Source organism: Paenibacillus radicis (ex Xue et al. 2023) (assembly GCF_024722015.1).
Lineage (GTDB): Bacteria > Bacillota > Bacilli > Paenibacillales > NBRC-103111 > Paenibacillus_S.
Genome location: NZ_JANQBD010000008.1, coordinates 230,687 through 288,357, shown reverse-complemented (window position 1 = coordinate 288,357; position 57,671 = coordinate 230,687). Strand labels below are relative to the sequence as shown.

Here is a 57,671-nt window from a genome sequence, read left to right as displayed (position 1 = left end):
CCATACTTCGAGGGCATATAAAATTTTGTCTTCCGTTGTTTTATGGGACAACAACCCTTTCTTAATCTCCTCTATGAGGATGTTGCCGTGGTGAACAATAGCGGCGTTAAAAATTTCCTCCTTACTCTTAAAGTATAAATAGAGACCTGCGCGCGAAATGCCCGCGGCCTCTGCAATTTCGTTCATTGATACCCGCTTGTAACCGTACTTGAAGAATACCTCTAGCGCTGTCGCAACAATATCCAGTTTCTTTTTATTGTCCATATCTCCATTTTATACACTTTACAAACTTTGTCCACTCGTATAGTATGGACACATAGACAATTTGTGTTATATGTCTAATTTTATTAAGGAGCAAACAGCATATGACCAAACAAAAACCGTTACAGACGGGATTCGGACCCGAAACGACGGCACAAGAGGTGCTGGCTGGACAAGACCTCAGTGGAAAGGTGGCAATCGTCACCGGCGGACATGGAGGGATCGGGCTGGAAACAACGCGCGCACTTGCCGGAGCCGGCGCAACCGTCATTGTCGGTGCCCGTGATGTTAATAAAGCACAAGAAGTACTCGCATCACTGAAAAATGTCGAGGTGATCCGGCTCGATCTTGCGGACCTCTCCTCGATCGATGAGTTTGCCGCCATCTATCGAAGTTCCAATCGTGCGCTCGACCTTTTGATTTTGAACGCCGGCGTCTGCTTCCCTCCGACGATTAAGGACGAGCGGGGATTCGATACCCATTTCGAGACGAATTACCTAGGGCATTTTCAACTGACGGTAGGTTTATGGGAAGCCCTGAAGCGATCTGAGGATGCTCGGGTTGTCTCTCTCTCGTCGATCGGTCATATGACTGGACCGATTGATTTTGACGATCTGCATTTCACGCAGAGGCCTTACGACAAGGTTGTCTCCTACGGCGAGTCGAAGACCGCGTGCTCGTTGTTTGCCATCGAGCTCGATAAACGAGGACGAGAGCACGGAGTGCGCGCTTTTGCAGTTCATCCCGGCGCCATCATGTCGGGCTTGGCTCGACACTTGAGTGATGAGGATTTAGCTGGTTGGGGTGTAAAACGGAACGAAGACGGAACCTATGTGACTTCTGAAGGCTTCAGAACCGCCGAACAAGGCGCCGCTACATCCGTATGGTGCGCAGTCAGTCCGATGCTGAACGGCATGGGAGGCGTGTATTGCGAAGACGGCGATATCAAGGAGGTCGTATCGGCAGACAGCCAGTTGCACCGTGGAGTCCGTTCGTGGGCGATTGATTCGGTGTCGGCCGAAAAGCTTTGGACGATTAGTGAGGATCTTTTGCACATTCCTCATGGAACTATTCCTCGGAGTCAGGATTGACTTTTGTGGGAATAGAATAAAATAACGATTATCTTGGTGAGATGGAGGGAGAATAGAAATGAAAAAAGTCGAATTGGGAACACAGGGTTTAAAAGTGAGTGTAGAAGGTTTGGGCTGCATGGGAATGAGTACGACTTATGGCCCAAGTAATGACGAGGAGAGTTTGGCTACTCTTCGTCGTGCAATCGAACTCGGTATCACGTTTTTCGACACAGCTGAGATTTATGGGCCTTTACACAACGAGGAACTGCTTGGACTCGCCTTCGCAAGCATTCGTGACCGTGTAGTCATCGCGACAAAGGTCGGAATTGGTTTCACTGATGACGGCAAGCCCAAAGTCGTCGACGGCACCACTGTCGTGGATGGTAGACCAGAGAACATCATCAGGGCAATCGAAGGGTCACTACGGCGGTTGAAGACGGATTACATCGATCTCGTATATCTTCACCGCATCGATCCAAAGGTACCGATTGAGATAACAATCACAGCAATGAGCAAACTGGTCACTGACGGTAAGATTGGCCACATCGGTCTGTCCGAGGCATCAGCCAGCACAATCCGCCGTGCTCACGCTGTTCACCCTATCACTGCCGTCCAGACCGAGTATTCTCTGTTCGAGCGCGGTGTGGAGTCTAACGGCGTGTTTGAGACGGTGCGCGAATTGGGCATTGGCTTTGTTCCTTACTCACCTCTAGGACGCGGGTTCCTAACCGGTCAGCTTAAGGTCGATCAGCTCGACCCTACCGACTTCCGTAACTATGACCCTCGGCTAAGCGGAAAGAACTTAGAGACCAACATGCGTATCGTCGAGGCGATCAGCCTCATCGCTAAAGAGAAGGGTGTTAAGCCCTCCCAATTGGCATTAGCTTGGACCATCGCACAAGGTGGTGTCCCGATCCCCGGTACCCGACGGATTTCGTATTTGGAGGAAAATGTCGCTGCGGCGGATATCGTACTATCGAAGGAAGAGTTGGCCATGCTTGACGAAGTCGCCCCCGTCGGGGTCGCATCGGGTGACCGCTATTCTGAAGGCCTTATGTCACAACTCAACCATTGATCTGATCGATTTGACAGTCTCTGGCTTCAATACTAGACAGGAGTACGAGGGGATCGCACTTCGCTACACGAATGAATCAATACGCTGGATAAGCGTGAGCCCAGATGTTGCTATAGTTTCCTTTATATTTCTGCTTTATTCGTAAATCCAAACGACCCGCACACCAAAACTTCGATAGTTCGTCTATGGTATAGTGTTCCCTGAATTTATGAGAGAGGAATGTTTTTGAATGTCAGATCAAAAAGTATGGTTTATTACTGGAGCTTCACGAGGCTTGGGCTTCGAGATTGCCAAAGCGGTTTTGGCGTCTGGAAACAAGGTGGTGGCTACTTCAAGAAATATACAAGAACTGTCTGCTATCGGAAATCTAGGAGACGCTAATGATATACTGTTGACTCGTTTGGATGTAACAAATGAGCGGGAGGCCAAGGATGCAGCCCGTTTAGCCATTGAAACCTTCGGCCGTATTGATGTATTAGTCAATAATGCCGGTTATGGCTTGCTTAGCGCCATTGAAGAGGCATCCGATATAGAAATCAGGCAGTTATATGAGGTCAACGTATTCGGCCTGCTGCATGTGACGCGCGCCATCCTCCCTTACTTGAGAAAACAACGTTCGGGGCATGTGATCAATATGTCTTCCGGGGGTGGTTTAAGCGGTACGGTAGGTTGGGGACTTTACGGTTCTACGAAATTTGCAGTAGAAGGAATTACGGAAACCTTAGCCCTTGAGCTTGCACCGCTTGGTATTCATGCAACTGCGATCGAACCGGGTTTCTTCCGTACGAATTTCCTGGATGGCACATCTCTGGCACAATCGAAAACGGAGATTGAGGACTATGCGGAAACCGTAGGAAAGATGAGAACCTTAGCAACACAATTTAACAAGCTTCAGCCAGGGGATCCAGCCAAGCTTGCCCAAGCTATTCTTAGTGTTGCCAATGTAGAATATCCCCCTGTACATTTGCCATTAGGGAATGATACGCTGGCAGCATACCGGGCAAAAACCGACGCTTTTCAAAAAGAAATTCAGGGTTGGCTGGACGTGATCACGAATACCGACTACGATGAAATCATCAGTTGAAGGAGAATGGCGGAAGTTTGCAAGACCGATCACCATTTTTGGGTCGAAATGACGTAGACCGACACATGGCCAACTCACATGGGAGTGGCGCTCCTGTCGAATACGCGATGGTTGACTAGGCAGTGACGGTTGACTGTCGAGTCAGCTTGCTAGGAGTTAACGAAGAAAAGCCGAAATACCATAACGCGCACAGGAAAAAGGCTTTTCTTACAAGAAGGGAGAGCTGAATAAATGAAGGTCATTATAGTAGGGGCAACTGGTATGGTTGGTCAAAGTGCATTGAGGGAATGTATATTGGATGAAAAAGTTCAGGAAATTCTTACGATTGGTCGGAATCGTACAGGTCAGCAACATAAAAAACTAAATGAGATTGTGCTTAATAATTTAACTGATTTATCTTCAATAGAAAATAAAATAACTGGATTTGATGCTTGCTTTTTCTGCCTTGGAGTATCTTCTATGGGTAAGAAGGAGGAGGAATATACAAGAATAACGTATGATATCACGATTTCAGTTGCCAAAACTTTAGCAAGATTGAATCCTCAAATCACGTTTATTTATGTTTCAGGAAGTGGGACAGACAGTACCGAAGAAGGGCGCTCTATGTGGGCAAGAGTAAAGGGAAAAACCGAGAATGCTTTATTGCATCTTCCATTTAAGGCGGCCTATATGTTTCGTCCAGGTGTCATCATTCCATTGTATGGTGTGAAATCAAAAACAAAATTATACCAATTTTTTTATGATATTATGAAGCCTTTGAATTCATCACTATTGAAATTGAATAGTGTCATTACATCTGAACAATTGGGAAAAGCCATGATTGAGGTAGCAAGAAACGGTTATTCTAATCCTATTATTGAAAGCAACCAGCTTAAAAATATAAGTATGCGGAATTAGTAAGTGAATTTATTGTATGACATACGTCTGAGAAGCGAAAAAGGCGAAATATTCCTTCGAAACGGGGAGACTCAGCTTTGAATCAGGAATTCCTTAGGCTGCATAAGGCCGCTAGGGAACTATGCAGTGACGGTGTTCGGCTCGATCCATGGTTTTTGATGTGGACTAATGATAGTGGGAAATCAAAAAAGAACCTGGGTAGTTTTATCAGGTTCTTTTATATTGCATATAAACAGACACGATGATATAATCGGATTACGATTTTCGAAAATATAATTGGACATAATTATTACATCCTACAATTTTATTGTAGCATGTCGGTGAAACTCTTGTCAAATGTTTTTTCTAAATTTAAGGGTTAGGAGAGATTTTGAATGAGTTCTTTGGTTATCGGTTTTCAGGAAATGGAAAAAACGCAGCTTTTGCTCGTTGGCGGAAAAGGGTTAAATTTAGGGGAATTATCAAAAATTGATGGAATACAAGTACCAGAGGGATTTTGTGTTACAACAGTGGGATATCAAAAAGCCATCGAACAAAACGAAACGTATCAAGTTTTGTTGGATCGACTAACAATGCTAAAAGTAGATGATCGAGATCAAATTGGTGAAATCAGCAGTATGATTCGCCAAATCATTATGGAAGTAGAAATTCCTTCTGATGTTGTGAAAGCAGTTACCCACTATCTTTCCCAGTTTGGCGATGAACATGCATATGCAGTGCGTTCTAGTGCGACTGCTGAAGATTTGCCGCATGCCTCATTTGCCGGTCAACAAGACACCTATTTAAATATCATTGGCAAAGATGCCATCTTGCAGCATATCAGCAAATGTTGGGCTTCCCTGTTTACGGATCGCGCGGTAATCTACCGTATGCAAAATGGATTTGATCACAGTCAGGTTTATTTGTCCGTTATCGTTCAAAGGATGGTTTTCCCACAGGCTTCGGGGATTTTATTTACCGCTGATCCGATTACTTCCAACCGAAAGCTGCTATCAATCGATGCCAGTTTTGGACTTGGAGAAGCGCTGGTCTCTGGCTTGGTATCTGCCGATTGTTATAGAGTACAGGATGGGGAAATTGTCGATAAGAGCATAGCAACCAAAAAAATAGCTATCTACGGACGAAAAGAAGGCGGAACAGAAACAAAGCAGATTGATCCTGATCAGCAAAAGACTCAAACACTTACTGAACAACAAATTTTGCAACTGGCACGCATCGGAAGACAGATCGAAGCTTATTTCGGTTGCCCACAAGATATCGAATGGTGTTTGGTTGATGATACATTTTATATTGTCCAGAGTCGGCCAATCACGACTTTATACCCGATCCCTGAAGCGAATGATCAAGAAAATCACGTCTATCTATCTGTTGGTCATCAGCAAATGATGACAGATCCCATAAAACCATTGGGATTGTCTTTTTATCTGTTAATTACTCCTGCGCCTATGCGTAAAGCCGGTGGGAGGCTGTTTGTTGATGTTGCACCTAGGCTGGCTACACCTGTCGGCCGGGAAACTTTATTAAATACCCTGGAATCCGATCCGCTCATAAAAGGCGCACTCATGACCCTAATAGAGCGAGATTTTATAAAATCGTTACCAGATGATAGAAAAGAACTGAGTCCCGTTAATAGCAGTAAAGGTAGGTCGTCTGCAGGTTTTCAAGCACAAATCGAAGACGATCCGGCAATCGTTTCTCATTTGATTAAGAACAGTCAAACATCGATAGAAGAATTAAAACAAAACATCCAAACGAAATCAGGAGCAGATTTATTTGATTTTATTCTGGAGGATCTCAAGGAATTAAAGAAGATTTTATTTGACCCACAAAGTACAAAGGTTTTTATGACGGCTATGAATGCTTCGTCATGGATCAATGAAAAAATGTACGAGTGGTTAGGCGAAAAAAACGCAGCAGATATGCTTTCTCAATCTGTACCAAACAACATTACTTCGGAAATGGGTCTGGCGCTATTGGATGTCGCAGATGTAATCCGTCCTTATCCGGAAGTAATTGAATATTTACAACATGTAAAAGATGATAATTTTTTGGATGAACTGGTTAAGTTTGATGGTGGACAGGAAACCCAAGGCGCTATCTATGCTTATCTCAACAAATACGGAATGCGATGTGCCGGTGAAATCGATATTTCCAGAACTCGTTGGAGTGAAAAACCAATTACACTTGTCCCCATGATTCTCAGTAATATCAAAAACTGTGAGCCTAATGCTGGCAATCGGAAATTCGAGCAAGGGCGTCAGGAAGCTTTAGAAAAAGAACAAGAGTTATTAGATCGATTGAAGCAATTACCGGATGGTGAACAAAAAGCTGAAGAGACAAAACGAGTGATCAGCTTAATCCGGAATTTCATCGGTTATCGTGAATATCCAAAATACGGCATGATTAATCGCTACTTCGTTTATAAGCAGGTTTTACTGAAAGAAGCCGAACAACTCGTACAAGCTAGCGTTATTCATGAAAAAGAAGATATATACTATCTCACTTTTGAAGAACTTCACGAAGTCGTACGCACAAATAAACTGGATTATCAGATCATCAGTAAACGAAAAGACGATTACAAATTATTTGAAAAACTAACTCCCCCACGTGTAATCACGTCTGATGGTGAAATCATTGCGGGTGAGTACAAACGAGAAAATCTCCCAGCCGAAGCCATTGTAGGTCTGCCTGTTTCTTCCGGAGTTATAGAGGGACGAGCGCGTGTCATCTTAAACATGGAAGATGCTGATCTAGAAGATGGAGATATATTAGTCACCGCCTTTACTGACCCTGGCTGGACATCATTGTTTGTATCCATTAAAGGCATGGTCACTGAAGTTGGTGGACTGATGACCCATGGAGCCGTTATCGCTCGTGAATATGGCTTGCCAGCAGTTGTCGGAGTGGAAAATGCTACCAAGCTGATAAAAGATGGGCAACGAATTCGCGTTCATGGAACAGAAGGGTATATCGAAATATTGTAATGGTACCGTCGGTGAAGCTTGAGGTCGCGGTGAAGGTGAATCAGTGCTTGAAAAGCGAAATGGTAAACAAAGAAGTCGTCTCCGTCATGGGGGCGGCTTCTTTGTTTCAGTTGATTGAACAGGATTGAACAGAACTTTACTTTAAGTAACAAATTTCAATAATCGCGATATTGTTCGTGATATTATGTTCCGTTATAATAAACGTAATTTGACCAAAGGAGCGTTTGCCGAATTAGGAAAAGAACATTTATCGTTATCCGTAATTGAGATTAATTTATAAATTAAGTGTAAGCAAATCACGGCTACTGGAATAACGATGGATCTTTTGGTTCGTTAGGGGGATAGCTTCGATGAGCAGCTATTTGGATCGCTGTTCTTCTCGATATAACATCCAACCTACAACAAGTCCATATACCGCAGTAACAATATGAATCCAAGAAGGTGTTTTATCTACTGCATTCGTTAATACCAATATTGCATCTACTATAGGCATTAAAATAGAAGTTAACATAATAACAAGTAATGCTTTTTTCATACGAAGTACCATCAAGACTAGTAGGCAGATACCAATAAACAGATCACGATCTGCTTTTATATTAACAAGATATCTATCAGCTGTGTCATGCAGCGGTATACCAAAATCTCGAATCGCAGCTTCTGGCTGAATAAAACCTCTTACTCCTAAATACAACATCAACAACGTAACAACACCCACTAACCAATATGTTACTGACTTTGGTCCCCAATAATATTTACTCATTGGTCTGTCTCCTTTTTCTGTTCTATGTGATTGACTTTATTGTATATCGATTGTAAAATTCTGTTAATAACGCACTTTAAAGTAATGCACTTACTTAAAAGTAAGGGGATGATTAATCTATGATTCATCAGCGCGAATGTCCAATCGAGACAGTTATTCATGTTTTAGGTGGCAAATGGAAGCCGGTTATTTTATGGCATTTGATGGAATCAACCAAGCGATTCAACGAGCTGGAAAAGCTCATACCTGATGTTTCCCAAAAGATGCTTACGCAACATCTTCGAGACTTGGAACAAGAAGGCGTGATTGAAAGAACGGTATACCCAACAGTCCCTCCAAAAGTAGAATATTCTCTTAGTGAATATGGCAAAACATTGATCCCTGTAGCAGAAGTAATGTGTGCTTGGGGAGAAAGTCATAATGAGCGGAAACGTGAAGAACCAGCGTCTTAAAGCTGTTTTTTTCTGCCTTTCCTTCTAGAGTTTGTTATCAATAAAAATGAAACTAACGGAGTACGATAGTGAAGGGGTCTGCCTCGCGGCAGCTCCTCTTTTTGTTCATTGAAAGGGGCTGCATCATTTGATAAATTTATTTCTATATAACTGGATGGTCAGAGATGAATGGTTTGAATTGTGTAAGCAAATTCCAAATGATGAATTGACGTGCAATCGAAGTGGTGGAGTAGGTGGTATTCAAAAAACACTATTCCACATTGTAGATGTTGAAAATAGCTGGATTCGTGGAATTCAGGGAAAACCTGATATTCAAGTGCAATATGATAAATATAAGTCCATTCGGCAAGTAAAAGATCTTTCAGATTCTTGGAGAACCGAAATACGGTTATTCTTTGAAACATGGAATAACGAATTTGAACATGAAGTTGTGACAGTATCATGGACGAACGGAAGTTACACCAAAGGTGAAATTTTGCGTCATGTAATTGCTCATGAAATCCATCATATGGGTCAGTTGTCCGTCTGGGTAAGAGACATTGGATTTCAACCAGTATCCGCCAACGTTATTGGAAGAGGGCCGAGGAATTTTTTTCCTTCGATTTCTCCGAGAGGAGGTCTTCATTTGTGAAAATAGACTATAAACATAGTCCTATAATTGGTACAGCGATTCAAGGAAATATCCCTAGCTCTAAATGTGCAGGGCTTCCAAATCAGAGTCGCTTGGAACACACCAGATGGAGACCCTGCTAGCCTCTGCCCCAGACGAAGAGCATGAATAGGTGTTTCCAATGAAGTTTAGCCGGTTCCACGGTATAGCGTTACTAAACTTAGTCAAATGTTAATAGATACTGCTTTGATTGGTTTTTTTTATCCAATATTTTTCTTCTCCCCCGAACGGGGGATTTTTTTTTTACCAATATAGTCTTATAGTAGGTCAGAGTGTCAAAAATCGACAAGTAGGGATGGGAATTTCAGCAATTATAGAAAATTTTAATCGAAATTCCTGCCTTCATCTATTGACAAAGAAGAGGAGTGAAAACAGAACTATGCTTGCAACAAACAGTAAGAAGGTTTTCAACAAAGCGGTTAGGGGCTACATCCTATCTGGCTTTACAAAGGTGCTGCTAAAGAGGGGCCTCATATTATTATTATTGGCATTGATGGTGTTGTCTTCATTTTCATTTACTTCAGAGGCATCAGCCGCTTCAATAAATACCAACAATATGATAAAGTGTGCCAGTGAGAATGAGAGTTGCAATTTTCCGGGTACGCAGGTAGTTTATTATGGTGCGATTGGATACTATACTTCCGGTACTTTTACCCAAAGTGTGGGTTGTAATAACAATACGTTCGGCGACCCCATCGGTGGTGTAGGTAAAGCGTGTTATGTGGCCAAAGGGGACGTGACGTATAACAGCAATGGCGCTACATCCGGAAGCGCGTCGACCGACAGTAATACATATGAAGTGGGAGCTGCTGTTTCTGTTTTGGGCAATTTAGGGAATCTGGTGAAAACGGGTTTTACCTTTGCTGGCTGGAACACGAAAGAGGATGGAACCGGAACTCCTTATGCTGCAGGCGCTACATTCAATATGGGAACGGCAAACGTAACGTTGTATGCGGAGTGGACGGTGTTCCCAGCAGAATCCGTTTATAGCGGAACGGGTACAGCAAGCGATCCTTATCAGATTGCAACACCCGCTCAATTAGATCTGGTCAGGAACTATTTGGATTCGGGCCTTTATTTCAAGCTGACGGCGGATATTGATTTGAGCGGTTATCAGTCTGGAGAAGGCTGGGTGCCGATTGGGGATGGAAGTAGACCATTTCAGGGGAATATGGAAGGTAACGGACACAAGATTACAAACCTCGCGATTAATAGGCCTAATAATCATTATATGGGGTTATTTGGTTATATAAGCAATAATGCCAGTGTTAGTGATATGAAACTGGAAAATGTAGATGTTAAGGGCTACGCCTATGTTGGCGGCTTGGTCGGGTACAATAACGGGACGATCAGTAACGGCAGCACTGCAGGATATATTATAGGAAATGGTTACATAGTAGGCGGCCTAGCAGGCGAGAATGCTGGAACGATTGGCAACAGTTACGCTTCGGTAAGTGTGAGCGGAACAAGCGGCACATGGGATGTAGGCGGCTTGGTTGGTGTTAATTATGAAACGATTAGTAACAGCTACGCCACGGGAAATGTAACGGGAGCCGGTGAACTAGGCGGTATGATCGGTTACAATGCTGGAACGATTAATATCGGCTACGCCACGGGAAGTGTAACAGGAAGTGACGGAAATGTGGGTGGCTTGGTCGGTTATAATGAGGGTACGATCAGCAACACCTACGCCACGGGAAGTGTAACGGGAGCCGGTGAAGTGGGCGGACTGGTCGGTGTTAATGATGGATCGATCAGCAACAGCTATGCCACGGGTAGAGTAACAGGAAGTGCCGCCAATGTAGGTGGATTGGTCGGTTACAGTGGAAATAGAACGATCAGCAACAGCTTCTATGACTCAGATACAACAAAGCAATCGGATACAGACAAAGGCGATGGCAAATCGAATACAGATATGAAAAAGCAAAGCACCTATCCGGATTCAAGCTGGGATTTTGCAAGCACCTGGGGAATAGGCTCATCGCGCAATAACGGATATCCCTATTTGCAGGCGATACAAAAGTTTGTGACTTATGACGGGAACGGCAGCATCGGAGGGATCGCACCGACTGACAGTAACTCTTACTCGCAAGGAAAAACAGTCAATATTTATAATAATACAGTAACTTTAGTCAAGACGGGCTACACGTTCGCGGGCTGGAACACGGAAGCGGATGGAACCGGAACGAATTATTCCGCCGGCGCTACGTTCACTATGGGAACGACGGATGTGACGCTTTATGCGAAGTGGACGATGAACTCAACGTACACCTTGAGGTATAATAGCAACGGGGCTACCTCTGGAAGCGTGCCTACCGATAGCGGCTCGTATGAGCAGGGCGTAGCGGTGTCGGTTTACGGCAACACGGGTAACCTGGTGAAGGCAGGCTATACGTTCGCGGGCTGGAACACGCAAGCGGATGGAAATGGAACGAATTATGCCGCCGGCGCTACGATTACTATGGGAACAACGGATGTGACACTGTATGCGAAGTGGATATCAGCGAATACATTGTTGTCCAGCTTGTCCACGGATCAAGGAACATTAACACCGGCGTTTACGACATCGAATTCGAATTATACATTGAACGTGTCTAATGCGGTTTCAAGTCTCAACATTACTTTGACAAAAGCGGACCCGAATGAAACTCTATCGGTTACGGGTGCAACATACATCACGGTAACGGGTAATGTATATATTTACAACGCTTCGAACCTGATTGTCGGGCCAAACCTTATTAAAATACAGGTAACTGCACAGAATCAGACATCAAATACGTATAATCTAACAGTGAACCGTTTAAGCAACAACGCTGAGTTGAGCGGACTGACACTATCCGGCATCACGCTAACCCCGGCATTCACTTCTGGGACAACTTCGTACAGTGCTAGTGTGGGTAATAATATATCCAGCACGACCGTAACGGCAAGCGTATATGACAGTAACGCGACGATGACCTTGAACGGAGCAGCAATTGCAATCGGCCAAGCAAGCGGCGCTATTACTTTGAACACTGGCACTAACGTGATTACCATCATCGCGACATCGCAGGATGGCACTCCGAAAACCTATACGGTTACGGTGACGCGTGCATATCCATCATCCAGTAGAAGCAGCAGTAGCGGAGCGACGACTTTCAGCGATAAAGTTACCTCTTCGGACGGTACACTGACGCTTCCCGTTGGTAAGTCGGGTGAGGTTAGCTTGGACGATAGGGTCAAGATTGTTATTCCTGCCGATGCTTCCAGCAAAGAGCTGAAATTAACGATTGAAAAAGTGGTGGACGCGCAAAAGCTGCTCACAAGCAAAGATGTTCTGGCCACCCCGGTATACGAAATTCTGAAAAACTTCACGGAAAATTTCGATAAGGAAATCACTCTTATCTTTACCTTCGATCCGAAAAGCTTAAAGGGAAATCAAACACCTTCTGTATTCTTCTATGACGAAACTAAGAAGACATGGGTAAAAGTTGGAGGCGAGGTAAATGGTAATACCATTACCGTAAAGGTGAACCACTTTACAAAATATGCGGTCTTCGGCGTAGACCAAGGGGCAGACGCAACGGAAAACACTACGCAGACGATCAACTTCAGCGATATCTCCGGACACTGGGCGGAGACGAATATCAAGCAAGCGGCAAGCACTGGCATCGTCAGTGGCTATCCGAATGGTTCGTTCAAGCCGAATAGTAGCGTAACGCGTGCGGAATTTGCGTTCATGCTGATAAATGCGTTGAAACCTCAACGAGATGGAGCAGCACTTGCATTCACCGATAAGGAGAAGATCGGCGCTTGGGCTCAGAAAGCAGTAGCGCAAGCAGTGCAAGCAGGCATTATTAATGGATATGAAGACGGCTCCTTCCGTCCGGATACAGAAATTACACGCTCCGAGATGGCGGCTATGATCGCGAACGCGCTAGGACAGTCCATTCAAGCGACTGTTACAACCAGCTTCGTGGATGATAAGGATATTCCGGCTTGGGCCAAAGGCTCGGTTGCTGCCATGAACAAGCAGGGCATTATTGAAGGCAAAGGTTCGAACCAATTTGCTCCAGTCGATAAAACAACAAGAGCAGAGGCGGTAACGGTACTGCTGAAAATGCTGGCGCAAAAGAGCAAGTAAAAGACACATAGACAAGGCTGCTTTGAATCAAGCTCGAAGCAGCCTTGTTGTTAACTTGCGATGATCCTTATTTCCTTGCTGCCGGAATCAAACTATTAAATTCAGAGGACAAGAACATAAATGTTTTAGAAGCCGCATAACTGCGGCTTTTTTCATTTTAACGGATATATGCTCTTGTCAAAAGTCAGTGACAAGAACATATATCGTTTCCCACAATTGAGGAATCTTCTCAAATGATCAGCTATTGATTGAGGGACAGGGCAGGATAATTCAATTGAATTGTTGAAACTTATGGTAAAGTTGATTAAGGAGATTGCGATGAATAATTTCGTAAATTGCAAAATTTCAGGTATTCCATCACTTATTATAAATCCGCCTGAAATACCAAGAGCCGCAGTGCTTTTGTATCACGGTTGGGCATCCAAAATCGAGAACTATTTGTTCTTTGCATCCCTAATTTCCAGCTGGGGATATAAGGTTATTGTACCTGAATTGCCGAATCATGGGGTGCGTGGAAAACTGAATTATTTCGAGACCCAAGTATTACAAGAATATTTTTGGAATACGGTCCTTCAAGGTGTTAAGGAAGTAGAGGAAATAGTGTCAGCATTGTCCGAATTCGATGATATCAGTATCATTGGACATTCGAGTGGTGGATTTATAGCAGCAGGCGCTTTTTCGAAAATTTCTGGTCTGCACTCTGCAATAGCTATTAATGGTTCATGTGCATGGGTAAAGTTTGAGGAACTGTATCGTGAAAAAGATGGACGACCTCCATTAACAGACATTGAAAGAAAATTATTAAAAGAACACGACCCTTTGAGCAACGTGAACTTCGGGGGTAATAAGAGACTTTTATTACTTCATGGTAAGGAAGATAGTACAATTCCCATCGAAAGCCAAAAATACTTTATGAATGAAATGGCAAATGTCTCATCGGAGTATCTACAATTAGTCGAATACCCCGGTGTCAATCATCAGATAACGATTGGAATGCTTGAGAAGTCAAATGAATGGCTGGATAACATCTTGCTTAGCCACCATGAAAGAACGGATTAACTTTCATGCTTTGTGGTGCAATTCAGAAGAATGAATGGATGGCTAGCGGGGCAGGTTAGTGTGAGAAAATGATGATATCTTTTTTCTGAGGCGGTTGAACAGTGGATGATTGTGCTTATTGGGGTATTGCTATAGCGTCCTATATGTAATAATTTGTAATCATACAGTTCTAAAGCGAATTCAACCTCTAAACGGTTCGGTACTTGTCAAAATTTCGACGATCGATTCCTATGATGACTGACTGATCCTACAAAGGGAAGTTTCTTTCATAGTTCTTTCATTGCGTTCTGTTACACTTCATAGCAGAAGAATTTATTTTTATTGTGAAGCGTTAACTTTACGAAATCATGGAGGATCTGAACGATGAAAAAAAGCATACTGCTCACTCTAGTCACCTTGTTAATGGCAGGATCATGGTTAGGCGTGTGGCCGAACCCCGTTAAAGCGGCCCCTTATGTATTTACAGGAGGAGGTAATGGAACGGCGCTTGACCCCTATATCGTGCTGACTGCAGAAGATATGAATCATGTTCGGGACGGGCTTGGGGGGCATTACCGGCAAGGTGCTGATATCGATTTATCCGATTATGCAGCCGGGACAGGCTGGGAGCCTATCGGGACGGACTTAACGCCATTTACAGGAAGTTTTGACGGGAACCACTATACGCTTACTGGAATGGTCACCCGTTCATCGGCGCGTTATGTCGGTTTATTCGGGTATACACAAGGAGCAGCCCTTAAAAACATGAACTTGGATCATGTCAATGTCACAGGAGAAGGAGCTTACGATACCGGCAGTCTCGCAGGCTTCGCTTTGTCTACAGCAATTACTGGTATCTACGTATCGGGTACAGTTGCAGGAAATAATAATCCAGTTACCAGCCGCTCTACCGGGGGGTTAGTCGGTGTGCTCGGATTATCACCGTCTCAAATTCGTAACAGCTATTCAACTGTTAATGTATCGGGATATACCTCTGTCGGCGGCTTGGTAGGAACCATCGATCTTGGAACCAATGGGATCGAGAGCAGCTATGCGTCAGGCAATGTACATGGCGAAACTAATATAGGCGGTTTAGCAGGACTCAGCTATGGACCTATTCGCGACAGTTACATGTTAGGAAATATACAAGTCAACAGTGTCGTCAGCAGCGGCGGAGGCGGCTTGACAGCCATGCTGCAAAATTCGCTCCAAAGAAGCTTTGCAGCGGGTACGATTAGCGGACCGAAAGTAGGTGCCTTGCTGAGTGAACACAGACCTGCTCATGGAGCCATTACAAACGCTGTTTGGAACACTACGGCTAATCCGACCTCGCCTGGTGTGCATACGGGGGGAATCGGGGGCAGTGTAGGATTAACAGAAGCTCAAATGAAAACGTCCGCTGCGTATACAGGCTTCGATTTTTCTACGATATGGGGGATCAATGAAGGCAATTCATATCCGTATCTGCGCGTGTTCACTCCCGTTGTTCGGATAGATGCATGGATGCAAACCAAATACCGCCATAATAGCGTATTACTTGTGAATGGTACGATGAGAGACGGCAGTGTGGGAGAGGCCGTATATGTGGATTATAAAATTGTGAACAGGTCTAGTCAGGTTGTAGCCAGCGGATCCCAAAACTTCTCTGCCGCTACCGGAAGCAACCAAAACTACAGCTTTCCTGTAACCCTGGATAGTACACGTTTTCCCGAGGGTACCTATACCGTTAACGTGATGGCAGGGGATGCTTGGGGCAATCAGGCGGTGGTTAGATCGGTAACCTTCATGGTCGACTCTACTCCGCCAGCGATTACCTTGAATGGAACCAACACTTTGCAGCTTGGGGTTGGAAGCATCTTTACCGACCCCGGGGCCACAGCGCTGGATGCGGTGGATGGCGACCTGACCTCGCAGGTCACGGTTAACGGCACGGTAAATACGAATCAAGTCGGCACCTATGCACTGACGTATCAAGTAACGGATGCAGCGGGGAATACCGCAACGAAAACCCGAACTGTTAACGTAGTGGATGGGGTCGCACCGATAATTACGCTTATCGGCTCCAATCCGATGCAGGTAGAGGCCGGAAGCATCTTTACCGATCCCGGGGCTACCGCTTGGGATGCGGTAGATGGCGACCTGACCTCGCAAGTCACAGTTAGTGGCACGGTAAACACGAATCAAGTCGGCACCTATACGCTGACGTATCAGGTGAGTGATGCAGCAGGAAATCCGGCGAGCCTCACTCGTGTAGTAAACGTAGCAGACAACGGAGCGCCCGTCATTACGCTCATGGGTCCGAACCCGATACAGGTAGAGGCCGGAAACACCTTTACCGATCCGGGAGCGATCGCGATGGATGCAGTAGATGGCGACTTAACCGACCGGATTACGGTTAGCGGCACGATAAACACGAATCAAGTCGGCACCTATACACTCAGCTATAACGTTACGGACCGCGGGGGGAACCATGCACCTGATGCTGTGCGCTCCGTTCAGGTTAAGGATACTGTGCCACCTGTGATTACCTTATTGGGTGATGCCTCGCTGACTCTTAGGCAGGGTACTGCATTCCTCGACCCCGGGGCTACGGCCACGGACAGCTTTGATGGAGATCTGACGGGTCAAATTACGGTCACAGGCTCGGTATACAGCGAGATCGCAGGTGCCTATTCGCTGGTGTACAAGGTGCAGGATAGCTCGGGCAATGCAGCGGCAGAACTGGTGCGGACAGTGAATGTGTTGCGTTCCCAGAGTTCCTCCAGCAGCGGCGGATCATCCAGCGCGACCTCGTCAAGCCTTGCAGATCTGGCGAGATTAAACGTGTACATATCCGGCAAGGAGATCGGATTATCTCCTGCTTTCACGCCCGGGACAACGGAGTATACTGCAGAGACGGACGCCGGGCAGGTAGAGCTGCAATTGGGCCCTGCTAACTTCAATGCGATTATGAAGCTGGCTGGCGAACCCTTAGGTGAGTCGAAAACCATTCCTTTGGCGATAGGAACCAATGTACTGGCTATATCGGTTCAAGCCGAGGACGGAACTCTCAAAACGTATACGGTAACAATCCATCGTATTGCCGGTAGTGAACAGCCATCTGCTTCTGCTCCTGTATGTGCCTTTACGGATATCCGGAATCATTGGGCAAAAACAGATATTTGCGAAGCGGCGGGGCTGGGTATAGTTGAGGGAGTGGATGCCCAAACCTTTATGCCGGATAAGTACGTAACACGGACGGAGTTTGCCGTCATGCTGCTGCGGACGCTCCAAGTCGATATTCGCAATGAATCGGGAGCGATGACATTCAGCGACAAAGACAGCATCCCTGAGTGGGCGAGATGGGCGATTCAAACAGCAGTAGTTGAAGGAGTTCTCAATGGATACTCCGACGGCACGTTAAAGCCAATGCAAACGTTAAACCGTACAGAAATGGCTGCGATGGTCGCCAAGGCCATGAAATGGGAGGCTGTCCCTAAGGAAAGTCCCTTCTTCTCTGATGATGTGAGCATTCCAGCCTGGGCCAAGGGTTATGTTGAAGCAACCCGTAAGCAAGGGCTTCTGGAAGGACGGCAAGACAATCAATTTGTACCGGATGGACGGACAACAAGAGCCGAAGCCGCCGTCGTCTTTTTGCGGCTATATAAAACTCTTCATTAGATAGGAACAGGATTCAGACCGGCAGCCAGTGAGTGGAGAAGGAAGGGAGAATACGCTCACAGAAATTGTGAATAGCCTCAGAAGCAGGAGTATAAGTGAGCAAAAGAGGATATTAAATGTTATCGATGCTATACTGGACGAGCCTTCGAATTGAGAGCGAAATGGACATACATGGAAAGAAAGTCCGCAAGGAACCATATCCGTAGTGGCCTCAGGGCAAGCCTGGCTTGTATTGATAGGAATTCATTTAGTTTGAAGCATCGAAAAAATTTTGCATTGATTTTTAATGGAGCAGCCACGGCATGCTCCTTTTGCATTTTTCGCCGATAGTCCCGTTAAGCTGAGCTCTACCATAAATGATGCGAAATTTTTGGTAAGGAGAGGGCAGCTATCGGTGGGTAGTAGAATTGATCAGATTAGGCGGTTATCGACGGCTTGAAAAGTTATTCTCCCTTTGTTCAAGCATTGCACTCTATGTTTTCGTATACTATTATATTAAAATAAAGGAAAATATAGCAAAATTATTTTACGTCAAACAAAAAGGATCTACCTCATGAATCCCACAGTAGAGCTTGTCTTTATGATTGCTTCAGTGATCATGACGGGCATCATTTTCTTCTTTGCATACAGGATTAGAAGAGCGCGCGGAGTAAGTTATTTTATCGGCGTGATCGTGTGCAGGTTTATTTACTCAAGTGGCGTCATTCTGGAGAAAAGCAGCTATTTATTAATGGAGAAGCTGGTTTTTCGCAATGTTCAGTATACGGCGCTTAACTTTATAGTACCTTTCATGATTTTGTTCGTACATGAATTGATCGGTCATGAAAAAATATTAAGGGCACGATGGAAGATCATGCTGTTCGTTGGGTTCGCGCTCTGGTCGCTCCTTATGTGGTTCAACCCTGTACTTCAAGTGACATATCGCACGGTCCAACTCTATGACGGCCATTTAGTCACGACAAGAACTGCCTATTCAATCGCGTTCATTATTATTTGTTATAGTATTCTGGCTATATGTATCTATCTTCTGTTTCAGTATATACGGAATATTCGCAACGATTTTCGTAAGCCGGGAATGTGGGTTTTGTTTCTGTCCTCTTTGCCGCTTCTTCTTGAGATTGTGAAATCTGTTAATCCCGAATGGTCGTCCTGGCTGCTTCCGTTGTCGGTTTACTGTGGATTTACAGGTATGTTAATGCTGGTAATTACACTGAGACTTAAGTTTTTCTCTGCCGTTCCGATTGCCAGGAATATTGTGCTCGATACACTTCAGGAAAGTATTGTGATTGCGAATGCTTCAGGAAAGATTATCGACAGTAATAAACAGGCCTCCCAATGGTTTTCAGAGATGGGATATGCTACTATTTATGGCCGGAATATGACAGAAATATTGGGGTCTTGGCCGGAATGGCATAAGTTGTGCATGTCAACGGAACAGGGCCGTGTCGAGATTGACACTTGGCGGAATGGAGAAAGAAAAATCTACAATGTGAACGTATATCCTTTATCTATACTAGGTAAGCAAGGACAGGGCAGTATTTCTCTTATCTTTGATATTACTGAGAAGCAACAGCATCTGGAACAAATTGCACAGCTCAACCATCTGAAGGATCAACTGTTTACGATCGTGTCACACGATATTCGTAGTCCGCTCGCGCTGCAATTTCAGCTAGTTGAATTGCTGGAAGAAGATAGAGACAGCTTCAGTACGGATCATCGGGAAATCATTGAGAAGCTGGGTGATCAGACTCGTAATACACTCGGAATGACAAATAACTTGTTAGAGTGGTTCCGCAGCCAGAGGGAAGACATGGCTCTTCGTCCACAGTTTCTGGAGTTGGCTGAGGTTGTGGAGGAATGTTGTCATGTGCTGCATATTAAAAGCGAGGCTAAACAGATCAGGGTAATTAATAGCATTGCCTTAGGCGTTCGTGTTTACGCTGACCGGGAAGCGCTTGGATTAATAATTCGAAATTTGTTATCGAACGCGATCAAATTTACCGGATTGGGGGGTTCAGTCGATGTGTATGCCCAGTTATCGGGGGACATGGTGATCATTTCCGTACGCGATAATGGGGTTGGTATGGAAGAGGAGCAGGTTCGTCAGTTATTTGACGAGATGATGCAGCTCAATTCATTGCCAGGTACTATGGGAGAAAAGGGCGCGGGGCTTGGACTTCTCGTAAGCCGACAGTTTGTACAACGAAGCGGCGGGAGTATATGGGCGGAAAGCGAAGTAGGGCAAGGAAGCGTATTTCACTTCACCATGAGAGGGGAGCAACATGATGAAAGTTCTCATCGTTGACGATGAGCCTGCAATGCTATTCGCTATGAGGCGGATGCTATCGACTATGGAAGGCGTGGAGCTTGTTGGAAGCTTTTGCAATGCGGCAGAGGTGCTGGATTTCGTGCGGAACGGGGACGTGGATCTCGCATTTCTGGACATCATGATTGCTGGGGATGACGGATTAGAGCTGGCCCGCTGCCTACGCTCGCTTCGTGCGGAACTTCACATCGTGTTTACGACCTCGCATTCAGAATTTTCACTTGACGCTTACGATGTATATCCATTGGACTACATGGTTAAGCCGATTTCCAGGAAGCGACTCGCACAGACGATTACTCAATCATTTCACAGACGTGGCGCTTCTTCTGATGAAGCTCGCGATCTCATGCTTAATCGGCTGACGGTTCGGGGGCTGGGTTGCTTCGAGGTCAGCAGTAAGCAAGCGGGTGCTGTGAAATGGATTTCTAAAAAAAGTATGGAGCTATTTGCTTATTTGCTCGTTAACCAGGGTCGAAGCGTAACCAAAACCCGAATTTTGGAGGATATTTTTCCAGAGAGGCCTCTTAAGAATGCCGAAATGTACCTCAATACAGCGGTTTATCAGCTTAGGAAAGCATTGTCGCCGCACGGATTCAAGGAGATGATCATTTCAGCGCAAGAACAGTATCGTGTAGACTTGGAACAAGCCGATGTCGATTTTATTCAATTTGAGCTGGACGTGGAGGAATTATCCGATATCAAAGAAGCGAATGTAGCGGTGGCAATTGATCTGGAGAAACAGTTTGCAGGTGATCTGTTCGAGGATTATTCGTTTGAGTGGGTAACTGTGAAACGTGAGCGGTTAGCGGCTAAGTACGATTCCTTTGCCGAGCGTCTTGCCATCTGGCTGCTGGCTCGAAAGCAATTTAGAGAAGCAGCGCAAATTGCGAGAAGAATTGTATACCGTAATGAATTTCAAGAAGAGTCAAGTCTTCTCCTGCTGAATATATACGGGGCTATGGGAGATCGACAGTCGCTACATAACTATTATGAGCACTATACGCAATTGCTGCTTCAAGAGCTTGGTCTGCATCCTTCGTCGATTATTCAACAGCTATATGAACAATATCAGTGATCAGCACTGTCGTAACTATAAATGCACCCATTTGGGTGCATTTTGATTTCGCTTATAACATAAGTGACGGCAAGTTTTTTCGGCGCGTCGAGGGCATAAAACCCTATTATCAGGAAAGTCTTCACTCCAAGTTTGCTCCTCTGAACGGTGAGACTGGTATAGTACTCCATTTAGGAGACGAACCGTTACCGCTATATTTTTACAATTCCGAAACGAAAAGCTCGCCCGAATCTATGGGTGCCGCTGTTTTTTATAGTCGGGGCAAACAAAAATTTACTAAAAAGAGTAATTGACATACCCTACAAGGGTATGGTAATTTAAATACATTATTTTACTACGATGGTTGCAGATGAAAGTCAACATCACAATGGCGAAGTTAGATGACAGATGTTGAAATCACCGCTGCGGTATCAAAGCGAGAAAAAAATAAAGGTTAGAGGAGAATCAAGTATGAAGTTATTATTACGCGTCGTTGTCTATGTAATGACGTTCGTTATCCTTTTCGGTGGGGTCGGTGCGTTTGGGTATATCCGCTCAAATCATGCATATTGGATTCCCACTCGGCAATCACCGATGCCTGCCTTACAAGACGTGAGTATCCCTGAACATAATCCGAAAAAACCAACAGTAGCTGTTCTTTTATCCAATCCGACGACAGAAGTGTTCGATTTTATGGTTCCGTATGAAATGTTCGCCATGACTGAGTCTTATAACGTATACGCAGTTGCCCCGGACAAAAACATGAAAACACTCTCTGGTGGTTTGGATCTGATGCCACACTATTCTTTTGATGAACTGGATCGATTTTTAGGAAAAAGTCCCGACCTTATTGTGATCCCGGCAATGCCTATGGTTGATGAAGCAAAGTATAAACCTGTCCGGGAATGGATACAAAAACATTCGGATACGAAGTTGTTAAGCATTTGCGCTGGAGGGTTGAATCTGGCCGATACAGGTTTATTAAAAGGGAAAGAAGCAATTACCGACTGGAAAAGTTTTGATTATCATGAAATCGATAAATATCCTGAAACAAAATGGAGAAGGGATGTGCGTTATGTCGCAGACGGGAACACAGTCGCTTCAGCAGCTCTCACTTCAGGAATCGATGCCGTCCTCTATGTGATCTCACAGCAATTAGGCGAACCTATGGCGGAGAAAATAGCGAAAGAGATGAAGTACCCTTCCTATCATTTTGTAAAGAATCCGAAGGTAGACCCTTATTATGTGGATCGAACCGAATTGATATTTACGTTTAATCAAGCATTCCAATGGAACAAAAAAAGCGCAGGGGTATTGTTGTATAACGGGATGGATGACGGAGCACTTACAACGATTTTTGATACCTATGCGGCTTCCGGAACAACAAAGGTATACACCATCTCAGACGCTAAGCAACCTATCGTTACGAAGAATCACCTTAACCTTGTCACCCGATATCAAATGTCGAATGCGCCGAAGCTGGATCGTATGTTCGTTCCAGGTGTGGAAGCGGAGTCTTTAACTGCGGAAGATGTCAAACAGTGGAACAAAAAGGGAAATAACGTGGTGCCTGAGTTCATTCACAGCGGCTCTGCTCACAGATTTATCTTTGATGCTCCACTTGAAGATTTAGCCAAGCAAGAGGACGTCCTAACCGCAAAATATGGTGCCAAGCGATTGGAGTACCGTGCGACCAATCTAAACTTCGAAGGCAAACCGTTTTCCTATGAAGCTTTTGGTATTCCGATTTTGCTTAGTTTAGCTGCATTGTTGACTACTTTCTTTCTTGATAAACGATTCATTCGAAAAGGGAGGAGAGGTCCGATGTCCAATGATACAAATGTGCCTAAGTAACATATAGAAAAGCTTTAGGAAATGCAGCATAAGGCCAGTTCGCTGCATTCTTTATTTGAGCTCTGCCATCATTGAAGGTGGATTCGAAACTGGATTCATTTTTCTTATTTCAACCGTATTCACTCTCCATCATTCAATTGTTTAATTGCTTTCATTTAAAATCTATTAACGGATCTGTCCCTCACTATCCCCGGATCACAAGCTCCTTCGCGGCGGCCAGCCCGATGCCGCTGGTAACTCCTGTAATGATGATGCATTTTCCTTTTACTGTCCATCTGGTATTCATTTGCTCCATATTCTCACTCCCTTCAACAAATGAATGATTCATTCATTTGTTGATTGTCAGTGTAATGAATTTTAAGGACGACTATTACTTCCGGTTTCCAATATCCGAGGGGGAAGAACTCGAAAAGGGAGTCAGTGACTGGAAACTTCTCCTACAAATTGATTCTGAAGAGGAAATAGGTATGATGTGGGGAGATGCAGGGCGAATCTATTTTTGGATACGAGAAATTACTTGGAGCTCAAGAAGTGATACTTGTATGGATTAACTATCTTGGCACAGATTCTGCTAAAGTGTCGTTTATGCCGCTCAGGACTTACCTCAGCGGCTCAGGAGTTGGAGAGTGAAGTGCTACCCCGTACATTTTTCCGATACTCCGTCGGTGGAAACCCTGTTTCTTTGCGAAAGCTTTTTGTAAAATGATTCGTATTTTCAAAACCGGTCTGCTCAGCAACTTCTTTCATGCTCAGCGACGTTGTTGTGAGCAGAAATTTAGCTTTATCCATCCGTTTGCGCTGCATATATTTAGCGGGTGGCATGCCGAAGTGCTTTTTGAAATATTTGATCAAGTAATTGGGGTGGAAGTGGACGGATTTTGCGATTTGTTCCACAGTAATGCTTTTATGAAGATTGTGTTCGATGAATGTCTGCAGTTGGTCTAGTCTATCCATTTCTTCGGTGCGCTGCTGCAGCATATGGATGGGGACAGATTCTAAATAGCAGGATATAATTTGCAGCAGGATCGCCTTTTCGCGAAGCCGAGATGTTAACGCAGAATCGTGGAATAGCGCAACAAGCTCTTTAAACCATGTTGTCATCTGCTCAGCATTGCTGACCTTCATATAGAGAGGTTTGTCCAGCCATTGGAATAGATCAAACGAACCGATATGTGCTGTGAAATGGCACCAATATTTATAATAAGGAAGATTGCTGGTAACGGAATAAGACTGCTGCGAATGAGCGGGCAGCAAGCAAAGTTGCCCTGGACGAGGGTGCAGCTCTTGATCGCCTATTTTGATCCAGCCTTCTCCGTTCAGAATCCAATATAGTTTATTGTACGCCGGTGTAAAATTATGCAGTCTCCACGATTCGGTACATTGAGTAAGATGAGCTTCCGTAACATGTATCTGAAGATTTTGAAGAAGATCCGCCAAGAAAGCAGATTGTTGTGCATTCATCATATGTTCACCTGTATAAGTTAATAATGGACGGGTAAAGATTAGTTTCGTACATGTCTATGATACCATAGCCTTGATATACTTAAGTAGTGAACATTCCAATTAAGTATTTTTAAAACAAGGGGGAGCATGAATGTGTGAAGATTTTGAAAAACTCTCAATTGCCAACTTAAAGCTCTTACAGTATTACTTGGCAGATGCTATAGCTCCAAAACTACACATGAATCAGGATTTTATAATTAACATACTAACTACTATAGATAGCTACGCGATTCAAGCAGAGATAGAAGAAATATCTAACATTTTACAGTCTTATTCTTTTATTCTGCGTTACATTTTTTATGTCGACCGTAAATTCGTGACAATCAACGAGGAAATTACTTATATTGAAAAATATTGGCAATTAATGAGCTATCGTGATCAAAATATTAATTTAATTTTGAAAATACCAAAAGAACTGAAAGATATCCAAATCCTAAGGTTAAGCCTTTTTCCGCTAGTTGAAAATTGCATATATCATGGTTTCAAAAATGGAATGGATGAGAATTGCTGCATAGAAATTAAAGCATGCATCCAGCAATCGAATCTAATCATTGAAATTAAAGATAACGGTTTTGGAATACCTGCAGAAATTTTAAATAATATATTCACTCAAATGAAAGAAAGCATTATCAACTCTACATTAAGAAATAAAAAGTCAGGCAATGGAATTATGAATGTACATAACAGGATCCGATTAGCATACGGCAAAAATTATGGTTTAAAAATTAAAACTAAAGAAAAACTTGGGACCAGTATTGCTATGAAATTACCTTCCTGCTGAACCTCCAGGGCCTTATGGCCGTAAACCGTACTCTTGCTAATAACTCTTTTGGATATATTGCCTTGCCAAGATGAGCAATGACCTGTAAATTTTATTTTAGATGATAGTAGTGATCTAAAGAATTGAGGCGTTTAAATATGAAAGAAAACAAGGTTAGGGAAATTCGAGAAACTGATTATCATGCTATTTATTTGCTAAATCAAGCCTTTAACCCGAATCTACATGTATTTTCCGAAGAGAGAGTAAGAGAGAAGATTGAAATCATTACAAAGAAAACTAAAGATATCATCTTTGTTTACGAACAAGACACCGAGGTAATAGGATATATTCATGGAAGCCCGTATGAATTACTTTTTTCCGACTCTTTAGTAAACGTTCTGGGATTTGTTGTTAAAGAAAGCTATAGGAATCAGGGTATAGGCGGTATGTTGATTGATCGCCTTGAACAGTGGGGAAAGGACAATGGATATTCTGGAATAAAATTGTTGTCCCACCCAAGTCGAATACATGCTCACAGGTTCTATGAGAGACGAAGCTATATGTTTACAAAGGATCAAAAGAATTATATAAAAAAATTCGAAGGCTAAACTAACGGATAACGATAATAGAGGGGCCGCTTTGAGCAATTTTCAGAAATTGACGAGCCAAGTAAGAACATGAAAAATAAACCTCCAGTAAAATTTATAATTGTAAAATGTAAGAAAGAACTATAAATACACAATTAGAGTATCAACATTTTCAGTTATGAAGGTTGATGGTTACACTGGGATTGGTATTATCCCCTCATGGTTGACAACGAAAAAATGTCATCTGTTAAGATGGACTTACGTTGTTGACCGGAGGGGATTTTTTGTTATTATGTTGTAAATGCAACAAAAATATTATAATATTTATTAAAGTACTGGAGAGTAAAAAAAGATGGAGTTGCATGTATGAAAGAAATCCTACGTGAAATTGGAATGATTGCCAGGGCATTGGATTCTATAAGCAATATTGAATTTAAAGAATATGACCTTACAAAAGGTCAGTATTTGTACCTTGTCCGAATTTGTGAAAACCCAGGAATAATTCAAGAAAAATTAGCAGAAATGATTAAAGTAGACCGAACAACCGCAGCTCGTGCAATAAAAAACCTTGAAATCAATGGCTTTATTGAAAAGAAAGATGATGAACATAACAAAAAGATAAAAAAACTCTTTCCAACAGAAAAAGGGGAACGTGTATTTTCTTTTATAAAAAGAGAAAATGATTATTCCAATAGTGTCGCATTAGCGGGATTTTCCGAAAGAGAAGCAGAATCTATTTTTCATCTTCTTCAAAGAGTTAGAAAAAATATAGAAATTGACTGGGAATTTGTAAAAAAAGGAAACAAGAGAGATTATTGATTTTATATAAAGGAGCTATAGTTTAAGATGACTGTAAAAGTAAAGAAGTGCAGCCGTGAAGATTTACAAAAACTCCAAGAAATAAGTATTGAAACATTCAACGATACATTTAAAGATCAGAATTCACTTGAAAATATGAAAGCCTACCTGGAAAGATCATTTAACTCTAAACAGTTGGAAAAGGAATTGTCTAATACCTCTTCGGAATTCTTTTTCATCTATTTTAATGAAGAACTTGCTGGATATTTAAAGGTAAATTTTAATGATGCCCAGTCTGAAGAAATGGGTGATGTGTCACTCGAAATTGAGAGGATTTATATTAAATACAACTTTCAAAGAAAAGGGCTTGGAAAATATCTACTAAACAAAGCGATGGAAAAAGCCATAAGACAAAACAAAAAGATTGTCTGGCTAGGTGTTTGGGAAAAGAATGAGAAGGCAATTGACTTTTATAAAAAAAAGGGGTTTGTTCAAACGGGAACGCACGCTTTTTATATGGGTGATGAAAAACAAATTGATTTTATAATGACCAAAACACTGATATAACGACAGATTGATACATTGGTATAGTAAAAATTATTAAAATAGGCCCTTAAACTAGTCCACTCTTTAGCCTATTATTGGTTTATGAATAAAACACTTATAAATTTTAATGGATGAGAGGAGAATACCTTATGTATATACCTTCGCATTTTGAAATTACGGATATATCAATTGCCTATAAGATTATTAGAGAACATAGTTTTGCTACATTGTTTTCTCAACATGATGGGACGCCATATGCTACGCATTTGCCATTAATACTAGATAAAAATCATATGTATCTATACGGTCATTTTGCTCGTCCAAACCCTCAATACAGAGACATAAGGAATCAAATTGTGTTAGCAGTATTTCATGGTCCTCATTGTTATATCTCCCCTTCTTGGTATGAGACAAATAAGGCAGTTCCAACGTGGAACTATGTGACCGTTCATGTATACGGAGAAGTCGAACTTATAGATGACGAAAACGAGTTAATGGTTTCCTTAAATGATATGGTATTGAAATACGAAACCCCTGATAGTTCCTACAGGTTGCAAGATATAGACCCCGACTTTCTAAGTGGTTTGAATAAAGGAGTTCAAGGCTTTAAAATGAAAATTAACAGAATAGAAGGCAAAGTAAAGTTAAGCCAAAATCATTCCATACAACGACAGGAATTGGTTATTCAACAGTTAGAAAAGATCAAAAATACAGACGAGCAACAAATCTCCTCTCTCATGAAACAAAATATTAGGTCATTAAGCTAACAGAAAACGTATAACTCCAAAATAGTTCCCCTGGCCCGAGACAGTAGCATAGCTTAAAACTTTCTTCATATTGCTGTATCTCACTAAAGACGATAAATTTGTTATGTTAAAGTAGGTGAGGTTATGTCGGGCATTCCCGATTATAAAAGTTTCTTACTACCGTTTTTGCACATACTGAGTGATGGACAACCGCATACGCTTGATTCGCTAAATGAAAGCTTGGCTATTGCATTTAACCTCTCTCAAAAAGAAAAGGATGAACTTGTAAAATGCGGGAGGCAGTACAGATATAAAAATCGGATCATTACTGCAAGAACGTTTTAAAAAAGTCAGGATATATCGAATTAGTAACTGATAACAATATTGTTATTACTGAAAGTGGAAAAGAATTTCTTGGTAATTTATTCACCTTTAAATAAGTTTAATGCATATAGATCAGCTACAACTAATAAACAATTCGGCATAAATGCCAAATAATATGAATTACAATTGAACATTCTGACCATATTAACTCTGCTGTAAAACATTAAGGAGGGATATTCAATGACTGACCAACAATCGAACCAACAAGAACAAAGTAAAAGAACGCAAGCTCAAAATTCTCTGAATCATGCACTGCACACGCTGAATGAAGCAACACATAGTAATGTCAATCGAGAGCAAGACGTTCAGGAAGCAAAAGAAGAGCTTTACAAAGCCCAACAAGATCATTTGGAGGCAAAAGTTTCAGATAGTAAAGACACGATTTCCTAAGCACTATAAGCACCTCCAAGAGAGAGTGCAGCAAAAGTCCACCAAAAAAGTATCTGAAGCTCGAAGTGAAACTTCCACGGTAAGAACAAATAAACCACAATTCGGCTAATCGTCGTTTTGTGGTTTTCTTTTGACGCTGCTTGTACCGGGCAACCGGTACAAGCAGTTTACGAATCACTGAGAATGGCGTGATATTTCACGAATCAGGTACCTTGCAACGTTTATTTTTTCGGGGAAAACCGTGTCTTTTCGCACCCCACGCTATAATCAACGCAATAAGAAGCAGAATTACCAGCACGCCCGGGAATGACTGAACTCCAACAAACTCCAGTAAGGTACCGTCTATAATACCTCCTCCGCGATAACCTTTAATTCCATTTAAGCTTTTCCACAATCACAACTTAAACGGAGGCACGCTTTCTCTCAAATTTCTGAATAAAACGAAGAGTAGCACATCATAATGAATAGAGTGTATAGAAAGAAAGCGAGGAAGTTAAAAACCATGAGTGAGCAAAAAAACAGAAGCCGACATTTGATTGATCCAGAAATTATCAGTGCTGTAGATTTATTTCCAACAACTGATCTTTCTGAATCATTGTTAATGGAGTCACGTCAAAACCAATCGAAAATGTTGCCGAAAATAGATGTTACGCAGTTGTTCCCAGTTACTTTTGAAGAGAATATAGTACCAAGTTATTTTGGAGGTCCAGATATACGTATAGAGATTATTTAACCAATCCAGCCAAAGTACAAGAAGATGCCTTTATTTTATTCTATTCACGGCGGCGGAATGGTTATGGGAAGTCCAGTTGGTGATCGTACAGCTAACGCGTCACTTGCTTCCCAGCACGGTTTCTGCTGTGTATCTGTCTATTATCGATTGGCCCCAGAGCATGCTCAGCCAAGTCAGTTACAGGATTGTTATTCCGGCCTAAAATGGTGTATTGAACATGCCGAGGAATTAGCGATAGATACTCAGAAAGTGGCCATAGCTGGCAGCAGCGCTGGTGCAGGATTAGCAGCAGGTTTAGCCCTATACATTCGTGATCAGCAGGAATTTGATATCCATCATCTAAGGCTACGTAATCCAATGCTTGATGACCGTACAAGTATTGTGCCAGAACATCCATATGCTGGTGAGTTTGTTTGGACAAAACGAAGTAATTATTTTGGTTGGAAATCTGTTTTAGGACATGAACCCGGTCATGAAGAGGTTAGTGAGTATTACGTACCTGCGCGTACAAAATCACTGGCCGGTTTACCACCCACTTATATAAGTATAGGTAGCATTGATTTATTCATCGATGAAGTCTTATTATTTACAAAACAACTAGTTTTTGATGGTGTCTTAGTGGAATTACATGTATATCCTGGGTACCATCATTTGTCTCCGATGTTTCCTGATGCCCATTTTTCAATAGAAGGCAACAAATCGAGTGAATGGGCTTTGCTGAAGGCGCTGAATTTACTTTAAAGAGGAATAAATAAAAAAGGATAATATTGTAATTGTACTTATAGCTTGCAAAGAGAGGAGAGAAGCTCTCTTAATAAATTCATGTTTTAGAAGCCGCATAACTGCGGCTATTTTCATTATAACAATATTAGTACTTGTTAAAGTCATGTGGCAAGAGCTTATATCTTTTGCCCATAGGGGGATCACTATGACAACAGCAGAAGTAGTGCGAAATTTTTTTGAGAAGGTTCGTTCCGGCAAAGAGCCCGAAGCTGCACACAGTTTGATGGCGGAGCGCGTACTTGCACACCAGATAACTGCGGAAAATGAGGTGACCGTAGAGCGGTCTCCCGCCAACTATGCGGATCATGTCCGTGAAATGATTGAAGCCTACGGCACTTTTAGTCTAAATATTGAAGAGTTTCTAATTCAAGATGATAGAGTCTATGTACGTTGGAAACAAATTGGAGTCCATGTCGGAGAGGTTGATGGTTTCTCACCAACCGGTAAACCGATTGTAGAGATCGCGAGCGCCGTCTACCGAGTTGAAAATGGCAAAATCGCAGAGTATTGGATTCAGATAGACCGCGAAGGAATCCGTGTTCAATTGGAACGTAATGCAGAGGACTTTTTATCTCCTTGAAAGGGAAACTTTCCTAACAGTTGTTACGTCATATTAATGAACTTATTATTGCCAAAAGGAGGCTTCTCCGCATGAAAATCGGTTACCGAAGCTTGTACGTGACCGCTGGAGTTTTTGTCTGTCTGCTGATCAGCTTCTCTGCCTGTTTGACTGCCTCAGCCGTCGCCCCGTCATCCGCTTTTTATCACAAGTTCGAGCCACCAACACTCCCACCCGTCATCACCTTATTCGAAAATACGCCGTTGTATTCGGATCAGGATGAATCCGTCGATCCTTGGGCTACGCTTACTCCTCAAGATGTGGAAACGGTGGAGGCGGAAAAGGACTGGTATATACCACCTCAGAGCGGCGATCCAGGCAAGAGGTGGATTATGATCAAAACGACGTGGCTCGGAAAGATGTGGATATACTTGGACTACGATCGAATTGGTACGGTGAAACCGGCCGATACGAACATCGCTCTGATATGGCCCGCCGCTTTGTACTCAGAACCTCTGAAGGATGCGTTAACGGACGTCGTTCTCTCTCAACAGACCGTTCACTGCAACGCGATATTTTTTACCCCTAACGGCAGCAGCGCTTACCGGATCGAAACATCCTGGCTCGGAGATCAGTGGCTGGTTAATCCTAACTACATCCTTCTCGACATGGAAATATTGAACCGCGAAATGACCCTGCCGACGGAAACACTACGGATGGAAGACTGGGATGCAGCACATCGAATGCAGAGCCCATCTGAAGCTCATTTCATTCCATCGCAAACCGTATTCGCTCTGGAAAAAACCGTAAACGGCGAATATTATGTCCGTGCCGGAGATGGGAGCACCTTTTGGATCAACCCAGCTTACGCCCAGCCGGTTGGGGCCAAGGAGATTAACGAAACGATTGAGTTAAACAAAAATACGCTGGTACATCTGGTTCCAACCGCATCCCATCCAATTTTCGGATCTCTCACCCCGCAAAAGGTGAAGGCTTTCCAGCAGTGGGACGCTCCCGATGGAAATCGTTGGTTCCGGATTCACAGCTGGAATGGCGATCTATGGATTTTGCCGGATAATTGAAACAGGTAAGAAGCAATAATTGCAGGGGGAGCTTACTATCTTTACTTTAGGGGAGTACCAAAGCTGCTCTACCGTCTCTACCATAATAACGGGCAGAATCGCTTATGCCTGCAGCTTCATTAAGCGATTGGGCAGATTAGCTGAGTAAGAATGGCCTTTATGAGATACAATTAATATACACACGACTTAGTTTTTAATAAAATGTGGAGTCCTGTTGTTAGGAAATAAAGAGATAAAAGGAGTGATGGAATGTCCTATATCGTTGATTTTAATAATGTGTCTACGATTGGTTTAGAGTCTTCACCTGTAGTAGAAGCGCTTGCTGGTTTACGTGCTAATGAAGCCCGTTACTTTATGAACAAATACAAGCATGAATTTACGGTTGTACAAGCTAGCGAAAGCCACGAGACCCTTGATTATGTGAACCGAATTTTGAAAGAAGAACGTGATATTGAGTTTGCGGCCAAACCCTTAGAAACGTCGCGTTTTCAAGTGGAAAATATCAAAATTGCCTACGTCTTTTATGAGGATGGTCTTTCGGTCAACGTTATGTATACGGTTGATGACCCTAAGAAACGGGCCGTTGGTTTTAAGCTTTCTGAGGGGATGGAGATACCAAAGGAGTTAGAAGGGAAGTTTAAGTTTGCTAGGCAGAAGTCTAAACTGGCTGGAACCATTCGGGGCTCGTTTTTTGTAATTAAAGGAGAGTATTGAAGTAAGATAATAAGCGAACAAAGTTTTTTAACCATTCAGAATATGTAAAATGGTAACTGATAGGTTACGCTAACGATAAATGTAATATGATTGAAATCTTATATTCATGTGGCTTTAATGAGTCAAGCTTATAATAAAAATCGACCCTTTTTTTAATATAAATCTTAGACTTACAGCTCTTCGCTGTGGGTCTCTTTTTTCTATTCAACTAAAGGGCAGGATAATTGAGTAGGCATATGGAATATAATGGTGATACAGAGCTTGGGAAGTCAAAAAAGAAGGTAACTTATTAATAGGTTGCGTTAGTTTGCGAGTAGCCAAATTAGATAATCAAGCAGAGTCGGCTTACTGGATGGAAGAAGCAGACTACTTCGCTGAAAGGAGCTATTGCGGCGTGATTGTGATCCCTGACACTTTTATTGAAAGAATGTACGAACTCCACGGCAAGCAAGGCGTAGCATGGTCGGAGGCACTGCCTGGGTTGATTACCGACTGTGCAAACCGCTTCGATTTTAGCCCGGAAGCTCCATTTTCCAATTTATCTTATAATTTCGTGCTACGCGTAAAGCGTAGCAACAGGAAACTAGCCGTTCTTAAATCATCTTTCATGAAGGACGAGCTTTCTAGGGAAGTTAGTGTGCTTCGTGCCTACGAGGGCCGGGGGGCGATTCATGTGCTAGATGCAGACGAGGAGTGGGGCGTGGCCCTACTGGAGGGTGCCGACCCTGGCACACCGTTGTCGACAATTGAGGATGATGCACGTGCGACGGATATCTTTTGCGAAGTATTTCGACGCCTTCACCTTCCTGGAACAACCGGTAGTTTGTACCCGTCCATGAGGCAGCACTTCGCGGCAATCGAGAGATACCGCGAGCGATTCGACGATGTGAACATTGCCGCACCACTGCCTGAGAGCTGGGTGGAAAATGCCGAAGAATGTCTGACGTATCTTATTACGACCACGAGTGAGAATCACCTACTGCATGGTGATCTGCATCATGAAAACATCCTTCTCCAAGGCGAAGAGCAATGGGTTGTCATTGACCCCAAAGGCATCATCGGAGACATCCATTTTGATACTATCCAGTATCTACTTAACTACGAGGATCGTGGCGGTGAATGCGAGCAGGTGCTGCGGGGCCGGATTGCGATTATGGCCGATCGCCTCGGCCTGGACCCTCGCCGAATCGCGATGTGGGGCGTGGCGCGTGGTGTGCTTGAGGCGTGCTGGACGATTGAAGACGGAGGAACGGATTGGCACAGAGGTATCCAAATGACGGAGCGTTTCGCCAAATGTCTGGATTGAGGTACCAGCTAGAAATGAATGACCCTAGAATAAGCAATTATTGGGCGATGATTGGCGTCCTTAATATAGAAATGTAACAGGAAAAATATCCAAACGTTGACATGGAATTTGATATTCAGTTTGTCAAAAAAGCTATAGAATAATAACAAGGAGCAGATCGCCGTGGCCGGCAGCTGCTCCCTTTTTCTTTTAAAGTAACTGGCAGGATAACGCAAAATATAGGTTTAGCAGAGAGGTTACATAGGACCCCACGAAGAATATTAAGTACTACACTATTAATTTAGGAGTTGGTCAAGTGGAGACAATGTTATCAGAAGAAATGATCCGAGATGACCTAATAAAAACATTTCAGCGCCTCTTCGATTTGAATGTACTTGAATATACTCCAATAAAACGAGGTTTGTTAAACTTAAAATGGAAAGTTACAACTGATTCAGGTCAATTTTTACTTAAACAATACAACAAAAAAAGATATAAATTGTATAATCCAGAGGAGCTATTGCTTGCATTCTCTCAACAGGTTAGATTATTTGACCAAGGTCTTGCATGTCCCAATTTGTTATCACACAATGAAAGTATTTTGTTTGCATCTGATAACGGAGAACGCTTCACGGTGATGGAATATTGTCAGGGCAAACTAAATCCACCAGGTAAAACTAATATACATCAAATATACGATTTAGGTCGAGCAACAGGAAAAATGCATCGATTGTTAAACGATGGGACACTTAGTATTAATAAGAGTCCGCAATTTGTTCCTCCAAGGCGCGAGGAGCGTTTAGCCCATTGGAACTCAGTTTGGGAACAGACAAAGGATGCTGGCAAAACTCGGTTGCTTGCTGATATAGAAACTCAACGTAGAGCAACTGAAGATTTTAATATAGAAATACTCGAATTACTTCAATTAGGGTGGGCTCATCGTGACCTGTGGGTCGATAATCTTTTATTTAATGATAATCGATTAACTGCAATTCTTGATTTTGATCGGCTAAAATATGACTATCCGCAGCTTGATGTTGCTCGAGCTGTTATATCATGTGCGTTAGATGATAATTTAGATGTCTCCCTTGCTTCAGCATTTATGGATGGGTACAGCGAAGAACGCACCGTGGTAAAGGGTTACTTAACAAATTCATTAAAGTTGTTGTGGTATATGGAAAGCACATGGTGGATAAATGCTAGCATGGATCAACATAGTGTTCCTCCCGCTCGCTTCGCAAAGGAAATGATTTGGCTTGCTGAAAATCAAAAGAATCTATCCGCTTTGTTAGGAAATATTTAGATATTGCTGAACAATAATGTAAATTACAAAAATAATTCAAATATTGTAGAAATCCGCATCCTTGAAACGACATTATTTCGTGAGAAAAAATCACGAACCCAAAATATGAGAGGAGTCAATATCATGCATTTCACACTTATGTTTTTCGAAACTCCGGAGGATTTCGCCGCTCGCAAGGATCCAGAAAGACAGCAGGAATACCTGGCAGGTTGGTCACATTATGTGCATGCCTTGCGTGATTCTGGAGTTGTTGTCAGCGGATTTGGCCTTCATGCTCCTGAGACGGCTGCGACCATACAACGAAGTGACGGAAAAATGTTTGTACAGGATGGGCCTTTTACTGAGACAAAAGAGCAACTCGGCGGTTTATTCGTTATTGACGTACCGGATCTGGACACCGCGCTGGAGTGGGCGGCCCGAGCCCCTGTAAACGCAATTGAGGTGAGACAAAATCTCCCGAGCATGAAGTAGGATATCGATGAATACTCATCATGTTGTAGAAAATACCGTGCGCGATTCTTACGGCCGGATAATTTCATATCTAGCAGTAAACTGGCGTGACCTAGAAGCGGTTGAGGATGCGCTTGTGGATGCCCTTGTCTCTGCTTTGGAATCATGGCCGCAGACTGGCATTCCAGACAAGCCGGAGGCATGGCTACTAAAGGTAGCTCGACGGCGGCTTATGGATCGCGCCCGCCGTGACCGTGTTACCGAAAGAGCTTTGCCGGTTCTACTCACCATGTCGGAGGAAGCCCAGAGAATGGATTCCACTGAAGCTTCATTTCCCGATGAGCGGTTAAAGATGCTGTTTCTTTGCTCGCATCCAGAGATTGATCCGTCGATTCACACTCCGCTAATGTTGCAAACCGTACTTGGCATTGATGCATCTCGCATCGCGACTGCATTTGTTGTAAAGCCCTCTACCATGGGGCAGCGGCTTACTCGTGCTAAAGCCAAAATGCGAACTGACCGTTTGACGTTCACCATGCCCGATGTCGAAGAATTGCCTAAGCGCTTGGAAGCCGTTCTGGAGGCTATTTATGCGGCTTATGGCAGTGGTTGGGATGATCTGGCGGGAGTTGATCCGCGTCGTAGGGGTTTAGTCGATGAGGCGATTTACCTAGGAAGACTCCTCTCTAAATATATGCCTGACGAACCCGAAGTTCAGGGACTTCTTTCATTAATGCTGCATTGTGTGGCACGACGGGAAGCTCGCCGCGATGCCACGGGGAGCTATGTGCCTCTCTCTGAGCAGGATTCGTCACGCTGGTCAACCCCCCTGATGATGGAGGCAGAACGTTGTCTTCATACAGCTGCGCGATCGAGCCGAATAGGACGATTCCAGCTCTTGGCGGCCATTCAATCGGTTCATTCCCAACGAGCACGGACTGGACGTATTGAATGGGAAGAAATCGCATTGTTATATGAGGGACTCACCCGCTTGAGTCCCACTCTCGGGGGGGTGGTCGGACGAGCAGCCGCTGTTGCAGAGGCCTATGGGACTGAAAAAGGGTTAGCCCTGCTTGAAGCTATTCCTCAGGCTAAAATCGTGAACTACCAGCCTTATTGGGCGCTTGCTGCCCATTTGTACAAGAAAATGGAAAAAATCGAAGAAGCTCGAACGGCTTATAACCGCGCTATTGGACTTTGTGAAGATTTTTCCGTAAAACAATTCTTACATAAACGAGCGAAGGAGAGGTGAGAAGTCCAATGAAAACAAATGAAATCCAAGGCGGATTCGAAATCGAAAATGTGAAGGCGCTCAACGTCCAGTCCCGCTTCCCGTTCCTAACGAAGTCCTCTTCAAGATGCTGAAGGTTTCGCTTAACTCTCGCGAACAGGGCGTGATCGACGGATCGTATGACCCAAACATGAAGCTACCACTTATATCCCTGTATCTGACGGCACCCGGGTATGGGCACGTATGGCGGAGCATATCGTGGAGCAATACTCAGCTTATCCTGTGTTGATCGCAATGTTCGCCGAGAAAACCAACTCGGATGAATATCACCAGTATACTCAATCTATGTTAGGTATAGTAAGGTAACGAATGACAGGCTTCCGGAATGTTCCGGAAGCCTGTCATTTTGTACGTTTCAAGTTTTCGCGTTGGTTCCATTTCGTTTATTGCGGATATGATAGTTTCTAGATTTGATTTATAAATACCCCAATATTTTAGACGCAAGAGCAATGAACTGGGAGCGTTCATACTCACTAAGAGTTCCAGTTACTGTTTTAATTTGACGTTCGATCTCACTACTAGCCACTTGGATGATTTTTTGACCTTCAGGCGTCACTCTTACATTAATTACACGCCGATCGTAGAGAGAGTTCGTACGTTCGACAAGTCCTCGGCGTTCCGCTCGATTGATCAGACCGGTAATGCTGGATTTGTCGAGGTTGAGGTACTCTGCTAATTGTAACATACTTAGTTCTCGATCCCGTAGAATTCCGAATAACCGAATTTGTATGATAGAGACATCGTGTTCGGCACCTACACGGTTAAGTATTGCATGAACAAGGAAGGATAATTGTACCAAACTATCCATAATCGATAAGTTGCTTTGAAGATTAGAGTAGTTGTCGTTCACCAGTATTCACTCCAGATTAGCTTTTCTAAACAAATGCTGTTTTAGTTTGGCTTGTAAGCTTTATACAATTTATCTATATTGTATCACAAAAGCTATTGACATTGTATGTGTCGCGAACTAATATTGTTTGTGACACATACTTTGTGACACATACTAAATGATATGCGAGATCAAAAGGAGGTTTTTTATATGTATGCAGCAGTTGTGCGTTCTTTTGATTCAATACCAAAATACGAAAAGTTCGAAATACCCAATCCTACAGGAAAGTATGAGGTTCTTCTCGACGTTATTGCTGCGGGTTTACATCCTCGAGTGCGGTCACAGGCGAATGACTCTCATTACACAAGCGATGGGGAACTGCCTCTGATTCCTGGTATCGACGGAGTTGGACGATTGGAGGATGGTCGGCTGGTTTATTTCGTAGCACCTGACACTCCTTTTGGGACTTTCGCTGAAAAAACCGTTGTCGATCTTCGTCGTAGTATTCCTCTTCCAGAAGGTGCTGATGCTGTTCAAATCGCTGCAGCAATGAATCCGGCGATGTCGTCTTGGGTTGCTCTTCGTCGGCGAGTTGATTTTCAGCAGGGACAAAAGATTTTAGTTCTTGGTGCAACCGGTAATTCTGGACAAATGGCTATTCAGATTGCTAAGTTTCTTGGCGCAAGTCAAGTAATCGGAGCCGGACGCGACCAGGATCGTTTAAATTCACTTCCTGCGCTTGGTGCCGACGTGATCGTTTCACTTGTTGGTGAACCGGAAGAGGTTGCGGAACGACTGGCTGAAGCATCATCTGAAGTCGATATCGTTATTGACTACTTATGGGGAAAGCCAGCAGAGTCTGTGATGGTTCCGTTACTGATGAAAAGATCGGATCGAAGCAAAAAGTTATCTTGGGTTCAGATTGGTTCAATTGCAGGTCCAACCGCTGCCGTACCATCTGTTGCTCTTCGATCTGCGAATTTTCAAGTACTGGGTAGCGGACAAGGGTCGGTTACCGCCACTGGATATATTGCCAAATTTCCTGTATTAATAGATACTATTGCGTCTGGCAAGCTGAATGTGAACGCAGTAACTTTCTCTCTTTCCGAAGTTGAGGACGTTTGGAATACCTCATTTGCCCCTGGGCAGCGGGCTGTATTCGTCACGAAATGAGGAGAAATGAACAAGAGTTTACGAGTCTGGATTCCATCCATTATTGCAGTAGTCATGGCAGTACTATTCCTAGGTTATTTTTGTTACTACATATCCTGGTACGGAAACGATGATAGTGATCTAAGACGGCTGGCAATGGAGCAGCTAGCAAAAGGCGAAATCGCTCTTCGTATAAGAATAGGTATTTTATTTAACGACATGGGAACGATAGCGGTTTATCTAGGAGCAGTTTGTATTTCCTTGTTATGGTTAAAGAGAAAATTAAGGTCTCCTTCCAAAATCGTCCGCCGAATTGGAAAGTTGTTTCTTACTCTTCACAACTATTCGGGCTGGGCAGCCTTAATCTTCGTTTGCGCGCATGGTATTTACTTTATGCTCGTAGAGATTCATGACCAGCATATCTACTCCGGTATTGCCAGTTTTATAATCATGCTAACCATCGCCGGTTACGGATATTCAATTAGAAAAATTCGAAATAAATGGATGAGAGTTATCCATCGTTGTTTGTCTATTGTTTGGATTCCTGTACTTTGGATACATGCCGGTTGGGATTTAATTTTTGCAGCTATTTTGTCCCTTGTGGTTTTGGTTCTGGTTATTATGGTTGAAAAAGCTATGGAACGCTCGCATAGCAAAGGTGCTTGGATACCGATAAGTAATTTAAATAACTATAGACGACTTGAGATGAGGGGCTTTTCCGGACAAAGGAAAAGCCCCTTCCTACATGTTGTCAGGGGCTACGCTTGAAAAATGTTTCTCGGTCTCCTCAACGAGACATGTCGCCCGAGAAGGCAAGTCAAAGGGAGAAAGAGCTAAGAAAATGAAAATAAGTCAAATAGCTAAACAGACCGGTGCTAGTATTCGATCTTGAAGACATATGAAAAAAAAGGACTAATAACCGTTTCTCGTCTTGATAATAATTATCGCGAATTTGATGATTCCATAAAGTGCTGACGATACCAGAGAAAGTTCGTACGATTAGTGCAGCAATCGGAAAGGATATCCGTTTCGTCGAACTCACCGAAGATCAAGCGCGCGAACGCATGCGGCATAAGGGAGCCCAAGAGGACGTTATTGATTTTGTAATAGGTTGGCATGCCAACCCTCTTAAATCTGCGTATACAGTGGTTCCTACCGTCGAGCAGGTCACTGGCCGCCCAGCACGCACCTTTGCCCAATGGGTGTCTGAACACGTGCAATATTTTATAAACCCATAAATCAAAGTGTTACAAAGTAGCAACTAAAGATTAAACGAAGAACTATAGCATAAAAAACTACTAAAACGCGGCTGCCGGCATGGATCGGCAGCCGCGTTGTTCTAACTGGCAGGATAGTGGAAATAACTACAGAAATTATAAGGATGAAATTATTCCTGAGGGGTGTTTGGGTTGAACGAAAATGAAAAATGGCATCGACATTTAGGTGCGTACGGGATTTGCATTTACGAAGAGAAGCTATTAGTCATCCAGAAGGGGAGTGGTCCGTACATTGGGCGGTACGATCTTCCTGGAGGCACAGTTGAAGCCAATGAGTCATTAACAGAAGCTCTAAAGAGGGAGTTCATTGAAGAAGCGGGAATCAACGTTGGCATTAAAAGGAATGTCGGTGTTTGTGATTATTTAATTCCTTATGAATTACCTAAAAGAGGCACGTCGCATATCCATCATGTAGCTGTATTATATTTGGTTCACTATATTGATGGAATGTTGACAATGAATCCAGATCAATTTGAAGGGCAAGATTCTTTAGGTGCATTATGGGTATCAATTAATGATATCGGAGCTACTAATTCCTCACCCCTTGTTATTCAAGTAATAGAATGGTTAAAAACGGAGCGGTTATCGCTTGAAGTCCAACGATTGGATGATTGGGTCGTATTGGAGAAATAAACACTTTCTAACGGGAAATAGGTTCGCATTGTGCCTCTCGGGAAGCATTTGAGGAGGCATGTGTTAGCTTAATAAGGTAGGTAGTTACAAAAAAAGGAAAGTTATATTTCTAACGAATATTTAAATATCTGCAAATTTCATGTAAAAGCAGTTAATTATCATAACAGAGATAAATGAAAGGGAGATGCTAAATGAAAACGATAGCCATAGTTGGAGCAGGACCAGGAATAGGAATGTCCATTGCGAAGAAGTTTGGAAAAAATGGATTTCGTGTAGCGCTTATAGCCCGTAATGAAGATAAGTTGAGCCAACTGGTTATTGAACTGGAACAATTAGGCATTGAAGCGGCGGCGTTTCAAGCGGATATATTAAATAAAGCCCAAATAGTTTTAACTTTCGCAGCCATCAAAGAGAAATACGGATTTATTGATGTACTTGAATACAGTCCAACGCCGGGTATCGATACATTAGCAAACCCATTGGACATAACAGAAGAAAATGCGTTATTCCAATTTCAGTTCAACGTTTTAGGCGCGATATCCAGTGTTCGGGAAGTGCTTCCGGATATGCTGGATAAACGAAGCGGAGCTCTGTTATTTACGACAGGCAGATCGGCAATTCATCCGGTGCCGATGATGGGTAATATCGGAATTGCAATGTCCGGTCTTCGTAATTACATCTTAAATTTGAACAGCGAATTAAAGGACAAAGGGATTTATGCAGGGCACCTTTCGATCGGAATCTGGATGCAGCCAAACTCGGGAGTTCAAGACAAAATCGCCGACATCTGGTACGACATGTATACTAAAAGAGATCGAGTAGAAGAATTAATAACGGAAGATAATGTATAAATTGGAGGGGAAGAGGACCAGGCATATGACCATTTTTGTGGCAAGCAGTGAAATCGGTCCCCTTCTAACATAAAGACAATGGAGATTTCGTAACAACTATCCATTCACTTGAACCGCATGTATGTTGGCGGTTTTTAATATATACGCGTTTGCAACTAACAGTACATTGGCTTCGTCAAATGGATAGAAGAATTTACATTTGACGGGGAGATGATGAATTGAAGAAACATTTTATTGCAGGTGTGTTGTGTGGTGCCTTCTTAATGGCAACAACTTCTGTATTGGCTTCGAGTGTAATTGAAGCAACAATCTTTCCAAGTAAAGTTACTTTTTTTCTAGCTAACGGACTTTCCAAAGAAGTACAACTGCAGGAAGGTGAAGAGGTGCTTAACTATAATAATAAGGCATATGTACCTCTTCGTTTATTCGCTGAGAGCAGTGGTGCTCTTGTAAAATACACACAAGCCTCTCCTGAGACGGATAACAAACATAAGTTAGATGTTCACTATGTTGCTGCTGAGGCTCTTTCAGAGCAAACTTCAAATGCAGCTGGTAATAAGCCACTTGAGGACTCAAGGGAACTGCAGCTACAAGATATGCTTGTTTTAATTCTACTTCCGCATATGAAAGAGAAACTTGCTGAGGTATACTCAGATGTAATTACAATACCACCAGTTGTTTATCCAGACTCTGTAAATGTGAAGAGCATTGAAAGGGTAGCTGCTTTCCGTGGTTTTGATTTTTTAGTCACAATAGATGCTCAACCAATAGTCGGCCCTCATATACCTGTCGGCGAGGATGTACTTACATATCGGATCTCGCCGGCTGGAGTTGAGCTTAAAAATTTTGAACATCTTAGAGGTCCCGATAAAGATGACTTCCTCCCCAATTACCAAAATCTTTTGAAGTAACTGGAAACGATAGTGCAATGGGCAAACTAATGTAATCGGATAGTTAAAAATTTGATGACAGACAGGAGTTAGATACGATGATAAAAGGTTTCGGAGGAATATTTTGGAGAACTAAGAATCTTGAAGTTATAAAAAACTGGTACAGTGAAGTGTTGAAGATTGAAATAGAAAATTGGAATGGGACTGTGATAAAACCCCAATTAGGAAATGAGACTATCTTTTCTTTCTTTACCGAGAATGACAGTTATTTTCCAACAGAACAACAAGTGATGTTAAATTTCCAAGTACATAATCTAAACGAGACTATTAAGCATCTTGAACATATTGGTGTACCTCTTGCAAAGAAAAAAGAGATTAGTGAATTTGGGAAGTTTATTTGGATTGAAGATCCTGATGGTCGACTGATTGAGCTTTGGGAGAAATAACGAGTGGTAATTCATTTGCTATTGAGCAAACTAGAAACGATAATTCAACGCATCTTTGGGGCAGTTTGCCAGCGCAAACTGCTCCATTTTTCGTTATGCTATTGGGCAGGCATGTAATCAAAAATAGAAGGTGATTAACAAGTGAACATTGAAGGCGATTGGCTCGGACAGGCGGCGTTTAAGATGAAACGCTGGCCTAAAGATACCATAGCGGCGGGTCGTCGTCATACCGTTGGGCTTAAATCGGACGGCACGATGGTTGCTGTGGGTGATAATGAATATGGCCAGTGCGATGTAGGTGGCTGGAGCGGCATCCAACTACCAGGCAATTAGTTCGGCCTTATAGTTCTTCCAAGCAGCAGGATGATGGTATGTCAATGCTATCCGAGCGGGAAAAAGAAGTCGTGGGACCACTGGAGAAGGGTTATACGAATCAAGAAATTGCGGTGGACCTGTATATTACAGAATTAACGGTCAAGAAGCATTTGACAACAGTATTTCGGATACCCGAATTCGACTATTTTGCTATGTTCGGATAATAGAATGCGCGAAAGCAAGATAGTGTTTTTATTTTTAATGGAAGAGACAAATAAAGACCTCTCACTTCCGTTTTTTTATTCAACTGAACAATGAAAATAATTATATACTGCCAACCGCATTAACGGAAAACGATAGTTCAAACACCAGGAAAAGGCTGCGGATCAACTCCAATTTTGACAGCCTTTCTGTATACATGATACTGTAACTTTGAAGTTTGACATTGTGAAAAGTAAGGGAGGTACATCTTACCTATGTATGAACAAAAAACAAAGGAGACCGACAGCAGTGTCATAGAGTTTATTGAGAATGTCAAAAATCTTAAGATGCGAGAGGACGCCTTCAAATTATTAGATATATTCTCCGAAACGACAGGTTACCCAGCGAAGATGTGGGGTCCGAGTATCATTGGCTTTGGTTCCTATCACTACAAATATGAATCTGGTCACGAAGGTGATGCACCGCTAGTTGGCTTTTCACCTAGAAAAGCCAAGATCAGTCTGTATTTTGCGACGGGTGATATGGAGCGAGATGTGTTATTGCAGGAGTTCGGAAAACATACGTCAGGGAAAGGTTGCGTCTACATCAACAAAGTTGCTGACATTGATGTTGATGTATTGAAGGCGTTGATTAATCAATCTGTAAAGTTTCTGAATAAAACTTACCCGAATTGATTGTCGGGAATGGGATAAAGTTCCTGTCAATTATGACAAGAGCTTATATCGTTTGCCACAATTGGGGAAAATGATCAGTTATTCATTCTTTGAGCTTAAGGGCAGGATAGCGCAGAAATGCACCACTCGGATGTCTTAATTGTCGGAGGACACAAATATTATCCTATAAGTTGGCCAGGAGAAGTTACCCATAGTGTTAAAGGATAATGTTCGTGTCGTCAGCTTACCACACAAACCATATTCGTTTTTATAAATTAATTAATGCTCTAACCGAAAATAAGGTACAAATTTTTTTTATTCGAAACCATATCATCCGTAACCTTTATGACCTCTCGTGACACTTCTATAACATAAAGAAGAAAGAGTGGGGAGAGCATGGTTCAATATGTGGAAGACGCGAAACAAGGGGATCGGCAGGCCTTTGAGCATATTGTTCGGCATTATTCAGCGATGGCGAATGCGGTTGCCTATGAAAAGCTGCATGATTTTCAATTAGCGGAAGATGCGGTTCAAGAGGCATTTACAGAAGCATTTCTGCATTTGTGCAAGCTGCGAACGGCAGAAGCATTCCCAGGTTGGTTCAAAACCATTGTTGTACGGCAATGTTATCGGATCATCCGCAAAAAGAAGCACCGTGCAGTTCCCTATACGGAAGACCGGCCATCGATAGAGGCTACGGCAAGTCCAGCGGACATTTCGGACATTATTGAGAAAAAAGAAATGCAGCAGATGGTTCACGACTCTATTGCAGGATTAACGTCCAAAATGCGAATTGCTGTGCAATTATTTTATTTTCAAGGGTATTCTCTCCAGGAAATCTCCAATCTTCTCGGCACTTCGATTCCGGTGTTGAAAAAGCGCCTTTTTGATGCTCGCCGTAAGCTGAAGGGATCGCTGCCTGTAGCTGATCTGATTTCGGTTTTCAACCATTTGTACGAAGGAGGAAAAGGAATGCTGCACATTGTAAACGGGGATTCAGTGGCGGAGAAGCTGCGGCAAGGAATCGTACACGGAGATGTTCTAGTGTGGAGGGAGGTATACCCTCATGGTCCTGTAAGTTTATATTCTGCTGATTGGAACGATCGCTCTGTCAGGGCTCAATATCTGGAGCAAACGATGGGAATTCCTCAAGCGGAATTTATCCAAGGCAGCGAGGCACAAGAGAAATCCTTGGCTGATTTTCATAAATATGAGGAGATTGTGTTATGGTTTGAGCATGATTTATTCGATCAGACGATGTTATGCTATTTGCTGCATTGGTTCTCGGGACAGTCTTTGTTAAAAACGAAGCTGAGCTTATTGTGCATAGGCGAATATCCGGGAATTGAGTTGTTTCGAGGGCTAGGGCAGCTATCATTGGAGCAAATGGAAACTTTGTCGGGAACATGGAAGACTATTGGGGCAAAGGAATTGGAGTTAGGCAAAGCATTTTGGCAGGCTTACACTTCTCCAGATCCAAGCTTGCTGCAACAATTGCTAAGTAGAGATACCTCCGCACTGCCATTCGCGAATGAAGCATTTCAATTGCATTTATCGCGGTTTCCTTCTACAGTCAATGGACTTGGCATCGTAGAGCAGACAACGCTGGAGATGATTCAAGCTGGAATAAGCAGTCCATTAGAATTGTTTCAGGATGTGGGAAATAAGCTGAACGCTTTAGGTATGGGGGATCTGGAATACTGGCATATTCTAATGAAAATATCACAAGCTCCTTATCCCTTGCTACAAATTCACGGATTAAGGGCTTTTCCTGCCTATAACGAATCCTCTATAGCACTTCATGACTGTGAAGCTGTTTTGACAGAGCTGGGTAAGAAAGTTTTGAATGGGGAAGAGGACTGGATCGCGAAGAAAGGAATAGACCAGTGGTATGGTGGTGTGCATCTGCAAGGGAATTTTCCAAGATGGCGTTGGGATATGTACGGACAAGCGCTATATGAAGTAAGCGGTGAGGATTAAGTTTGCTGCAGCACAAAGTAAGTCATTGAATAAGGTTTTCCGCAGGATTTTAAAAAGGATTATGGACAGAATTTTGTATGAAACTTGGGACTCAAAACCAAACATAGTGCTTGGAAAATAGAAAAATATCTGAAGATCCCGTAGGATGGTTGTGCGACCAATCCAACTTAGAGCCGTTAAATGGAATGGGGCAAAGTTTGTGTCGGACGATGTCAGATGACAAGAACATATATGCTTAAAAGTCGCGTAGTTGCGGCTTTTTTTGTTTTAACGATATATGTTTTTGTAAAAGTCATGATGTATCTTAATGTTAACTCTTGCAAATTTCCTACAAACGGATTAGGTATGTACATAATCTCTATTAAATCAATATAGTTCCTATCTATAGGAATGATAGAAACAACGATATTGATCACCTTTAGTGACAAGGTTAAAATAAGGAAACTCGTTGGAAGACGTAGTTTAGACTCCCAACGTATGTGTTGTTTTCCATCTTTGCGTTTTCCTAGTTTGTTAAAGAAGTTCATCAGAATATAGATACAGTTCGTCTAGTCGAACTAGTAGGGTGTGTTTTGATAGATTTCGTATAAAGCCTCTTCGATTATTGCTTCATCTGCGATTTGGGTCCGAAATAAAAGGAAAGTAGTGGATTTCTATGCAAACATCAGCTGCCATACAGAAACAAAGAAGCATCGGTTCAGTGCAATTCTTGCCGGTTAATTTATTCGCGTCAGTTATGGGAATTTCAGGTTTATCTTTGGCTTGGCGACAAGCGAGCAAGCTATTCGGTACTTCGCCTGTCATCGCTGATTTTATTGGAATCGTTGCGGTTCTTATGTTTATCGCGTTAAGCATTGGATATATTTCAAAATGGATTCTATACCCTCAGAAAGTGGTAAGCGAATTTACGCATCCTATCCTAGGGAACTTTTTTGCCACAATCGCGATTGCGCTTCTGTTGCTTTCTTCCGTGCTTGGTACCTACAGTCAAGTATTAGCCCAAGCTGTTTGGATCATAGGTACAGCGTCCGCTTTAGCGCTTAGTTTTGTCTTCGTCTCACGATTGTTAAAAGGAAATCAAGAACCAGAAAATGCGGTTCCTCCATTGATTATTCCTGGGGTGGCTACACTAGACGTGGGTGTTGCCGGCGGAACGATGCCGTTCCCTTGGGCGCATGAAATCAATCTGATGTGCCTAGCGATCGGCGGAATTGTTGCTTTAGTTTTCTTCATCATGGTCGTATCCAGATTGATCCATCATGCTCCAATGCCAGCCGGATTAACGCCTTCCATGATCATCATGATTGCACCGTTTGAGGTTGGTTTTCTTAGCTATACGAACTTCATGCAACAAATTGATCAATTCGCATCTATCTTATTTTACTTTGGCTTGTTTTTATTCATCGTCCTGTTCTTTAAAGTTTTCAAAAAATCTGTACCGTTCGGAGCTTCTTGGTGGGGGGTAAGCTTTCCGATGGCTGCGCTTAGCAATGCTGCTTTGAAGTATGCTATGTTCATGCAATCCTGGCTGTTAATCGCCATCGCCGCGGTCATTCTGGCATTGCTCAGCATCATTCTGATCGTTTTGTTTATTCGAACGCTGAACATTTTGTTCAATGGCAAGTTGCTTAGAGGATAGTTCATTTTCAAATAATCATACACAGATTAGTTAGTTTTAGAAGCCGCGTAACTGCGGTTTTTTTCATTTTAACGATATAGGTTCTTATCAAAAGTCAGTGACAAGAACATATATTATTTCCCACAATTGAGGAATCTTCTCAAAAATGATCCGGTATTCATTGAGCTGACGGGCAGGATAGTTCAAATCATTTCACGAATACCTCAATAGGCAATTGTGAAGTTCAAAAATAAGAGGAGGGCTTACATGATAGGTCAAACGTTTCAGTCGGAGAAAAAGAGCTATAAGGATGAGAAAACAGGCAGGCTGGTGTGGCAGTTGACGTCAAACGGCTCCAACAATTACCACCTTTACTTTACGGATAACTCCTTTACGCTTGGCGATCAAGAGATTTACTTTCTGTCGGACCGGTCCTCGGAAAGTCCGGAGGTTTACAATTTTTTTAAAATGGATATAGCCTCAGGGCTCATAACGCAAGTGACGGACGAAAAGCAAGGGATCAAAACACATACAAAATGCCCGGACAGCGAGCTGCTGGTCTATACAACCGGTAATACCTTGAAAAAGGTGAATACGAGAACGCTGCAATCGGAAGTGATTTACGAAGAAAGAGGAAACGTCCGATTAGGCTCCCCATTTATTAGTCCGTGCAAAAAATATACCGGCGTGATCCGCAACGAAAACGTCAACATTGAGCGGGGGGCAAACTATTCTGGGTTTAAGGAATCGATGTATTCTGTGAAAAAGGCGTGGATCACCCTCGTGAATATGGATGGCTCCGCTGCGGTCAACGTGTGGGAGGATACCCATTATCTCGGTCATTTTCAATTTTCCCCGGACGACAGCACGATCGCAATGTTTTGTCATGAGGGCCCTTGGAACTTGGTGCACCAGCGGATGTGGCTGCTTGATACCGTCTCACGATCGGTGACCCCATGCTTTCGTCAGGGGGAGGATGATTGTGTAGGCCACGAATTTTGGACCCGTGACGGCATGATTTTCTTTGATAATAGGAAAAAAGGCCACGACGGTACGATCACCTCCGATCGCACCCAAGCTACTGTACATGCAGAGCCGGAACAGAATCAGGTACCGTATGTCGGGTTGGCTAACAAGAAAGGCGAAGTCATACGCACAATAGAGCTGCCTTATTATTGTAACCATTACCACGCCAATAACGACAATTCCCTGCTTGTTGGCGACGACGTCGATGATCTGGTGCTAATCAGACTTGATGAAGAAAAGCCGGCACCGGTTCCGCTTTGCACGCACAAGACGTCCTGGTACAACAACCGCAGGCACGCCCACCCGACCTTCAGCTGGACAGGTAGGCAGATCTTGTTCGCTTCCGATCGGGAGAACAGGAACAATAATTTGTATTTAATCGATCTGGATTAAACCAAACTTCGGTGGGCAGACTTCCCTTTATAATATATAAAATTATGACCCACAGCCCGTTGCTGTGGGTCTCCTTGTGTTCGAACATCCACATCCTCATAAAATAGGGTATTTGATACTGATGTACTGGCAGGCGCAATGCCGAGACACCTGCTCTTTTGGTTGCTTGATGTGAAAAGAGAGAAGCACAAGCTAGCAGGTTGCATCAGTGGGGAAAGGAAAGTGGATATTCTGGAATAAAATTATTATCCCACCCAAGTCTAAATTAACAGGAAACGAGAGCTCAATAACAGCAGGCTGCCGGTTAGCCGACAGCCAGTTGAAGTAACTGGCAGTTATTTGCAATAGTTATTTGTGGTAAAATAAGGAATGTATCTTTGCTAACGGAGGTTTATGAAAAACCACGGAGGGCTTTATGAAAAAGATAATGCTTATAGGTTCTGGCGGTTCAGGAAAGTCATCATTAGCTCGTCAGTTAGGCAACATTCTAGGAATTAAAGTTTACCACCTAGACGCAATATTTTGGAAACCAGGGTGGGTAGGCACGCCCAAAGAAGAACAACGAAAGGTTCAAGAGGAACTTATAAGTCGTGAGAATTGGATTATCGATGGTAATTACGGAGGTACAATTGATATTAGATTGCAATCTGCGGATACGATAATTTTTATCGACCTTTCTAAATGGTTATGTCTGTACCGTGTGTTGAAGAGAAGAATTCAGTACCATAAGAAAAATAGGATAGACATGGCAGAAGGTTGTGAAGAAAGACTCGATCTCCAATTTTTGAAGTGGGTGTGGGAATATCCTGAAAAACAGAAGCCTAAGATATTAGAAAAACTTCATAGACTTTCACAAGAAAAGGAAATTATCATTCTGGGCTCCCCTAAGGCAGCTAGGCAGTTTATAGAGAAAATGAAATCATTAAAATTAACGCAGAACTAATAGTTCAATCACAACACGACGGTAGCCGGTATATGATGGGCTGCCGTCGTCCGTTGAAGTAAAGGGCAGTAATCTTGGAAAAGAGTTATTAAGGAGTTATTAGATAATTCCGATCAGAATGAAACCGGGTGATTATTTGATGAATCGAAACCGTCATGAAGCTGCCATTGGGTATCTGAAGGAAGCTATTGTTTCCGAAAGAAATTTACAATTTAGAGAAGCTATAAGTGATTTGGATTATCATTATATAAAAGAAAATGATGTTCATGTTTTAAAAAATATTTATTTTATAATAAAAGACAATGCTTTACGAAATAAAATACTCGGAAGTCTAATGTATAAAGAGATTGGACTAAAGCAATTTTTTTGGGATGCATATAAAAAAGAACGATATTTGGACATGAAATTGAAAGCAGTTCGTGGGTTAGCGAAAAGCCTAACTAATGATTAAACTAAGGCAGAACGTTGCTTGATACACGTCGATGTGCCTTTCAAGTCGTATCCATTTGGTGCTTTCCTGCAAGATATGCGCATTTGCATAGGTTCTCCGCCCATTGTTGAACAGGCTACCGATGATGCCAGCAGTCTGTTTGTCATGGTACTAAGGCGTGCAATCAAGGGAATAGGTATTCACACATATTTGCTAAGTGAGTATCTTATTCTTGAAGCCACGTTAGTTATTTGGGGGAATCGATGTGGGATACTTAAACGCGGAATTTCATTGAGAATATGAATAGTATATTTGGAAAACATAAGCTCATATATTGAATAATCTTATGATAAAGAAGCCTTGTGAAAAAAGAACAAGCTTGGGTGGAGGAAGTCTTCCACCCAAGCTTGTTTTTAGTTTAAATTTCACTAGATTGGATAATGGATCATTTGCTCCCTTCTTAGACTGTAAGCTATATATCTGGATAAAATGCAAAGAAATCGGACAATCCGATAATGACTCATAGATTCCTTTAACCGTATATTTAATATACCGCTTTATATTCAAATAATTAAGGAAGCATCATATTAAACGGGAGGGTCTGGTCGAATGAAAAAAAAGCCGCATATTATTTTATTTAACCCTGATCAATGGAGGGGCGACGTATTGGGCCATATGGGTAATCCTGCAGCAATAACGCCACATTTGGACCATATCGTTGCTAACGATGCCGTTTCTTTTCAAAATGCCTTCTGTCAAAACCCTGTATGCACGCCAAGCCGTTGCTCATTTATGTCCGGATGGTATCCACATGTTAGAGGACATCGCACCATGTATAATATGATGAAGCCGGATGAGCCGGTATTACTAAAAACGTTAAAGGATGAAGGGTATTTTGTCTGGTGGGGCGGCAAAAATGATCTAGTTCCAGGTGAAAACGGATTTGATGCCTACTGCAATGTGAAATACAAACCTGAACGTTCGCCCAAGCCTATGTTTGGCGGGGATTTAAGACGCGGACAACCGGACAGCGATACATTTTACTCATTTTATGTGGGTAAGATGGAAAATGAAAGTGATGAAGAGTTGTATTACGACTCCGACTGGGCTAATGTTTTAGGAGCCATCGAGCTAATAAAGAATGCCCCTACGGACCAGCCCTTATGTATTTATTTGCCAATTATTTACCCGCATCCGCCATATGCTGTAGAAGACCCTTGGTTTAATCTTATCGACCGATCCCTTATTCCGAAGCGGATTTCACCGGACATGCTCTCAAGCGACAAGTCGTCCATGATGTCGGGACTGCGAGAGAAGCAACATATGCAGGACTGGACAGAGGAACGATGGACTGAGCTTCGAGCCACCTATTACGGCATGTGTTCGCGCGTTGACCATCAATTCGGCATGTTAATGGATGCGCTTAAAGAAGCCGGGATTTATGATGATACTGCTGTTTTCTTCTTTTCAGACCATGGGGATTTCACAGGGGATTACGGGCTGGTTGAAAAAGCACAAAACACGTTTGAGGATTGCTTGACCCGGGTTCCGTTTATCGTAAAGCCCCCGTTACATAACAAGGTCAAACCAAGAATCAGTGAGGCGCTTGTAGAGCTTGTAGACTTGTCAGCCACCGTGCATCATTATGCAGGAATCACTCCTGATTATACGCATTTCGGCCATTCCCTTGCTCCTCTCATTGCAGGAGAAAGGGATGAACATCGAGATGCTGTATTTTGCGAAGGCGGCCGATTGCACGATGAACTCCACTGCAACGAGTCGGCCCCGGCTAACGAAAATACCTCCATGTTGTATTGGCCTAGAGGCGAGATGCAGCGAAGCGAAGGCCCGGAGCACACCAAGGCCACGATGATCCGTACAAAAAACTTTAAATATGTACGGAGATTTTACGAAACAGACGAATTATACGACTTAAACCAAGATCCTGGTGAAACGCAAAATAAAATTAACGATAGCTCTTTAGCAGGCGAGCTGCTTCTTCTAAAAGAGAGAATGTTAGATTTCTATCAAGAAACCTGTGACGTGGTCCCTCATCATAGAGATTCAAGAGGTCTGCAGATATCGTGACTAAATGAGGGAGCCTGATCATTGTGGATAAAATGCAAACAAATCGGAAGATCCGTTAACGACACTTGGATCGGTTTACTGATATATTCAAAGTATCCATTAGTGGAGAAAAATTGGGGGAGGTTTTATAGATATGAAAAAAAAGATAGCGCTTACCGTAAGTTGCTTGTTGCTAACAGGGACCATCGCGGGATGTTCGGGGGGACAAGTCGTTGATAAGAAAGAAGCGGCGGGCGGCAAGGCAGTAGCTAACGATCTTGGAGAAAAAATGACAATTAACCTAATGACACGAAGCTACGCCGGAGGGGGATGGCCGCCTAATCATCCTATCATAGAGGAACTGAACAAAAAGCTTAATATTGACCTCAAGATTGAATGGGTTCCCTCTGCCAACTATCCAGAGAAGCTGAATGTTTTGGCAGCAGCTAACAATTTCCCGGATGTATTTTATATGACGAACACAGAGTATGTGAAGTGGCAGGAAAGAAATGTGTTTATGGATGTTAAACCCGAATTGAGCAAGTATCCCAACATTACCAAGTATATTCCGGAAGTGTCGTTACAACACTTTAACCCGAAAGATAAATATTACGGCATTCCCTTCTACTATCAAGAAGCAAGGGACTCGCTCGCCATGCGCAAGGATTGGCTTGATAAACTAGGACTTAAGGCGCCGGAGACGATCGATGAATTCTATGAGGTGACAAAAGCATTTGCTACAAAAGACCCAGATGGCAACGGAAAACAGGATACGGTAGGCTTTTCGATGGAAATTAGTCCAGGAGGTGCTTTCGGCTTTAAGGGTACCGCAAATTACTTGACTGCCAGCTTTGGGCTTGCGAACAAATGGAAGTTGGATAACGGTAAACTTGTCCCGATGCAGGTACAAAGTAAAGAGTTGAAGGATTTCATAGGGTTTATGCGTAAGGCGTATGCAGAGGGTGTATTAGATAAAGATTTTCCGATCTTAAAGTCACGTGATTCACTTAATAAGCTGGAGGCAGGAAAATCCGGAGTTGCAAATGTAAATCCTCAGCAGCTTTATATCGAAACCTTACCTCCTTTGATGAAAGTGGATCCTAAGGCTGAACTCGTTCAGATCTTACCGCCCAAAGGACCATCAGGCAAGAGCGGAATGCCGGGCGACCCTACGTCGGATAAAATTGTCATTAATTCGAAGCTCGACCCTAAGAAGCAGCAAAGAATACTGAAAATGATGGACTATTTGTTATCGGATGAAGGTTATGATTTGGTTAAGCATGGCATTGAAGGCGTCCATTATAAGAAAATCTCTGACACCAAATACGAACAGTTGGAGGCATCGACGAAGGACAGACAATTTTTGCTTGTCGGCTGGTTTTTCAAGCGGTTTGATCCGATGTTTTTAATTTATAAATGGATGGATCCTAAGGAGATAGCCACGATCAAATCGTATTTCGATAATAATGAGAAAGTAAAAATAGCAAATGATGGCTTTGGCTTTGTTTCCGAAACGGCAACGAAGGTTGGAACGACCATAGACAAAAAATGGATGGATTCAATGGTCAAAATTATTGTAGGTCAAGAGCCCATAGATGGCATTGATAAAGTGATCGCCGATTGGAAAGCAGCTGGGGGCGATGCCATCATTAAGGAAATGAATGAACAATATCAGAAGCAAAAATAATTCGAACAAAAAGGAGTTAACGCAGTGAGTCAGCCTAATATATTATTGATTATGGTCGACCAATTCCGTTTCGATTGGATGAGCTGCTCGGGTACGTGGTTTGTGGAAACCCCTCATATCGATCGCATCGCTGCGAGGGGCATTCGATTTCAACAGGCGGCCTGCAACAGTCCTGTTTGCGGGCCGAGCCGCTGCTCTTTGGCGGCAGGTGTGTATCCTCATCGAGTAGGAAACCTCGAAAATTTCATAAACTATCCTTTGGAGCAGCCCACCTACTATCAAGCTTTGAGACAAGCGGGCTATCGAGTGGCTGTAGTCGGAAAAACAGACTTTCATAAGGGGGATCATTTTTATGGGATGAATGGGGATCTTCCGTTGATGTATCACCTTGGTTTTACGGATCCCCATCAAACCGAAGGTAAAATGAACGCGGCGTTTCGACGAAGCCAATTGACCAATTTTGATATGGATCCAGATAACGATAATCATATCGCCGGGCCGTATCAATTCTATTTACGTGAACACGGTTTATTAACCGCTTTCGTAGAAGATTATCGTCTACGTTTGGCGAAGTCGAAGGTATGGAAAGCATGGCCGTCGCCTCTTCCGGCGGAACACTTTCATGATAGTTATATCGGCCGTAAATCATGTGAATTTCTGGAGCAAGTCACATCGGAAGTGCCGTGGCATTTATTCGTAAGCTTCGTCGGGCCGCATGATCCATGGGACGCTCCAGCCCAATACGTGGATGCCTTCCTGGATAAGACATTTCCCGATTCCATTAAGGATACTCTTGACAATAAGCCAGAGTGGATTAAGAAAAAGGTTAAAAAGCAGACAGAAGGGATGTCTGAGCAGGATGTAAACCAGGTTAAGCGGCATTATGGAGCTGCAATCAAGTTAATTGACGACTGGGTAGGGAATATGTTAAATAGCTTGGAACAGAGGGGATTATCGGATAATACCGTGGTCATCTTCTGCGCGGATCATGGAGAGATGATGGGGGACCACGGTTTATTTCAGAAAAGCACGATGGATGAGGGAGCTTTACGCATTCCCCTTATTATTGCCGACCCGCGGGAAACTAAGACCGGAACAAGTGGAGCACTTGCGGAATTAATGGATCTGCACCCAACTATTTTGGATTTAGCCGGTGTGGAGTACATGCAGAGTCGTTTAGATGGTAAATCACTGGTTCCGCAAATTAAATTTGAAACCGAGCATCATAAAGAATATCAATTTAGCGAACTGAATAATGTCCGTATGATTTTTGATGGCAGGTACAAGTTTATCGAGAATCATAACGACTTAAATGAATTATACGATCTTCAGAACGATCCGCATGAGCTAGTAAATATCATACAAGATTGTCCTGAGCTGGCGAAACGCCTAGTGATTAGTATGATGCTGCTAAGAAAATAGGGAGGTGCTGATCATGAGTGTTTCTTTGGTAACCAAAGCAGCAAACAAAAAGAACGAGTGGAAAGATTGGAAGCGTGGTTTACCGATATACTTGATGATTATACCCGGGTTGCTGTTCTTTATCATTTTTAAATATATTCCCATGGGCGGTATTCTCATTGCTTTTCAAAATTATGATCCGTTTGATGGTTTTCTCAAGAGCAAGTGGGTAGGCTTTGAGCACTTTCAACGGCTATTTCAAGATCCTGATTTCTGGCAAATATTCAGCAATACGTTAATTATAAGCGCCTTGAACCTATTCTTTTTTTTCCCTGTACCCATTATCCTGGCGCTGCTTTTAAATGAGGTCCGGCATAGCTGGTTCAAGAAAGGGGCTCAAACTCTAGTTTATGTCCCGCATTTTTTAAGCTGGGTAGTCATTGTAAGTATGACCGCGTTGTTATTTTCCACTCAAGATGGGGGAATTAACAATCTGCTTTCGACTTGGGGTTATGAACGGATCGAATTGATGACTAATCCCGCTTATTTTCGCATGTTGTATTTATTTCAAGTGATATGGAAAGAAGCTGGCTGGAGTGCGATCATTTTTCTTGCAGCGCTTGCCTCAGTAGACCCGACTTTGTATGAAGCGGCACGTGTTGACGGCGCAAGTCGACTAAGGCAAATCTGGCATATCAATTTACCGGCACTTCGTTCTACTATTGTTATTCTTTTTATTTTAAGATTGGGACATGTAATGGATACTGGATTCGAGCACATTTTACTCCTTCAGAATTCGCTGAATGTCGACATTTCTGAGGTTTTTGATACTTATGTATATCATGTCGGCATTGTGCAGGGAGAATATAGCTATACAACCGCTGTAGGTCTATTTAAAGCGTTTATCGGATTAGGGCTTGTCTATTTGGCAAATCGAGCTTCCCGTAAACTGGGTGAGGAAGGGGTATATTAAAAATGAAAAGAAATTCAAGCATTAAGTCGTACCCATCATTTGATATCTTAATATACCTACTACTCTCTTTAATTTTGCTATGCATTTTGCTTCCATGTATCTATATCGTTCTAAGTTCATTTTCTACTAAGCATGAGATGCTAACAAGAGGCTTTTTCCTTATTCCTTATCAATGGACATTGAATTCATATGGTTATTTGTTCAGCAGTCACAATTTTACTACTTCTTATTGGAATGCTCTGCAAATTACTGTGGGCGGGACGGCTGTCAGTATTTCAGCCACCACTCTAATGGCCTACGGATTATCCCGAACTTGGTTGAAGGGAAGAAAAGCTTTAAACATCATGGTTATGTTTACGCTGCTATTTAGTGGAGGAATTATTCCCCAGTATTTGCTGACTAGTCAACTCGGCCTGTTGAATAGCTACTGGTCCTTGTTTTTGAATAATGCCATATTACCTTTTAATTTGATCGTAATGAGAAGTTTTTTTCAGAATACACCGAAAGAGCTGGAGGAATCAGCGCGAATTGACGGTTGTGGAGAGTGGAGATTGTTTTTCCGAGTTATTTTGCCTTTGTCCATGACTTCTGTAGCTACATTTATTATGTTTTACGCGGTGTACTACTGGAATAGTTATTTCCAAGCCATCCTGTTCATTA

Annotated in this window: 51 protein-coding genes and 1 pseudogene (2 of these 52 running past the window's edge); 48 read left to right on the top strand and 4 right to left on the bottom strand. The window is 42.8% G+C overall.

All coding sequences use genetic code 11. From position 1 onward, the window contains the following. Positions 1 to 264 carry the 5' end (the start) of a TetR/AcrR family transcriptional regulator gene (locus tag NV381_RS13430; protein WP_258213797.1) on the bottom strand. 288 nt of this gene lie to the left of the window's left edge, so 264 of the gene's 552 nt are visible here — the first part of the coding sequence; its start codon is at positions 262 to 264; its stop codon lies beyond the left edge, outside the window. A gap of 101 nt (positions 265 to 365) precedes the next feature. Between NV381_RS13430 and NV381_RS13425 the strand changes: the two genes are divergently transcribed. From NV381_RS13425 to ppsA, 5 genes are all read left to right on the top strand, one after another. Then, positions 366 to 1,352: an SDR family NAD(P)-dependent oxidoreductase gene (locus tag NV381_RS13425; RefSeq protein ID WP_258213796.1), complete on the top strand. Its 987-nt coding sequence runs from the start codon at positions 366 to 368 to the stop codon at positions 1,350 to 1,352. A 58-nt stretch (positions 1,353 to 1,410) separates the two neighbouring features. Further along, positions 1,411 to 2,409 carry an aldo/keto reductase gene (locus NV381_RS13420; RefSeq protein ID WP_258213795.1) on the top strand — a complete coding sequence of 333 codons (999 nt, stop codon included), beginning with the start codon at positions 1,411 to 1,413 and terminating at the stop codon, positions 2,407 to 2,409. A 229-nt stretch (positions 2,410 to 2,638) separates the two neighbouring features. Beyond that, on the top strand, positions 2,639 to 3,493 hold the full coding sequence (locus NV381_RS13415; protein WP_258213794.1) for an oxidoreductase: 855 nt from the start codon (positions 2,639 to 2,641) through the stop codon (positions 3,491 to 3,493). A gap of 231 nt (positions 3,494 to 3,724) precedes the next feature. Beyond that, on the top strand, positions 3,725 to 4,390 hold the full coding sequence (locus NV381_RS13410) for an NAD-dependent epimerase/dehydratase family protein (RefSeq protein ID WP_258213793.1): 666 nt from the start codon (positions 3,725 to 3,727) through the stop codon (positions 4,388 to 4,390). A 374-nt stretch (positions 4,391 to 4,764) separates the two neighbouring features. Further along, positions 4,765 to 7,374, top strand: a complete 2,610-nt coding sequence (gene ppsA, locus NV381_RS13405; RefSeq protein ID WP_258213792.1) for a phosphoenolpyruvate synthase — start codon at positions 4,765 to 4,767, stop codon at positions 7,372 to 7,374. Positions 7,375 to 7,732: 358 nt separating this feature from the next. Here the strand turns inward: ppsA and NV381_RS13400 are convergent, their stop codons facing one another. Continuing rightward, the gene (locus NV381_RS13400; RefSeq protein ID WP_258213791.1) at positions 7,733 to 8,134 is read right to left on the bottom strand and encodes a DUF4267 domain-containing protein; all 402 of its coding nucleotides are present in this window, start codon (positions 8,132 to 8,134) and stop codon (positions 7,733 to 7,735) included. 119 nt (positions 8,135 to 8,253) lie between these two features. On the opposite strand from NV381_RS13400, the gene NV381_RS13395 reads away from it, so the two are divergent. The 9 genes from NV381_RS13395 to NV381_RS13355 all read left to right on the top strand — a co-directional run bounded on the left by NV381_RS13395 (position 8,254) and on the right by NV381_RS13355 (position 23,862). Further along, entirely contained in the window at positions 8,254 to 8,586 is a 333-nt protein-coding gene (locus tag NV381_RS13395) for a winged helix-turn-helix transcriptional regulator (RefSeq protein WP_258213790.1), read from the top strand. A 127-nt stretch (positions 8,587 to 8,713) separates the two neighbouring features. Next, on the top strand, positions 8,714 to 9,217 hold the full coding sequence (locus tag NV381_RS13390; protein WP_258213789.1) for a DinB family protein: 504 nt from the start codon (positions 8,714 to 8,716) through the stop codon (positions 9,215 to 9,217). 418 nt (positions 9,218 to 9,635) lie between these two features. Continuing rightward, entirely contained in the window at positions 9,636 to 13,379 is a 3,744-nt protein-coding gene (locus NV381_RS13385; RefSeq protein ID WP_258213788.1) for an S-layer homology domain-containing protein, read from the top strand. A 318-nt stretch (positions 13,380 to 13,697) separates the two neighbouring features. Beyond that, positions 13,698 to 14,438: an alpha/beta hydrolase family protein gene (locus tag NV381_RS13380; protein WP_258213787.1), complete on the top strand. Its 741-nt coding sequence runs from the start codon at positions 13,698 to 13,700 to the stop codon at positions 14,436 to 14,438. 363 nt (positions 14,439 to 14,801) lie between these two features. Beyond that, positions 14,802 to 18,077, top strand: a complete 3,276-nt coding sequence (locus tag NV381_RS13375; RefSeq protein WP_258213786.1) for an immunoglobulin-like domain-containing protein — start codon at positions 14,802 to 14,804, stop codon at positions 18,075 to 18,077. A 553-nt stretch (positions 18,078 to 18,630) separates the two neighbouring features. Next, positions 18,631 to 20,382, top strand: a complete 1,752-nt coding sequence (locus tag NV381_RS13370) for an ATP-binding protein (RefSeq protein ID WP_258213785.1) — start codon at positions 18,631 to 18,633, stop codon at positions 20,380 to 20,382. After that, positions 20,360 to 21,478: a response regulator gene (locus tag NV381_RS13365; RefSeq protein ID WP_258213784.1), complete on the top strand. Its 1,119-nt coding sequence runs from the start codon at positions 20,360 to 20,362 to the stop codon at positions 21,476 to 21,478. The genes NV381_RS13370 and NV381_RS13365 overlap by 23 nt, the downstream gene beginning before the upstream one ends. Positions 21,479 to 21,928: 450 nt before the next feature. Then, complete coding sequence (locus NV381_RS13360) at positions 21,929 to 23,311, top strand: DJ-1/PfpI family protein (protein ID WP_258213783.1); 1,383 nt, start codon at positions 21,929 to 21,931, stop codon at positions 23,309 to 23,311. A gap of 350 nt (positions 23,312 to 23,661) precedes the next feature. Then, positions 23,662 to 23,862 carry a YwqG family protein gene (locus NV381_RS13355; RefSeq protein ID WP_258213782.1) on the top strand — a complete coding sequence of 67 codons (201 nt, stop codon included), beginning with the start codon at positions 23,662 to 23,664 and terminating at the stop codon, positions 23,860 to 23,862. Positions 23,863 to 23,923: 61 nt separating this feature from the next. On the opposite strand, the gene NV381_RS13350 is transcribed toward NV381_RS13355, so the two are convergent. Next, a complete protein-coding gene (locus NV381_RS13350) occupies positions 23,924 to 24,772 on the bottom strand; it encodes a helix-turn-helix domain-containing protein (RefSeq protein WP_258213781.1) in 849 nt (282 codons plus the stop codon). Positions 24,773 to 24,905: 133 nt separating this feature from the next. Between NV381_RS13350 and NV381_RS13345 the strand changes: the two genes are divergently transcribed. From NV381_RS13345 to NV381_RS13275, 15 genes and pseudogenes are all read left to right on the top strand, one after another. Further along, positions 24,906 to 25,595 (top strand): sensor histidine kinase, encoded by a 690-nt coding sequence (locus tag NV381_RS13345; protein ID WP_258213780.1) that lies wholly within the window; start codon positions 24,906 to 24,908, stop codon positions 25,593 to 25,595. A gap of 137 nt (positions 25,596 to 25,732) precedes the next feature. After that, positions 25,733 to 26,182, top strand: a complete 450-nt coding sequence (locus NV381_RS13340; RefSeq protein WP_258213779.1) for a GNAT family N-acetyltransferase — start codon at positions 25,733 to 25,735, stop codon at positions 26,180 to 26,182. Between the two features lie 345 nt (positions 26,183 to 26,527). Beyond that, entirely contained in the window at positions 26,528 to 26,980 is a 453-nt protein-coding gene (locus tag NV381_RS13335) for a MarR family winged helix-turn-helix transcriptional regulator (protein WP_258213778.1), read from the top strand. A 27-nt stretch (positions 26,981 to 27,007) separates the two neighbouring features. After that, positions 27,008 to 27,526, top strand: a complete 519-nt coding sequence (locus NV381_RS13330; protein WP_258213777.1) for a GNAT family N-acetyltransferase — start codon at positions 27,008 to 27,010, stop codon at positions 27,524 to 27,526. A 128-nt stretch (positions 27,527 to 27,654) separates the two neighbouring features. Beyond that, on the top strand, positions 27,655 to 28,272 hold the full coding sequence (locus tag NV381_RS13325) for an FMN-binding negative transcriptional regulator (protein ID WP_258213776.1): 618 nt from the start codon (positions 27,655 to 27,657) through the stop codon (positions 28,270 to 28,272). A gap of 123 nt (positions 28,273 to 28,395) precedes the next feature. Continuing rightward, positions 28,396 to 28,596, top strand: coding sequence for a winged helix-turn-helix domain-containing protein (locus NV381_RS38450; RefSeq protein ID WP_419182265.1), 201 nt, complete (start codon positions 28,396 to 28,398; stop codon positions 28,594 to 28,596). 219 nt (positions 28,597 to 28,815) lie between these two features. Beyond that, complete coding sequence (locus tag NV381_RS13320; protein ID WP_258213775.1) at positions 28,816 to 29,025, top strand: hypothetical protein; 210 nt, start codon at positions 28,816 to 28,818, stop codon at positions 29,023 to 29,025. A gap of 502 nt (positions 29,026 to 29,527) precedes the next feature. Further along, positions 29,528 to 30,499: pseudogene (locus NV381_RS13310) on the top strand (alpha/beta hydrolase fold domain-containing protein). A gap of 187 nt (positions 30,500 to 30,686) precedes the next feature. Next, complete coding sequence (locus NV381_RS13305) at positions 30,687 to 31,121, top strand: ester cyclase (protein ID WP_258213772.1); 435 nt, start codon at positions 30,687 to 30,689, stop codon at positions 31,119 to 31,121. Between the two features lie 71 nt (positions 31,122 to 31,192). Then, positions 31,193 to 32,182 (top strand): hypothetical protein, encoded by a 990-nt coding sequence (locus NV381_RS13300; protein WP_258213771.1) that lies wholly within the window; start codon positions 31,193 to 31,195, stop codon positions 32,180 to 32,182. Positions 32,183 to 32,431: 249 nt separating this feature from the next. Then, positions 32,432 to 32,896, top strand: coding sequence for a phage tail protein (locus NV381_RS13295; protein ID WP_258213770.1), 465 nt, complete (start codon positions 32,432 to 32,434; stop codon positions 32,894 to 32,896). 553 nt (positions 32,897 to 33,449) lie between these two features. Beyond that, complete coding sequence (locus NV381_RS13290) at positions 33,450 to 34,202, top strand: aminoglycoside phosphotransferase family protein (RefSeq protein ID WP_258213769.1); 753 nt, start codon at positions 33,450 to 33,452, stop codon at positions 34,200 to 34,202. A gap of 295 nt (positions 34,203 to 34,497) precedes the next feature. Then, positions 34,498 to 35,484, top strand: a complete 987-nt coding sequence (locus tag NV381_RS13285; RefSeq protein ID WP_258213768.1) for a phosphotransferase — start codon at positions 34,498 to 34,500, stop codon at positions 35,482 to 35,484. Between the two features lie 123 nt (positions 35,485 to 35,607). After that, entirely contained in the window at positions 35,608 to 35,955 is a 348-nt protein-coding gene (locus NV381_RS13280; protein WP_258213767.1) for a YciI family protein, read from the top strand. Positions 35,956 to 35,962: 7 nt separating this feature from the next. Next, on the top strand, positions 35,963 to 37,186 hold the full coding sequence (locus NV381_RS13275; RefSeq protein WP_258213766.1) for an RNA polymerase sigma factor: 1,224 nt from the start codon (positions 35,963 to 35,965) through the stop codon (positions 37,184 to 37,186). A gap of 454 nt (positions 37,187 to 37,640) precedes the next feature. Here the strand turns inward: NV381_RS13275 and NV381_RS13270 are convergent, their stop codons facing one another. Further along, on the bottom strand, positions 37,641 to 38,075 hold the full coding sequence (locus NV381_RS13270; RefSeq protein WP_258213765.1) for a MarR family winged helix-turn-helix transcriptional regulator: 435 nt from the start codon (positions 38,073 to 38,075) through the stop codon (positions 37,641 to 37,643). A 189-nt stretch (positions 38,076 to 38,264) separates the two neighbouring features. Here NV381_RS13270 and NV381_RS13265 point away from each other — a divergent pair, with 189 nt between their 5' ends. The 19 genes from NV381_RS13265 to NV381_RS13175 all read left to right on the top strand — a co-directional run. Further along, entirely contained in the window at positions 38,265 to 39,227 is a 963-nt protein-coding gene (locus NV381_RS13265; RefSeq protein ID WP_258213764.1) for a quinone oxidoreductase family protein, read from the top strand. A gap of 135 nt (positions 39,228 to 39,362) precedes the next feature. Continuing rightward, positions 39,363 to 39,974, top strand: a complete 612-nt coding sequence (locus NV381_RS13260) for a hypothetical protein (RefSeq protein WP_258213763.1) — start codon at positions 39,363 to 39,365, stop codon at positions 39,972 to 39,974. Positions 39,975 to 40,615: 641 nt separating this feature from the next. Then, positions 40,616 to 41,116 (top strand): NUDIX hydrolase, encoded by a 501-nt coding sequence (locus NV381_RS13255; RefSeq protein ID WP_258213762.1) that lies wholly within the window; start codon positions 40,616 to 40,618, stop codon positions 41,114 to 41,116. A 191-nt stretch (positions 41,117 to 41,307) separates the two neighbouring features. Then, complete coding sequence (locus NV381_RS13250) at positions 41,308 to 41,967, top strand: SDR family NAD(P)-dependent oxidoreductase (protein WP_258213761.1); 660 nt, start codon at positions 41,308 to 41,310, stop codon at positions 41,965 to 41,967. A gap of 218 nt (positions 41,968 to 42,185) precedes the next feature. After that, positions 42,186 to 42,878: a DUF3888 domain-containing protein gene (locus NV381_RS13245; RefSeq protein WP_258213760.1), complete on the top strand. Its 693-nt coding sequence runs from the start codon at positions 42,186 to 42,188 to the stop codon at positions 42,876 to 42,878. 77 nt (positions 42,879 to 42,955) lie between these two features. Further along, the gene (locus NV381_RS13240; RefSeq protein WP_258213759.1) at positions 42,956 to 43,303 is read left to right on the top strand and encodes a VOC family protein; all 348 of its coding nucleotides are present in this window, start codon (positions 42,956 to 42,958) and stop codon (positions 43,301 to 43,303) included. Positions 43,304 to 43,486: 183 nt separating this feature from the next. Beyond that, on the top strand, positions 43,487 to 43,636 hold the full coding sequence (locus NV381_RS13235) for an RCC1-like domain-containing protein (protein ID WP_258213758.1): 150 nt from the start codon (positions 43,487 to 43,489) through the stop codon (positions 43,634 to 43,636). Between the two features lie 38 nt (positions 43,637 to 43,674). Next, a complete protein-coding gene (locus tag NV381_RS13230; RefSeq protein ID WP_258213757.1) occupies positions 43,675 to 43,842 on the top strand; it encodes a helix-turn-helix domain-containing protein in 168 nt (55 codons plus the stop codon). Between the two features lie 252 nt (positions 43,843 to 44,094). Next, on the top strand, positions 44,095 to 44,514 hold the full coding sequence (locus NV381_RS13225; protein WP_258213756.1) for a DUF1801 domain-containing protein: 420 nt from the start codon (positions 44,095 to 44,097) through the stop codon (positions 44,512 to 44,514). Positions 44,515 to 44,889: 375 nt separating this feature from the next. Beyond that, positions 44,890 to 46,473: a sigma-70 family RNA polymerase sigma factor gene (locus NV381_RS13220; protein ID WP_258213755.1), complete on the top strand. Its 1,584-nt coding sequence runs from the start codon at positions 44,890 to 44,892 to the stop codon at positions 46,471 to 46,473. A 655-nt stretch (positions 46,474 to 47,128) separates the two neighbouring features. Continuing rightward, positions 47,129 to 48,112, top strand: a complete 984-nt coding sequence (locus tag NV381_RS13215) for an SLAC1 anion channel family protein (RefSeq protein WP_258213754.1) — start codon at positions 47,129 to 47,131, stop codon at positions 48,110 to 48,112. A 246-nt stretch (positions 48,113 to 48,358) separates the two neighbouring features. Further along, a complete protein-coding gene (locus NV381_RS13210) occupies positions 48,359 to 49,510 on the top strand; it encodes an oligogalacturonate lyase family protein (protein ID WP_258213753.1) in 1,152 nt (383 codons plus the stop codon). A 415-nt stretch (positions 49,511 to 49,925) separates the two neighbouring features. Then, on the top strand, positions 49,926 to 50,453 hold the full coding sequence (locus tag NV381_RS13205) for a DNA topology modulation protein (protein ID WP_258213752.1): 528 nt from the start codon (positions 49,926 to 49,928) through the stop codon (positions 50,451 to 50,453). A 139-nt stretch (positions 50,454 to 50,592) separates the two neighbouring features. Beyond that, positions 50,593 to 50,904 carry a hypothetical protein gene (locus tag NV381_RS13200; protein ID WP_258213751.1) on the top strand — a complete coding sequence of 104 codons (312 nt, stop codon included), beginning with the start codon at positions 50,593 to 50,595 and terminating at the stop codon, positions 50,902 to 50,904. A gap of 588 nt (positions 50,905 to 51,492) precedes the next feature. Next, a complete protein-coding gene (locus NV381_RS13195) occupies positions 51,493 to 52,971 on the top strand; it encodes a sulfatase-like hydrolase/transferase (protein ID WP_258213750.1) in 1,479 nt (492 codons plus the stop codon). Positions 52,972 to 53,104: 133 nt separating this feature from the next. Next, positions 53,105 to 54,637 carry an extracellular solute-binding protein gene (locus NV381_RS13190; RefSeq protein ID WP_258213749.1) on the top strand — a complete coding sequence of 511 codons (1,533 nt, stop codon included), beginning with the start codon at positions 53,105 to 53,107 and terminating at the stop codon, positions 54,635 to 54,637. Between the two features lie 24 nt (positions 54,638 to 54,661). Beyond that, positions 54,662 to 56,059: a sulfatase gene (locus NV381_RS13185; protein WP_258213748.1), complete on the top strand. Its 1,398-nt coding sequence runs from the start codon at positions 54,662 to 54,664 to the stop codon at positions 56,057 to 56,059. Positions 56,060 to 56,072: 13 nt separating this feature from the next. Next, positions 56,073 to 57,011, top strand: coding sequence for an ABC transporter permease (locus NV381_RS13180; RefSeq protein ID WP_258213747.1), 939 nt, complete (start codon positions 56,073 to 56,075; stop codon positions 57,009 to 57,011). A gap of 2 nt (positions 57,012 to 57,013) precedes the next feature. Beyond that, positions 57,014 to 57,671: the 5' portion of a carbohydrate ABC transporter permease gene (locus NV381_RS13175; protein ID WP_258213746.1), read on the top strand. 212 nt of this gene lie beyond the right edge of the window; the window shows 658 of its 870 coding nt (coding positions 1–658); it begins with the start codon at positions 57,014 to 57,016; its stop codon lies beyond the right edge, outside the window.

What these genes read in the sequence shown, in the direction of transcription:
- NV381_RS13425 (WP_258213796.1), top strand. Translation starts at nt 366, where the DNA reads ATGACCAAACAAAAACCGTTACAGACGGGATTCGGACCCGAAACGACG.
- NV381_RS13420 (WP_258213795.1), top strand. Translation starts at nt 1,411, where the DNA reads ATGAAAAAAGTCGAATTGGGAACACAGGGTTTAAAAGTGAGTGTAGAA.
- NV381_RS13415 (WP_258213794.1), top strand. Translation starts at nt 2,639, where the DNA reads ATGTCAGATCAAAAAGTATGGTTTATTACTGGAGCTTCACGAGGCTTG.
- NV381_RS13410 (WP_258213793.1), top strand. Translation starts at nt 3,725, where the DNA reads ATGAAGGTCATTATAGTAGGGGCAACTGGTATGGTTGGTCAAAGTGCA.
- ppsA (WP_258213792.1), top strand. Translation starts at nt 4,765, where the DNA reads ATGAGTTCTTTGGTTATCGGTTTTCAGGAAATGGAAAAAACGCAGCTT.
- NV381_RS13400 (WP_258213791.1), bottom strand. Translation starts at nt 8,134, where the DNA reads ATGAGTAAATATTATTGGGGACCAAAGTCAGTAACATATTGGTTAGTG.
- NV381_RS13395 (WP_258213790.1), top strand. Translation starts at nt 8,254, where the DNA reads ATGATTCATCAGCGCGAATGTCCAATCGAGACAGTTATTCATGTTTTA.
- NV381_RS13385 (WP_258213788.1), top strand. Translation starts at nt 9,636, where the DNA reads ATGCTTGCAACAAACAGTAAGAAGGTTTTCAACAAAGCGGTTAGGGGC.
- NV381_RS13380 (WP_258213787.1), top strand. Translation starts at nt 13,698, where the DNA reads ATGAATAATTTCGTAAATTGCAAAATTTCAGGTATTCCATCACTTATT.
- NV381_RS13375 (WP_258213786.1), top strand. Translation starts at nt 14,802, where the DNA reads ATGAAAAAAAGCATACTGCTCACTCTAGTCACCTTGTTAATGGCAGGA.
- NV381_RS13370 (WP_258213785.1), top strand. Translation starts at nt 18,631, where the DNA reads ATGAATCCCACAGTAGAGCTTGTCTTTATGATTGCTTCAGTGATCATG.
- NV381_RS13365 (WP_258213784.1), top strand. Translation starts at nt 20,360, where the DNA reads ATGATGAAAGTTCTCATCGTTGACGATGAGCCTGCAATGCTATTCGCT.
- NV381_RS13360 (WP_258213783.1), top strand. Translation starts at nt 21,929, where the DNA reads ATGAAGTTATTATTACGCGTCGTTGTCTATGTAATGACGTTCGTTATC.
- NV381_RS13355 (WP_258213782.1), top strand. Translation starts at nt 23,662, where the DNA reads ATGAATTTTAAGGACGACTATTACTTCCGGTTTCCAATATCCGAGGGG.
- NV381_RS13350 (WP_258213781.1), bottom strand. Translation starts at nt 24,772, where the DNA reads ATGAATGCACAACAATCTGCTTTCTTGGCGGATCTTCTTCAAAATCTT.
- NV381_RS13345 (WP_258213780.1), top strand. Translation starts at nt 24,906, where the DNA reads ATGTGTGAAGATTTTGAAAAACTCTCAATTGCCAACTTAAAGCTCTTA.
- NV381_RS13340 (WP_258213779.1), top strand. Translation starts at nt 25,733, where the DNA reads ATGAAAGAAAACAAGGTTAGGGAAATTCGAGAAACTGATTATCATGCT.
- NV381_RS13335 (WP_258213778.1), top strand. Translation starts at nt 26,528, where the DNA reads ATGAAAGAAATCCTACGTGAAATTGGAATGATTGCCAGGGCATTGGAT.
- NV381_RS13330 (WP_258213777.1), top strand. Translation starts at nt 27,008, where the DNA reads ATGACTGTAAAAGTAAAGAAGTGCAGCCGTGAAGATTTACAAAAACTC.
- NV381_RS13325 (WP_258213776.1), top strand. Translation starts at nt 27,655, where the DNA reads ATGTATATACCTTCGCATTTTGAAATTACGGATATATCAATTGCCTAT.
- NV381_RS38450 (WP_419182265.1), top strand. Translation starts at nt 28,396, where the DNA reads ATGTCGGGCATTCCCGATTATAAAAGTTTCTTACTACCGTTTTTGCAC.
- NV381_RS13320 (WP_258213775.1), top strand. Translation starts at nt 28,816, where the DNA reads ATGACTGACCAACAATCGAACCAACAAGAACAAAGTAAAAGAACGCAA.
- NV381_RS13305 (WP_258213772.1), top strand. Translation starts at nt 30,687, where the DNA reads ATGACAACAGCAGAAGTAGTGCGAAATTTTTTTGAGAAGGTTCGTTCC.
- NV381_RS13300 (WP_258213771.1), top strand. Translation starts at nt 31,193, where the DNA reads ATGAAAATCGGTTACCGAAGCTTGTACGTGACCGCTGGAGTTTTTGTC.
- NV381_RS13295 (WP_258213770.1), top strand. Translation starts at nt 32,432, where the DNA reads ATGTCCTATATCGTTGATTTTAATAATGTGTCTACGATTGGTTTAGAG.
- NV381_RS13280 (WP_258213767.1), top strand. Translation starts at nt 35,608, where the DNA reads ATGCATTTCACACTTATGTTTTTCGAAACTCCGGAGGATTTCGCCGCT.
- NV381_RS13275 (WP_258213766.1), top strand. Translation starts at nt 35,963, where the DNA reads ATGAATACTCATCATGTTGTAGAAAATACCGTGCGCGATTCTTACGGC.
- NV381_RS13265 (WP_258213764.1), top strand. Translation starts at nt 38,265, where the DNA reads ATGTATGCAGCAGTTGTGCGTTCTTTTGATTCAATACCAAAATACGAA.
- NV381_RS13260 (WP_258213763.1), top strand. Translation starts at nt 39,363, where the DNA reads ATGGAGCAGCTAGCAAAAGGCGAAATCGCTCTTCGTATAAGAATAGGT.
- NV381_RS13250 (WP_258213761.1), top strand. Translation starts at nt 41,308, where the DNA reads ATGAAAACGATAGCCATAGTTGGAGCAGGACCAGGAATAGGAATGTCC.
- NV381_RS13240 (WP_258213759.1), top strand. Translation starts at nt 42,956, where the DNA reads ATGATAAAAGGTTTCGGAGGAATATTTTGGAGAACTAAGAATCTTGAA.
- NV381_RS13235 (WP_258213758.1), top strand. Translation starts at nt 43,487, where the DNA reads ATGAAACGCTGGCCTAAAGATACCATAGCGGCGGGTCGTCGTCATACC.
- NV381_RS13230 (WP_258213757.1), top strand. Translation starts at nt 43,675, where the DNA reads ATGTCAATGCTATCCGAGCGGGAAAAAGAAGTCGTGGGACCACTGGAG.
- NV381_RS13225 (WP_258213756.1), top strand. Translation starts at nt 44,095, where the DNA reads ATGTATGAACAAAAAACAAAGGAGACCGACAGCAGTGTCATAGAGTTT.
- NV381_RS13220 (WP_258213755.1), top strand. Translation starts at nt 44,890, where the DNA reads ATGGTTCAATATGTGGAAGACGCGAAACAAGGGGATCGGCAGGCCTTT.
- NV381_RS13215 (WP_258213754.1), top strand. Translation starts at nt 47,129, where the DNA reads ATGCAAACATCAGCTGCCATACAGAAACAAAGAAGCATCGGTTCAGTG.
- NV381_RS13210 (WP_258213753.1), top strand. Translation starts at nt 48,359, where the DNA reads ATGATAGGTCAAACGTTTCAGTCGGAGAAAAAGAGCTATAAGGATGAG.
- NV381_RS13205 (WP_258213752.1), top strand. Translation starts at nt 49,926, where the DNA reads ATGAAAAAGATAATGCTTATAGGTTCTGGCGGTTCAGGAAAGTCATCA.
- NV381_RS13200 (WP_258213751.1), top strand. Translation starts at nt 50,593, where the DNA reads ATGAATCGAAACCGTCATGAAGCTGCCATTGGGTATCTGAAGGAAGCT.
- NV381_RS13195 (WP_258213750.1), top strand. Translation starts at nt 51,493, where the DNA reads ATGAAAAAAAAGCCGCATATTATTTTATTTAACCCTGATCAATGGAGG.
- NV381_RS13190 (WP_258213749.1), top strand. Translation starts at nt 53,105, where the DNA reads ATGAAAAAAAAGATAGCGCTTACCGTAAGTTGCTTGTTGCTAACAGGG.
- NV381_RS13180 (WP_258213747.1), top strand. Translation starts at nt 56,073, where the DNA reads ATGAGTGTTTCTTTGGTAACCAAAGCAGCAAACAAAAAGAACGAGTGG.